Source organism: Ruegeria arenilitoris (genome assembly GCF_013030985.1).
Classification (GTDB): domain Bacteria; phylum Pseudomonadota; class Alphaproteobacteria; order Rhodobacterales; family Rhodobacteraceae; genus Ruegeria; species Ruegeria arenilitoris_B.
In genome coordinates, this window is record NZ_WPYP01000006.1 from 1 (window position 1) to 55,020 (window position 55,020).

Below are 55,020 nucleotides of genomic sequence, written 5' to 3' on the forward strand. Positions count from 1 at the left end.
CGTCAGGCCGTCTCTCCGACCCGTCAGCACCGCCTCAGCAGCGCCGGTGAAGGGGGTTCTAAGTATAACCAGCACTAGCCGCAAGTGGAAAATCACATCCTGCGCGATTTTTTTGCAATTTCTTTATTTTATGAGTATTTTCAAATAATTAACCGTCACGCCAACAGAGAAATCCCTGCCAGATCATCCAAATGCCGGTGATGCAACACAGAGCTCTCATCCGGCCGCGTCCACACCTACCCCATATATAGTAAGTCCGTCGGCCGCACCCACAAGGCCAGCCCGACTCGGTCGCTGGAAATCGATTCAGTTTTCGGCCGATTTTGCCGACTCGACTCGTATTTTGGACGTGGAAAGCGACACAGGCCCGAGCCCGGGGCTTGCGCATTGGCTCTGGATAAGTTCACCTCGCCGCAAAGAAACGTCCAGACGCATCATGATATGACACCTAAGCAGGCTGCCCCTTTCCCGCGCATACGAACCGTTGGCCTGGACGGTCTGTTGGTTTCGTTTGCAGATACGATGGCAGAGCCTTCCAATCGCGCCGCCCTTGCGTTCCGCAACGCTATCGATTCTCGGAACTGGGAGGGTGTGGCGGAGACTTCGGCCTCTCTTGCTTCGGCCTATGTCCGGTTTGACCCACTTCGCCTGCCGCACTTAGAAATCCAGTCACGTCTTGAGCAGATGCTGCGCGAGCAGGACTGGTATCAGGCGTCGCTGCCCGCTGGGCGTCGTCTGTGGAAGGTGCCGACCGTCTATGGCGGCCAGCTTGCGCCGCAACTGGATGAGGCCGCCGCCGCAGCGGGGCTATCGCCCGCCGAAGCCATCAAACGCCTGAGCAATACCCGTGTGCGCGTGCTGACTATCGGCTTTGCGCCCGGTCAGCCCTACCTCGGCCCTCTGGGGCCCGAGTTCAACATTCCGCGACTCAAGGAACTGACCCCGATGGTGCCTGAAGGGGCTCTGGTACTGGCGATCTCGCAATTCGTGCTGTTTTCAGGTCCGACCCCAACCGGGTGGCGACATGTGGGCCAGACTGCATTCCGCTGTTTCCGTTCCGACGCCGAACAGAGCTTTGCCCTGTGCCCCGGGGATGAGATGCAATTCCTTCCGGTCAGCCGGGACGAACTGGAAGCCATCCGCAAGACCAATGATGGCACGGGCGGCGCAACCTGCACGGAGATCCCCGCATGAGCTTGCTGGTGCATCAGATCGGACCGGCCTGCACGGTGCAGGATCAGGGGCGCTCGGGTTATCTGGATCAGGGCCTGTCGCGGTCCGGTGCAGCGGATCAACTGGCCCTTCACGAAGGTGCCGCCCTGTTGGGGCACAGCCCTGATTGCGCCGCATTGGAAATGGCGGGAATGGGCGGCACGTTTGAGGCCACTCAACCGATCAGCATCGCTCTGACTGGCGCGCCGATGTCAGCGAATATCGACGGCAGTCCGGTTTTCTGGAATGCCTCTCATACTCTTGAGACCGGACAGAAGCTGACAATCGGCGCGGTGACGCAGGGAACCTATGGCTATCTGCACGTCGAAGGTGGAATCGATGCGCCACTGTTTCTGGGGTCGCGTTCGACCCACCTGACAGCGAAGGTCGGACGCGCAGTGCAGACGGGTGACATGCTGCCAACCGGCCCACACTCGGGCAGCACCGGAATGAAACTGCGACCTGATGAGCGCTTCACCGGGGGCACCCTGCGCGTGGTTGCCAGCTTTCAGACCCCCTTGTTCGATCAGGACACACTGGATCGCTTTGCCCAGACAGTATTCCGGCGCGGGGCGCGGGCGAACCGGATGGGGATGCAGTTGGACAGCGATGGCGAGGGCTTTGCCGCCAAAGGCCAGCTGAACATCTTGTCCGAAGTCATCACGCCGGGCGACATCCAGATGACCGGCACCGGCAATCCCTTTATCCTTCTGCCCGAATGCCAGACCACCGGAGGGTACCCCCGCATTGCCACCGTCCTGCCCTGCGACCTGCCCCGCGCGGCGCAGACCCCGGCAGGCGGTCAGATACGGTTCGAATTCGTGACGATGGACGAAGCCGTCACCCTGCACGCAGCCTACCTAGCCGACCTGTCTCGGCTCAGGGCGCGGGTTGAACCGCTGGTGCGTGACCCGCATGACATCCCGGACCTGTTGTCCTACCAATTGATCGGCGGAATGATCTCTGCCACCGAGTAAGGAGTGTTGCCGATGCCCAGCGTCGATCTGAATGCCGATATGGGGGAAAGCTTTGGCCCCTGGAAGATGGGCGATGATGAAAGCCTGCTGAAGATCATCACCTCGGCCAACATCGCCTGCGGCTTTCACGCGGGCGACCCGGACGTGATGGCAAAGACGATGACGATGGCGGCTGAGAACGGAGTGGGAATCGGCGCGCATCCCGGTTTTCCCGACCTGCAAGGGTTTGGTCGGCGCAATATGAAGGTGCCGCATGACAGCTTGCGCAATCTGGTACGCTTTCAGCTGGGGGCGGCGATGGGCATGGCCAAGGCGGTCGGGACCGAAGTGCGGCATCTGAAACTGCACGGGGCGCTGGCAAATATGTGCTCGGTCGATATCGACATGGCGCGGGCCTGCTATCAAGGCGCACTGGATGTCGACCCGGACATAATCATCATGGTGCTGGCCGTGACAAAACAAGAAGAAGCCGTGCGTAAGCTGGGCTGCAATTGGGTTGGCGAGATTTTCGCGGATCGCGCCTATAATGACGACGGCACGCTGGTTGATCGCAGCCTGCCCGGCGCGGTTATCCACGACCCCGATCTTGCGGGGCCGCGCATCCTGAATATGGTCCGCGAGGGCGCCATCATCACAGAATCCGGCAAACGGCTGGAGACCTCGATTGACACGATCTGTCTGCATGGTGATGGGCCCACGGCGGTACAAATCGCCCGATCGGTGCGCGAGAACCTGATCGCAGGCGGGGTCGAGGTGACAAAATTCACCCGATAGCCATTTGGTCGTAAGACAGGCACCCCACTTTCTTACTGTTGCCCAGTTGGATTTCAAACCCTAGCATGCCTGCAAGTGCATGTTCTGATTATTGGAAATCCAAGCAAGGCCGCGCCCGACTGCCGCCGGGCAAGCGCAAGGAGGTGTTTTAATGTCTTTCGATTTGATGTCCTACCAACCCCGAGGGGACAAGAAGAACTCGGACTTTTTCAACGAATACCTGCCGATGATCTACGAGCGGCGCACCAGTTCAGGTGTTGCCGATCAGGTCGGCCCGATGCGGGCGATCGTGTTGCAGGTGGAAACCACGGCGCTGTTTGATACGCTGACCGAGCTTTACGTGATGACCCCGTATCGCCATACGGCGACTTACCTGGGGCAAACCCACAAATTCTCGGTCCTGCATTCGCATCCCGATTACCCGGCCATGATCGTGATGGCCCCGCTGAACCCCAGCTTTGAGGACTTCATCCCACGCATCAACCGGATGTATCCGATGGCGCGCAACACGCCGCAGACCCGTTATGTCGGCGAAGTCTATGGCGCGACCGATCTGAATGCCCTCAGCAAGACTCTGGAAGATCAGAACATCCGCTTTGAGTATAAAGGTGATACCGAGAATCCGTTCTATACGCTGGATGGGTTTTGCTTCAGCACCCCTTCCGATTTCACCTGCAACCGGGTTGGTTACTCCACGCTGGATTTCAACGACACCGACAGCCTGGGGCTGGGGGATCGCGTACTGCTGAGCGACGCGGAACAGGCGCAGCTGGATCAGGCCGCCGCATTTGGGTCGGACAGCAAGATCTCACCCCTGATGCTGGGGATCGACCACCTTGCCACCCGCATTCTGGCCGGCGAGCGAGAGGACGCGATCCTCGAGTTTCTGACCATGGTGCCCTATTATTTCTGGGGGGCGTACAACATCTTTGACATGAACTCGTCGACAAACGTGAACCGGAACGCAAACGTGGATGACGACAAGAAGTCCCCTGCGAAAGTTTTCACGGCGAACAACACGCCCTCCTTCGTCAATTCCTTTGAACAACTTCCCATGCCGACCGAGGACTTCGTCCGCAATTTCGGCCGTCGTCTGCATCACATGGCGGTTGAGATTCAGGATGGCGATCACAATGCAGGGGAAAAGAACGTCGATTTCGTGGTGAACACGCTCAAGGACAAGGGCGTCGCGTTCCTGGCGCATGTGGTCGGCGAATGCAAAGACGACCCGAACCTGAAGCAGATTTTCTCTAAACACTCGAAATACACGCTGCTGATCACCGAGTATATTGAGCGCTGCCACCACTATGACGGGTTCTTCACCAAGGATAATGTGGCCGCCCTGACCGCCGCCGCCGGGCAGGACGAACAATACCAGCACGGGCATGTGTTCGATTAAGGCCCCCTGAAAAAAGGGCTGCGAGTTTCCTCGCAGCCCAGACCCATTCAGGAGAGAGTATGTCGGGTCTTATGACGGCCCGATCATGAAACATGTGACATTCCGGGCCTGAAGCCTGCGACAGGCCAGATCGGCCTGTTCGCGGGTCATGCCCTGGAACGTCGCCTCGAACCCGCGCGAGCTTTGGTTCACCTTGCGCAGTGTTCCTTCCAGAGTGGTCATTTCCGACAGGGCGGTTTTCAACAAAACCTTTTCCGCCTCGTATCGGGTGGTATAGCGGCCCACATTTACGCCCCACAGATGCCCGCCGGATGTGGACAGGCGTGTGACGATTTCCTGTTCAGGTTCGGGCTGTACGGTCGGATCGGTCGACGCCAGAACCAGATCCTCCGGCCGCGCAGCGGGCCGCGTGGTGTCGTCGGTCGGCGACTGGACATCTGCAGCTGCAATAGCTGCGGCAATACCGTTCTGAATACGCGCACCATTCTTGGCTGCAGTCGCCGCAACGGTACCGGCCACCTGCACAGCGGCACCAGGTCCAGGGCGCAGCACTGGCCGCAGGCTGGTTTTCGGCGCGCCGGTCAGGGCCGCGACGGTCGCGCCCAGCCCGGCATTCCCGGCATAAACCGGACGCGCCGGTTTGCGGATTGGTGCCCGCGACGGGGCGCGGCGGAACCCCATGTCCAGCAGTTCGGCCACTTTGGCATTGCGCGATGCGCCGGATTTGCCGCCGAACACGGTGGCGATGATCCGTTCGTCCTTGCGCTTGGCCGAGGCCACAAGGTTGAAGCCCGCAGCGCGGGTGTAGCCGGTTTTGATTCCGTCCGCGCCTTTATAGGCCGCCAGCAAGCGGCGGTTCGTATTCGGAACCGTCTTGATCCCCGCATGAGTCGATTGGCGCGAGAACAAGTTGTAATACTGCGGGTAATCATACAGCAGATGGCGCCCCAGCGTGGTCATGTCCCGCGCCGTGGACAGGTGACCCGATTCTGTCAGGCCATGCGCGTTCTTGAAGGTGGTGCGGCTCATGCCCATGGCCTTGGCCGTCCGTGTCATGCGGCGGGCAAAGGCGGCCTCGGAGCCGCTGATAGCGATGCCGATGGCGGTGGCGGCGTCATTGGCCGACTTCACTGCCGCAGCGCGGATCAGATAGCGAAAGGCAATTGTCTGCCCCGTGCGCAGACCCAGTTTCGAGGGCGGCTCGGACGCGGCCTTTTTGGTGATACGAACCTGCGTATCCAAGTCAATCTCGCCGTTCCGCACCGCTTCGAACGCGATGTAGAGCGTCATCATCTTGGTCAGCGAAGCCGGGTGCAGCCTTGTATCGGCGTTGCGCGAATGCAGCACCTCACCGGTGCGCGCGTCGATCACCATCGCCGCATATGGTGCGGCCACCCCTTGCAACGGCGCAAAGGAGAGCAGCCACAAGAATGCTATAAGAAATAAGCCCATTCGGGCCGGAACTGTCCGCCGAACCTGCACGATCTTTGCCTCTGTCTACCTCGGGCCGCCGGGTTTTCCCGGTCAGCTTGTAATTATTTTATTGCCCTCAAGGCTAGCACAGGGACCCAATGAAATAAACCAAAAGCTGATCAAATCGCTGTTTGGTTGCCCTTCGCGTAGCCTACAACATATGGCCAAACACGCCCCCTGCCCCACCACATCCATGAATGTGACCGGAAAATGCCGCCGCTCTGCGTCGAATTTTCGAAACTGAGACCATTCGGCAACATCAACCGAGACGCTGAACGAGGTTCGACAGCTGGCCCAGATCCTGTAACTCGCGGTAACGGGGGTTGTCGGTGGGCGTTTCGGCCTGCTCGACCTCCCAGACCAGACCGTGCGGAACATACACGCCCCAGCACCCCGCCTGAATCGGGGCCACCACGTCGGACCGCATCGAGTTCCCGACCATCATCGCCGATGCAGGCCCGCCCTCGTACTGATCGAATATCTGCTGATAGGTCTGCGGCGTTTTCTCCGAGACGATCTCGACCCCGTCGAACAGTTCACCCAACCCGGACTGCGCAAGTTTGCGTTCCTGATCGATCAGGTCGCCCTTGGTGATCAGCACCACCTGATGAGTCGCCGCGACACCCTCGATCGCTTCGCGCGCATGGGGCAACAACTCGATCGGATGAGCCAGCATCTCTTGCCCGGCCTCGACCAATTGGCGAATGACCGAGGCCGGAACCCGGTCTTCGGTCACCTCGATCGCGGTTTCGATCATCGATAGGGTAAAGCCCTTGATGCCGTATCCGTAATGCCGGATGTTGCGCTTTTCGGCCGCCAGAAGCCGCTCCAACAGATGGTCCTTCTCGGCATGATCGGCCAGCAAATCGGTGAAATGAGCCTGCGTCAGCTGAAAAAAACGCTCGTTGTGCCACAAAGTATCATCCGCATCGAAGCCGATTGTGGTAAGGTTTTGACCCATGTCGAATACGTCCTGCTGGCTCTTTTCTCTGGCTGGTACGACGTTATATAAGCGCACAGATAAACCGAAGCCTGAATCGGACAGTAGAACGCAATGCTTGAACACCAATGGATCATGTCTGACAAACCGGACGACGACGACCCGGAGTCGTCGGTCCTGGTACAGACGCGCCCCAAGACCAAGCGCCCGCCGCTGTACAAGGTTCTGCTGCTGAATGACGACTACACCCCGATGGAGTTCGTGGTGCATGTGCTGGAACGTTTCTTCAGCATGACCCACGCGCAGGCGTTCGAGATCATGCTGACCGTCCACAAAAAAGGCGTCGCGGTCGTGGGTGTGTTCAGCCACGAGATCGCCGAGACCAAAGTGGGTCAGGTCATGGATTTCGCCCGCAGGCATCAGCACCCGCTGCAATGCACAATGGAGCGGGAAGAGTAAGCCCGCGCTGCTCTTTCGAATTCGCTCATGTCCCCTCGTCTTGATCTTGCCCTGCAAAGCGGCCTTCTGCTGACGCAACCCCTGACGGTGCTTGGGCCGACTACAGCCAGTGACCTGTCGGCCTTGCCGCGTGAAACGCAGGTGGTGCAGCCGTTCAAACCGTTTCACGATCACTTCGCCCATCAGGGATTCCCGGTCGTGCCCAATTCGGATGATCCCTGTCAGGACGCCATCGTGATCCTGCCGCGCGCCAAGGCGCTGGCGCGTTCGATGGTGCATCAGGCGTGCTGTCGCGCCAGTGGAGTCGTCGTCGTGGACGGTGCCAAGACCGATGGCGTGGACAGCCTGTTGAAAGACATCCGCAAACGCGTCGCGATCGAAGGGCCGATCTCCAAGGCCCATGGCAAGATTTTCTGGTTCCAGTCGGATCGCCGGGCTTTTGCGGATTGGGCCGCGCCCGAGCATCAGACCGCAGACGGCTTTCAGACCGCGCCAGGAGTGTTCTCGGCAGATGGCATTGATCCGGCTTCGGCACTGTTGCTGGCGGCGCTGCCCGACAAGCTGGGCGCCCGTGTCGCTGACCTTGGCGCGGGATGGGGATACCTCTCTGCTGGGTTGCTGCAGGCTGCGGGCCTGAAGGCCCTGCATCTGGTCGAGGCCGACCACACCGCCCTGACCTGCGCCCGCACCAATGTGGCCGATCCGCGCGCTCAGTTTCACTGGGCCGATGCAGTGACGTGGCGTGCGTCCGAGCCCATCGATACGGTGGTGATGAACCCGCCCTTCCACACCGGCCGCAGCGCCGAACCCGAACTGGGACAAGGCTTCATCCGGTCGGCCGTCAGGAACCTGACCCGCAATGGTTCGCTGTGGATGGTGGCCAACCGCCACCTGCCGTATGAGGCCGCTTTGACCGACGCATTTGCCGCTGTCGAAGAAGTGACCGGCGACAATCGGTTCAAGGTCTTTCATGCCTCTCGCCCTCGGCGGTGATCCCGGCTAACCTGCGCCGCAACTCAGGAGAATACGCATGTCCTTTTCCATAGCTGGCAAGACCGCAATCGTGACCGGCGGGGCCAATGGGGTCGGCCTGGCCATCGGGCGCCACTTTGCCGATGCAGGCGCTAATGTGATGTTTGCCGATATGGACGAAAAACGGCTGACCGAGGAACTGGGCGAGCAGGCTGATGACAGCAACATCCGGTTCTTCGCCGGAGACCTGCGCGAAAAGCTAACCATCGCTAACCTGCTGTCGGCCACCCTCGACGCGTTCGATCAGGTGGACATCCTGATCAACGGCGCGCGGCAGGTGATCCCCTCCGATCCACTGGATACCGAAGATGACTCGGTCCGCACCTTACTGAACCAGAACCTGATGCCCGCCCTTCGGCTGAGCCAACTTGTCGCCAAACGGATGATCAAGCAGGCCGGAGACGATGACGAAAATCCGGCCGGGTCGATCATCAACCTTTCATCGATTGCTGCCCGGCGTACGCACCCTGACCTGATGGCCTATTCCGTATCGACCGCCGCGCTGGATCAGATGACCCGCTCGCTGGCCGTGGCACTGGCCCCGAACCGTATCCGGGTGAATTCCATCGCGTTGGGCTCGGTGATGAGTGCCTCGCTGCAGTCCACCCTGAAAGAAAACCGCGATTTCCGCGACGATATCGAAAAACACACCCCTTTGGCCCGGATCGCCGCACCCTCGGAACTGACCGAGACAGCGCAATATCTGGCCTCGGACGCCGCCGGGTTCATCACCGGGCAAATTCTGACCATTGACGGCGGCCGCACCCTGCTGGACCCCGTCGCAGCCCCGGCCCACTGATCCCCATGTTCGACACCGAGAAATCCACCGCCTCTGCCTGGTTCCGTCAATTGCGTGATGAAATCGTCACCGCGTTCGAAGCGCTGGAAGACAGCCACGACACCGGGCCGTTTTCCGATGCCCCGGCCGGTCGGTTCGAGGTCAAGGAAACCACGCGCCAGTCCGAGGACGGCTCGGACGCGGGCGGCGGGTTGATGTCGGTGATGCGCGGCGGGCGGGTTTTCGAAAAGGTCGGCGTCAATATCTCGACCGTTTACGGCACGCTGGGCGCCCGTGCGCAGCAGGCGATGGCTGCCCGCAAGGGTATTCCGGGCATGGCGGATGATCCGCGGTTCTGGGCCTCGGGCATATCGCTGGTCGCGCATATGCAGAACCCGCATGTTCCGGCGGTGCATATGAACACCCGCATGTTCTGGACGCCGCACGCGTGGTGGTTCGGCGGCGGATCAGACCTGAACCCCTGCATCGAATACGATGACGACACCACCCATTTCCACGCCACGCAGAAGGCGCACCTGGACCCGCACGGGCCGGGGCATTACCCGCGCCTCAAGGAATGGGCCGACGAATACTTCTATATCCCGCACCGAAAACGCGCCCGTGGGGTCGGCGGCATCTTCATGGATGATTACTGCACCGGTGACTGGGCGGCGGATTTCGCGCTGACACAGGATATCGGTCGCGCTTTCCTGCCTGCCTTTTTGCCCCTGGTGGAAAAGCGCCGCGTGCAGGGATTCAGCGACGACGACAAGAACACCCAACTGGTGCATCGCGGTCTCTATGCCGAATACAATCTGGTTTACGACCGGGGCACCAAATTCGGGCTGGAAACAGGCCACGACCCGGACGCAGTGCTGATGAGCCTGCCCCCCTTGGCCAAGTGGGTCTGATTTCACTCAGAAGTCAAAATCCATGATGTTGTCAAAGCAATGGCTCTGTGCACCGGATGCCGACATATTCTCACCCACACGGCTGACCGAGATCGAATAACTCTTTGAGGTGTCACCGCCCTCGGGCGGTGTCAGCGAAAACTGAACGGTCCGTGTCTGCTTGTCATAGGCTTTGGCGACGTAAATGCGCTGGTTCGTCGGCAGCCTGAGGGTGCGGATGGCAAAATCTCCGATGCCGCACCAATAGGCGATTGCTGCGGACGAGCCATGAGTGGCCACCTGGTAATTGCCGTTTTTCAACTGCGTGACCGTTGCACGGTATCCGGGCCTGACGGCAAAACCAATTCCCACGGCTTGCGCCAGCGTTGGCAGCAAAAGAAGAACAACTGCGCCAGAAATTCTGAGAAACCGCATAGCAATAAATCCTTGGCTTTAAACACACTCGGACATTTCCATAAATCATAGTAGGCCCGGCTTATGAGTAAAGTCCGGGCTTAGCGGGACCCCAACCGCCCGCCGACGTCCTGCGGCGCCAGAGCAACCGTCTTGATCACCGCAAAGCACGGCTTGCCGGGCTCCAGTCCCAGCGCCTCGACCGAGCGGCGGGTGACGCGCGCAAGTACAGGTCCTGCCGGGGTCCGGACCGAGACGATGGCTCCGGGCCCGTCGCCCGCGCGGATCGTATCAACCGCGCCTTCCAGCATGTTCAGGGCCGACAGCCCCTCGGGCCGTTTGTTGGACAGGATGACCTCTTGCGCAGGGATACGGATGCGCAGCTCTTCCCCCACCTGATGCGGAATGCGCGGCAGGAATAAGCGCGCGCCGCCGGCATCCAGTTCGGTCAACCCATCCGCGTGATGGTCCCGGACCCGGACCTTCAGCACCGCCCCCACGGCCCGTACGCCCGCCGGGGCAATCGACGGGTCGGCCATCACTTCGGAGGCCGGGCCGTGCCGCACTGCCTTGCCATCCTGCAAAGCAACAACCGAGGTTGCCAACCGCGCGACCTCGGCCGCGGAATGGGTGACGTAGAGAATCGGCACCGAGACCTCATCCCGCAGGCGTTCAAAATAGGGCAGGATCTCGGCCTTTCGCGCGTCGTCCAGCGCGGCCAGAGGTTCATCTGCCAGGATCAGCCGCGGGCTGGCCAGCAGGGCGCGGCCAATGGCGACACGCTGCTTTTCCCCGCCCGACAGGCCCGCGGGGCGTCGGTCCAGCAGATGGCCGATGCCCAGCATCTCGATCACCTTGTCCGGGTCCTCGCGACGTGCCCGTTTTGGCGCGAACCAGCGCCCATAGGACAGGTTCTGCCGCACGGTCAGATGCGGGAACAGGCGGCCTTCCTGAAAGATATAACCCAAGCGCCTGCGATGTGGCGGCAGCCAGAGGTTCTGTTCGGTGTCGAACAGTTCCCACCCATCAACGGCCACCCGTCCTGCCTTGGGACGCAGCAAACCGGCCACGGCATTGACCACGGTGGTCTTGCCCGACCCGGATTTCCCGAACAGAACCGTCACCCCCGAGGGCGCATCAAAGCTGAGGTCCAGCGTGAGATCAGGCAGATCGTGCTGCAGGCGGACGGACAGGCTCATGACCCGGACACCCGCGCGGCCGCACGACGACCGACATATTCCGACAGCAACAGTGCCCCCATCGCGATGATGATAGAAACGATCACCAATCGCGTCGCCGCACTTTCGCCCCCCGGCACCTGCAGAAAGGCATAGACCGCCGAGGGCAGAGTCTGGGTCTGGCCGGGGATGTTCGAGACAAAGGTGATCGTGGCCCCGAACTCTCCCATCGCTTTGGCAAAGGCGAGGATGGCACCGGCGATCACGCCGGGCAGGATCATTGGCAGGGTGACGGTCGCGAAGACAAAGGGCCGAGACGCGCCCAGTGTCGCCCCGGCCTGCTCCAGCTTGGGGTCCACCGCCTCGATCGACAGGCGGATGGCGCGCACCATCAGCGGAAAGGCCATGATCCCCGCCGCCAGCGCCGCGCCGGTCCAGCGAAAGGCCACGACGATGCCGAATTCGGCGAGCAGCTTGCCCAGCGGCCCCTGGATACCAAAGGTCAGCAGCAGCAGATACCCGGTCACCACCGGCGGCATAATCAGTGGCAGATGCACCAGCCCGTTCAGCAGTTGGCGCCCGGGAAACCGCCAGCGGGCCAGCGCGTAAGCGACAAAAACACCAAACGGCAAGGTCACCAGCGTCGCCCAGAAAGACACACGTAACGACAGTCTGAGCGCCTCAAGCTCTGCCGGACCCAACCAATCCATCCGTCAGCGCCCCGGCAGGGCAAAGCCCTGTTTTGTAAAGATTGCCCGGGCAGTGTCCGATTGCAGATGGTCCAGAAACGCCTTTGCTTCGACTGAGCCAGTGGCGGTGACGGCTGCCGGGTAAATGATCGGCGGGTGCAAATCGGGTGGAAACGAGGCCACGACCTGAACCCGGTCTTCGACCTGCGCATCCGATTGGTAGACGATCCCCAGCGGTGCCGCCCCTGCCGCAACCAGCGCAAGGGCCGCACGGACATTGTCGGTTTGCGCGATCCGGGTCTGCACATCCTCCCACAGCCCCAGATTCTGCAAAGCCGCCTTGCCGTAAATCCCCGCTGGCACCGCGTCGACCAACGCCATCGCCAAATGCCCACTCCCCAGCTTTGCAGACAGATCGACATCCGGCTGCATCCGGCCGATCTGATCCTGACCCGCACTGCCGATCAGAACCAGCTCATTGCCCAGCAAGTCCACCCGCGACTCCGGGTTGATCAGGCCCTGATCTTGCAGAACATTCATCCAGTCCACATTCGCCGAAATGAACAGATCAGCAGGGGCCCCCAGCTGAATCTGCCGCGCCAGCACGGATGAGGCGGCATAGGACACCGTCACCTCATGCCCGGTCCGCTGTTCGAAAACTGGCGCGATCTCGTCCAGAGCGTTTTTCAGACTGGCGGCGGCGAAAACCAAAACTTCTCCCGCTCCGGCCCGGATCGGGGCCAGCGTCAAGGTGCCCAAAACCAAAGCCGCGATTACACATCGGCGGGCAAGGGACAGGATCATGTGCTCTCCCGTCTGGAAGGTTACAGTCCCTTCGGGAATATCTGAGGGCGCCCATGACACGCAAGCGCCTTTCCCCTCGACCAGGGGCGCAGCCTGCGGAAAATGAACGAAATATACGAGGGCCAGGGTCAACGGAATCCACCTGACCCGGCGTTGCATCAAAGAAATTGTGCCAGACCCTCTTGCGCCCGCGCGCTGGCTTGGCTACATGCACCGTCACGGGTGATTAGCTCAGTTGGTAGAGCGCTTCGTTTACACCGAAGATGTCGGGAGTTCGAGTCTCTCATCACCCACCATCCTAACCTTTTGAATTAAAAGAAAAGCCTTGCAAACAAGGACGTATGTCCGTTTGAAGGTTACAACTTTGGTTACAAAAGGTGTTCCCATGGCAGGCAAAGTTCGCAACCTCGTCAACCGTTCTGGTCGGTATCATGCCCGGCTTGTGGTGCCGAAAGAGTTACGTGGAATCATCGGCAAGACCGAGCTGCGCACCGCTTTGGGTGGCGATTATCGTCAGGCGCTCAAGCTGCTTCCGGGTGCCGTTGCACAGCTTCAACACCAGATCGCACTCGCTGAGCAGAAGCTGAACAGCGAGCGGGGCCGCGCCACACCTGCCCGCTATCCCTTGGCACCGGGTCAGATCGCATACAGCCATTACCACCAGCGCGTCGCCTTGGATGACCAACTGCGCAACGATCCTCGCTACTCTGCTGTAGGCATTGATGATCTGTTAGTTGACCGCTTACGCACCGCCATCGCCGGGAACGCCAACGACGCCGAGCTGGGTGAGCTGGTCGGTGCACAAATTGAACGTTTCCGGGCTGCTGGCAGTCTGGACGCAGCACCGGGTAGCACCGAATGGCGAGCGATAGCCCGTGCCCTTTGCCAAGCAGAGCTTGAAGCCCTTGCGCGCGCCACTGAGCGCGACGAAGGCGATTTTACCGGCACACCCACTGCGCCGATCATTGTGGACGCACAGCCCCCGGAAAACGCCCCTACTCCGGTCAGTATCAAACAGCTCTGGAAAGACTACGTTGCGCACCGGCAGCAAGCCGGGTTCATGCGGTCTGGCACTGGCCGACAACAGCCGGTCATTGATAAGCTCGTCAAATACCTGAAACATAACGATGCCACACGGGTCACCAAGAAAGACCTGATTGCGTGGCGTGATCACCTGATGGGTGACTTGTCCGCAAAGACCGTGAGCGATGTATACCTCTCAACGATCCGGTCACTGTTTTCATGGGCAGTCGAGAACGAAATTCTGACTGAGAACCCGGCTGCCAATGTGCGGCAAGCAAAGCCCAAGAAACAGCACACTCGGGAACGCGGCTATGTAGAGGCCGAAGCGAACAAGGTCTTGAAAGCCAGCCGCACCTATAAACCCAACGAAGATGAGCGCGGCTACGTCAGGGAGAAATCGCACTTGGTCGCTGCAAAGCGATGGGCACCTATCATCTGCGCCTTCACTGGTGCGCGCGTTTCAGAGATTACCCAGCTTCGCAAAGAGGATGTGCGTAAGATCGACGGGCAATGGGTGATTAGGATCACACCCGACGCCGGTTCGGTTAAGACAGGTGGGTATCGTGACGCCCCGCTGCATCCTCAGATCATAAGCGAAGGCTTCATTGACTTTGTTGAAGCCCATGAATCCGGCCCGATGTTCCACGGCGGCACGAAACAAGAGGACTATTCACGCAAGGCGAAGCGTATCGCAAATCAGGTGGCAGCATGGCTGAGCAAGTCCGGGCTGACCCCGGAAGGGTTGCTACCTAACCATGCGTGGCGGCACCGCTTCAAAACGCAGTGCCGCGAACTTGGTATCTCAGATCGCGTCGTTGATGCCATCCAAGGCCACGCCGGGAAAACGGCAGGTGACGACTACGGCGACGTGACGCTCAAAACCAAAATCGACGCAATCAACAAATTGCCCTCATACGACCTAGGCTGACGGCCATCTAGTTACAAACGTAACTTTTTTCTTTAACCGCGATTCACAGTGTGGTATTTTTGCCACACTACTATTCTCACGTGGATCGCATGGCCCTTACCAAGATCAAAAAAGCACTCGGATTCAGCGTTGAAGAAAAGGCGCTGACCCTAACCGACACAGACGTGTTTCCCTTCTTTGGGGTGACGCCAACCGCATCTGGCGTTTCGGTCGGCCCCAGCAACGCCATGCGCGTTCCCGCTGTGAACTGTGCGGTGTCGCTTATCTCGGAAACAATCGGCGATTTGCCCTTTAAGCTCTATGACCGGGCATCCAAGGAAACACTGAAAGATCATCCAGTATATCGCCTTGTGCATGATGAGGCGAACGAGTGGACGAATGCAAACGATCTTCGCAAGCAGCTAACGCGCGATGCCCTTTTGCATGGCTCAGGCCACGCCCTTCTCACCCGCCTCAACGATGAAACTCCTTTTGAGTTCCGCAGATTGGAACCCAGCAAAATTCAACAGCGCTTCGAACCGGATGGGGAACCCTTCTATCTGGTTTCGACTGACCAAGGCCAAGAGCGTTGGTCATATCGCGACGTGTTACGCATCGAAGTTTCAGGCGGTGTTTCACCTATAGCCATGGGTCGCGAAGCAATTGCGCTGGCGTTGACCTTTGAAACCTACATGGCCCGGCAACTAAAGAACGGTGCGCGCCCTTCCATCGTCATCGAAGCCGAGAAAGCGCTCACCGCCGAAGCAAAGAAGAAAATTCTCAGCGATTGGGAACTCTGCTTTTCTGGCGACAATACTGGTAAGCCTGCGTTTCTGGATGAAGGTATGAAAGCGCGGCCTATTTCCCTGAGTCTCGCCGACGCTCAGTTTGCGGAAAGCCGTCTGGATCAGATCAGAGAAATCGCCCGTGTGTTCAATATCCCGGCCGCGATGCTGGGTGAACTGAGCCGCGCCACTTGGTCAAATCTGGAACAGCTCAACCGACAGTTCTACGACATGACGCTAAAGCCGTGGCTAACCGATTGGTCATGGGCTTACGCGCGTTGCCTTCTGACCCCCGAAGAACGTCGCGAAAGCTACTTTGAAGCCGTCACCGACGATCTGCTGACCACTGACACCGCTGCCCGTGCCACCGCATACGGCCAGTATCGCAGCATGGGTGTTCTGTCTGCCAACGACGTTCGCGCAGGCCTCAACCTGCCGCCCCGTGAAGGCGGTGACGAGCTGAGCAACCCCTACACCACGACCCAGAAGGAACAGGCTGAATGAACCTGACCCACACCGCCTTTTTCGGCGATGGCAATTATACCTTTGCCCTGACCGATGACATGATCACTGAGCTTGAGCGCATTGCCGATCTTGGCATTGGTGCGTTCTACCTGCGCGCCGTGAACATGCAGTTCAAACTGGTTGATCTGATCGAGATCATCCGGCTTGGTCTGATTGGTGGTGGCACCAAGCCGGAACGTGCTGCACAACTCACAGACACCTATGCCCGGAACACTCCGATTGACGATCTGTATCCGCTGGCACTGGACATTTTAGATGCCCGTTGGGGTGGCAAATCTGACACTACCAATACAACCGATGCAGCCCAAACAGGCGACATGTCGGCAGCTCTGAATGAGGCTGCCGCATGACTGACCGTATTGAGATCAAAGCCGCATTCGAAGTTACTGACGCAGGCGAAATCACCGGGATTGCATGGCCGTTTGGCTCTGCTGACCGGGTTGGGGATGTGATTGAAAAGGGTGCGCTCACATCCCCCGAAAACCTGCCGATGCTGTTTGCCCACGATCAGGGGCAAGTCATCGGCGTTTGGGATCAGATCGCGGAAACCGACGAAGGCCTGACTGTCAAAGGCCGCCTGCTGGTGGATGACGTTGAGCGTGCCCGTGAAGTGCGCGCCATGATCCGCAGCAATGCCGTGTCTGGCCTGTCCATCGGCTTTGTCACCAAACAGCACAAACGCCACGCCAAGGGCCGCACCATCACCGCTGCCCACCTGCACGAAATCTCTGTTGTCGCCGTCCCATGTCATCCGGGCGCACAGATCACGTCCTTTAAATCGGATGACCCTCTGACCCCCTCTATGGAGACCCCCAAATTGGAAAACGAAGAAATCGAGACCGAGCAGAAGGCCGTTACCCCGGCCAACGACACGCCGCAAGTGCCTCAGATCGACACCAAGGCATTCGACAAGGTCATTGCGCGCCTGGACAAACTGGAAGCCAAAGGCAACCGGCCCCAGATCACCGGCCCGGCAAACCCCGTCATGGGCGAAGACGAGATGAAGTCTTTCGCCGCAGAGGTGAAGTCGTTGGCCTATGGTTCCGGCACCGGCGGCATTCTAGCACCTGATGCTGTCAGCAAAACCATTCTGGAAAAGGTAGCCGAGTTCTCGCCGATGCGTGGCGAAGCTCAGAAAATCCAGATGAGCGGTTCAAGCCTCCAAATCCCCCGCCTTGTGGACGAGGTCAATCCTACCGAAGTCGGTGAGACCGATGCAAAGCCGGAAAGCGAACCGTCTTTTGAGGAAATCGACCTGAAGAACTACACACTTGGTGTCGTGGTTCCTGTGACTCGAACGCTCTTGGAAGACGCTCACGTTGACCTGTCCGCATACCTTGGCAACCACATCGCACGCCGGTTCGGTCAGAAAGAATCCTCATGGTTCATTAACGGCAATGGCACCACGCAGCCGGAAGGTGTGCTGACCTCAAACGAAGTCGCCAACAACGAGGTTGGTGCAATCGACGGTGACACGCTGATTGATCATTTCTACTCACTGAAAACCGCCTACGCGCTGAACGGTGCGTGGATGATGAACCGCAAGACCATGGCGCTGGTGCGCAAGCTCAAGGATGGCAATGGTCAGTATATTTGGCAGGAAGGTATCGCTGGTCGCCAACCTCCGCAGATCATGGGCCGCCCGGTTCTCGAAGCCGTTGACATGCCCGACCCCAGCGCAGGGAACACACCCATCGTGTTTGGCGACTTCTATACCGGATACACCATTGGGGATCGCATCGCTTTCGAACTCATCAAAGATGAGATTACCGGCGCGGTGAATGACATCGTGAAGCTGATCGCCCGTCGCCGCGTTGGTGGCCGCGTTGTCATGGGTGAAGCCCTGTCGAAACTGTCTCTGGCTGCCTAACCCAGCCCATGAAACCGCAGCTCGCATATGACGCAATCGCAATGGAATACGGTGATCACTCCGTGTTCCTGCGCCCGTCTTTGCGGGCTGCCATGCGCCTTGAACGGCTGCACGGTGGCTTTCCTGAGCTGCTACGCAGGCTGGAAGAGTTTGACACTTTCACTGTCTGGCAGGTCATCACCGCTGGGGCTGGCAGAGCGGCCACTGATACCCTGTTTGGCTATGTCGCGACGCAACCCCTGTCTGGGTTCTTCAACGCCGCTATCGCGGCTCTTCTTGAGTTTGTCACGGCGCTATTTCCGAACAGTGCAGACGATGGCGAAACCAAACCGGAAAACACTGATCCGTTACCTTGGACCGATCTGTTCAAGCATCTCTATGGCTATGCGACTGGCTGGATGGGCTGGCCGCCCGAAGTCGCCCTGAATGCCACACCCCAAGAAATCACGGACGCCTTTGAAGCCCACATGAGCAAGCTCATGGCAATTCACGGCGCATCGGAAAACGAGCACCAAGGCCCCACTGAAGAACAACGCCAAGAAGCCGTTGAGAACGGCTTTGACCCTGAGTTCGACCGCGCCGGGCTGGCTGGCCTGCGCGCCCTCAGCACCATACGAGAAGGACAAATGATCTAATGCCTAAGAATGACACTGTTACTGTCGGCGGCAACTGGACCGAGATAACGGACCACGACATCACCAATGCCACCGTGCAGAACCAAAGCTATTACAGGCTGATGTTGGTTGCGACTTCCGGCGCTGTGCCGACAGACGATGCTGGTTCTATGCAGTTCATGCTTGGTCAAGGATTGATCAACGAAAGCCTGTCTGAACTCTGGCCCGCCATTCCCGGCGCAAACCGCCTCTTTGCCCGCTGTAAAGAAGGTGGGCATTGCCAAGTGATGGTGAGTCACGCCTAACATGCCCCGCCCGCCTCATATCTGCACATGTGGCAATATCGTTCCGCATGGTGAGCGCTGCGCCTGTCAGGTTGCGCGCACCCGCGCCCGGAACAAGCGCCATGATGCGCGTCGCCCGTCTGCATCTACACGAGGCTACGGCAGCAAATGGCGCGCAGCTCGTGATGCATTCCTAAAGATCAATAATCGCTGTGCATGGCCCGGTTGCGGAGCCAAGGCCACGCTGGTTGATCACATCATCCCTCATCGTGGCGACATGAACCTGTTCTGGGATCGCTCAAACTGGCAACCGCTCTGCACGTCCTGTCACAGCCGCCACAAGCAACGGCAGGAGCGCAGATCATGAACCACATCAGAAATGTTGAGAATAGCTTCAAAGCCGAAGGAGTTATTGCCCGGCAGGATTCGAACCCGCGTCCCCAAGACCGCACACCATCGGTCCTACTGTTTTCTAATGCCGCCTTCAGACGTTTGAGGAGCCCCCTAGTAGGGCAACGAGCAACCAAGGCACACTCTTTCATCGACCGATATATTTCAAGCCCCGGGGTGGGTTCGAACTTTGGGGGCTCTGAGGGGACCGGCGGGGGGAGGTCCGCACAAGACACACCGAAAATAACTTTTTCAGAAAGAGAGGCGAGCTGATGGCCGCACTGACACCTGTTGCGCTGCTGAAATCGCAGCTCAACCTTGATCATGATCTTGATGACGCCCTGCTGGCGCACAAGCTGGACGCCGCTGAAACATGGATCGGCCATTACACCGGGACGCCGTTTGTGGCCGGTGAAGCGCCCCTGACTGAGGCCGCTTTGCAGCTTGCAGCCTATTGGTATGAGCAGCGGGAGGCTGCGTCATTCGGGATGACCACTGCCCCGGTGCCCTTTGGCGTGCGTGAGCTGCTTTCCCCTTACAAGAATCCGGTGACTGGCTATGTCCAAGAATAAGAGCCTGACCGAGCAATCGAACATTCTGAGCGCCCGATTTGGATCGATGGCCGATGATATCGCAAAGTCCCTGCGCCCTGCGCTTGTGAAAAGCGCCGAAGAATACGCAGCCGCAATGCGTGCTCTGGTGCCTGTTGATGAAGGTGACTTGAAAGAGTCCATCGAGGTCACCGCACCGGGCGAGACCACACCGGCCTATGCAGAAGGTGGTGGCAGACGCACCGCTGGTCCTAACCAAGCACTTGTAACCGTCGGCAATGAAGACGTGCGCCACGGCCACTTGCAGGAGTTCGGCACCGTAAAACAGGAGGCACAGCCGTTCATGCGTCCGGGTGCCCGTCTGGCTAAACCCCGTGCACAGCGGCGCATCAGCCGTGCAATCGGTCAGGCAATCAAGAAAGCGGCAGAGGGCAAAACATGATCGCGCCCGATATCGAGTTTCAGACACAAATCAGGTCGGCGCTGATCGCCAGTTCGGCTGTGACCGACCTTGTTCCCGCTGACCATATCCGGGCCGGATCGACACGCCCGGACAAGCTGCCTTGTGTTATTCTGGCGAACCCTGACACCGCCAATCTTGGCCGGTCTGGAGAATGGTATCTGACGCGGGTCTGGCTGGACCTGCATGTTTGGGCAGTTGAAGACGGCGCAGACACGGCCCGGCAGATTGGCGCTGCCGTTACTCATGCGCTTTGGGATGCGCCTGATTTGGTCGAGAACGATATCAACTCCTACGGACGCCCCAGCTTTAAATACATGCGTGACCCTGACCCCGATAAAGCCTACTGCCACGGCGTTGCTACGGTATCGGGTGTTGTCCGGTGGAGGCCGTGATCATGATCCGGGCTGGAAAACTAGATAAGCAGATCACCATTGAGCGTGAAACCGAGACTGTGGCCGCGTCTGGTGCCGTGTCTAAGACACAAGCACCCGTTGCGACGGTCAGGGCAGAGCTGGTGCAGCTCAGCGCCGACGAATACCTGACCGGATTTGGTGAAAGTGACTCAAGTAGCGCCGTGTTCCGCATCCGGTATTTCTCTGGCATCACCACTGCTGACCGCGTGATCTTTGACGGCGCTGCCTATAACATTGACGAGATTGCCGAGCTGGGCCGCAAACGCGGCCTTGAGCTGCGCTGTTCGGTGGTGGCGGTATGAGTGTGCATTCGCGCGGTGTGAAGCCGCCACTGTCCCCTGATGCCGAAGCCCTAACCAAAGCCCCGCCGGTGCCGAAATACCTATCCGCACATGCGAAAGCGGAGTGGCGGCGTGTCATGCCCCAGCTTATCGCCCGGCGCGTCATCACCAAAGCCGACATGGCAGGTGTAGAGGCTTACTGCGTGTCTGTTGGCGCGTCCAGATTGATCGCAGACACCATGAGCGCCGGTGTTCTTCCTGACCTGAAAATGGGCGGGCTGCAAATTCGCTATATGCAGACAGCGCGCCAATTCGCCGCCGAATATGGCCTGACCCCGACCAGCCGCGCCCGGATTGGCGCTGTGCAGTCGGATGACGATGACGACGATAACCCGTTGGCAGTGTGACCATGAGCAAAGCCAGCACATACCCGGCATGGATTGATGACGGCAGCCCCATAGATGACCCTCTTGGGCACGGGGAACGGGCCGTCAAGTTCTTGAAGCGCTTGCGCCACCCGGCAGCGGTGAATGAAAACCGCGCGCCCAAAGCCGCCAACGTCAACCGGCACCCCAGAGCATTCCAGCTTGCACCGTTTCAGGAACGGATTGTGCGGCGCATCTATGGACCACGCCACGCTGACGGGCGCCGGATCGTTAAAACGGTGTTTCTGATGCTGCCCCGTGGCAACCGAAAAACGAGCTTGGCCGCTGCCTTGTCGCTGCTGCATGTGATCGGACCCGAAAAAGTGCCTGCCGGTCAGGTGATCTTTGCGGCCTCTGATCGGGAACAGGCAGGCATTGGCTTTCGTGAAGCCGCCGAGATCATCCGGCAGGACAAGCGATTGGTTGCTGCGACACGCATTCACGACGCGTTCAACAGCGCTAAGCAGATCACCCACCGGGACAGCGGCGCTAGGCTGCGCGCCGTGTCCAGCGATGGCCGCGCACAACACGGCACCACCCCGGCTTTTGTCCTGGCTGATGAAATACACGCATGGAAAGGGCGGGATCTGTGGGAAGCCCTGAAATCAGGTTTGGCAAAAACCGACGATAGCCTTCTGGTCATCGCCACCACCGCTGGGCGCGGTCACGAAACGCTGGCCGCAGAACAGTATGATTATGCCCGACGTGTTGCTCTGGGAGAGATCGACAACCCCGAGTTTTTGCCGATCATCTTTGCGGCCGAACCCGATGACGATTGGCAGAATGAAGACGTATGGCACCGGGTTAACCCCGGCCTGAAACATGGGTTTCCCAGCCTGTCCGGTCTGCGCTCATTAGCCAAAGAAGCGAAGGACCACCCGGCAGAGCGTTACAGTTTCCAGCAATACAACCTGAACATCTGGCACGGGAATAGCCGTGATCCATTGTTCAGCATGGCGACCTATGACGTCCGGCAATTCGATGACGACGAGACCGACCTTGAAGCGCTGCCATGCTGGGTTGGTGTGGATATGGCGAAGAATGGTGACACCGCTGCCGTTGTGGCTGCGTGGCGGCACGACGATGACCAGATCACAATCAAGCCTTGGTTCTTTGTGCCCGGTGAAGACCTCAAAGAGCGCAGTGATCGCGACCGTGTTCCTTATGAGCGCTGGCGTGATGATAACCTGATCACAGCCACTCCCGGACCGATCATCGATCCTGAAGCCGTGGAGGATCACTTGCGCGAGCTGGCAGCGCGCCACGATGTGCAAGAGATCGCCTTTGACCCCCACCTTGCCCGCCAGATCATGCAGCGCTTGCACGACGATGGATTGCCCGTGATCGAACTTCGCCAAGCGCCCCTGTCGATGGGTGTCGCAATTGGTGATCTGGAACGAACCGTCAACGGGCGCATGATCAGGCAAGACGGTCACCCTGTTTTGCGGCACCACTTTGACAGTGTGGTTGCCAGCCGCAACGAAACCACCGGGTTAGTGCGAATGCACAAGGGCAAAACAACTGACCGCATCGACGGCGCTATCGCCGCTGCGATGGCCGTGCATCGCGCGGTGGCGCAGGAATCCAATCAATCGAAATACAACGACCCCAATTTCAAAACACTGGCAGATATCCTTGAGGAAGAAGCATGAACGACGCAACACTGCCCGGCCTTATCGTCCCTATCGAAGCCCGGATCGACAAACTTGAAAAGGGTCTGCAGCGTGCAAATCGCGCCCAACGACGCGGCGCGCAACAGATGGAACGCCGGGCGCAACAATCGGCCAAACGTATCGACGCCACTTATGCCAAGATGGGCCGGAACGTAGCTGCCAGTTTCGCGCGCATGGCTGTTCCGCTGGCCGCTGGTGTCGCGTCCACTTCGACGCTCAGGGCTATCTCTGACACCACCAGAGGCATAGCCGAGCTGGGCGACGAAGCCGAACGCGCCGGGCTGTCGCTGAAAGAGCATCAGGAATGGCGCTTCGTCGCCCAGCAGAACCGCATCGAAGTAGATGCGATGATCGACTCTTTCAAAGAGCTGAACATCCGCGCAGATGAGTTCATTGAAACCGGCAAGGGTGGCGGTGCTGAAATGTTCGAGCGCCTTGGATTCAGCGCGGATCAGCTAAGCGAGCGTCTGGAAAAGCCCTCTGAGTTGATGCTGGAAATCTTTGAGCGATCACGGCGTCTGGATCGCACGAGCCGTATTCGTCTTTCAGATGAACTCTTTGGCGGCACGGGCGGCGAACGCTTTGTCGCACTAATGGCCCAAAGCGACGCTGAGCTGAGAAACACAATCGCCAAAGCCCACGAGCTGGGCGCGGTGCTAGATGATGACGTTGTTGCATCGGCAGATGAAGTCACCCGCAAGTTCGACGAGCTGACCACCCGGATGGGCGCTTTCGGCAAGCGGCTGGCCGTAGCCATGTCAGAAGGTGTTTCTGGCATTCTCAGCGCCAAGAAGAACCTTGAAGGTATATTCGGCGATATCGAACGCGCTGAGGCTGTGCTTGGCAAAGAGCTGGCTAATGGGCTGGAAGGTAACAAGGCGGCCATTGCCGCCCATGCCGACGATCTGCGCAGCCTTCACGGCACCTACGACGAGCTGTTCAACCTGATCAACCGCATGACCGGTCCTGACGGTGTGCGTGTTTTTGAGATCGACAACACCGACGCCCGGTTCGCCCTGGCTGATATCATGGGCGACCTGAAACGGTTGGTGGACGCGCTTGAAGGCGGCCAGATCGAAGCCAGCGAATTCGAAAAGGAAATCGGCGAACTGGTCGGTGAGGCCCGCGAAGTCGCCAAGGAACTGGCAGAAATAGACGGTGCCCGTTTCGCAAATGTGATTTCTGCTATCGGTGGCATTGGCGATGCACTGGACAAGGCCATTGGCAAAGCGACCCTGTTGAAAACGCAGCTGCCGGATAACGGCGGCTATACATCCTCTGGCCGAGGTGACGGTCAGGCCGAAGTTGACCGCCGCCGGTTCGAAAGCAATTTGCCCTCATCGGATCGAGCGCCCGTCACTTCTATTCGTCCGCGTGTCGCGCCGTCGATGCTGAATGAGAAATTTGAGACCGGGGGTAGTGGTGGCGCTGGCAGAGTCAACGAATATGAGCGCATCACATCTGCCCTGCGTTCTGAAATCACCATGTTGGAACTTGAGGCGACCGCCCTTGTCGCAAGTGCCGCTGCTGGCGGTGAGTATTCAATGGCAATTGCGACGGCCCGCCGTGAAGCTGAATTGCTACATGCAGCCCAACAGTCCGGGAGGGAGATCACACCTGCGCTGCGTGACGAGGTCCGCGCGTTGGCGCGTGGATATGCAGACGCCGCGCAATCGGCACAGCAAACCGCACAGAAGTTCGATGAGGTTGACGCCGCGCGTGCGTCATTCACAGATCAGGCCGCCGATGCCTTCACCGGGATTGTGACCGGCACGATGACCGCGCGCGAAGCGCTGGCCGGTCTCGCCCAAGACTTGGCAAAAATGGCTGCTAAGAAGCTGTTTCTGTCAATTATCGGCAGTTTCATCGGCGGCCCGGCTGGTGCCTTCATGGGTGGCTTCTTTGCCGAAGGTGGCTACACCGGCGATGGCGGCAAATATGAACCGGCTGGTGTTGTGCACCGTGGGGAATACGTCATGAGCAAGAAGGCGACCCAGCGCATTGGTGTTGGCAACCTAGAAGCGCTGCACAGCTCCGCTAAGCGGGGGTATGCGTCTGGCGGGTATGTGGGTGGCCGGGCACCCGTTCAGGCGGTCTCAGCGGCGCGCTCTGAGTCTGTGGGCGCTGGTGCCGCACCGAACGTCACAATCAATTCGCCGATCACCGTCAATGGCTCCGCTGGCACGCCGCAGCAAAACGCCGATCTTGCTGAGCGCATGGCTGCGCAGATGGAAGCTACGATGAGAGGCGTTGTAGTAGATGAAATCAGCCGCCAAGGAAGGCCGGGGAATGTCCTCAACAACAGGCGACGAGGTGTGCGCTAACCCGGAGATGTGGAGTTTTGCCCGCTAAAAGTGGAGTTTTGCCCGTCCCGGAGAAGTGGGACTATGCCCAAAATGTGGAATTCTGCCCGTTTTCAAAATGTGGAGTTTTGCTCGTATATATAGATATTACTTCTTACTTATTCTTTCTAATTAAGAAGAATAAGAAGAGCGGGCAAAACTCCACATTTTCTCTAATCACCTTCCGGGGCGGTAAACACCGGCTTTCCGTTATAGCTATCTATAACGCTGTTTTCATTAATTATTTTCAACCACCCGGATTGAATATTTAACAGTTAACTGTTAGAGTGTCGGAAAGACGAAACAGGAGACCCTATGTCTAGCCCCGCTATCAAACTTTCCCCGGAGCGCCATGCCCAAGTCAAAGCCATTGGTGATGCAATTGGCGGCCTCTCTTACGCCGAAACCATCGGATACATGGTAAATTGTGAAATCGCCAAAGGCACCATCTTGCCGGGCATCCAAGGTGTGAATCTGCACCCGTATGGTTCTGGTGCTTTGATCGGATTTGACGATCAGACCCCTATCCCTTTCTCGAAAGAAGGTGTCGCCGATCTGGCGAACACACTGCGCGCTTTCGTTGATGGCGATGAGAAAGCCCAGAAACTCGTAAACATGCAGCACAACTACCTGATCGAACGCAAAGGCAATGGTGTGAAGCTGACCATCCCTTTCGCTGGCAAGGTGACAAAGTCGTTCCCGTGTGACGTAGCACGCGACCTTGCTGTGCTGCTGGCAGCCTAAACGAAGAAGGGGCAGCGTCGCACCACTGCCCCCTCCAATCTCAACATCGTAGGAACTACCATGCTTATAGCAGAACCCAATCGGGATGACGTGGAAAAGGCTGAGAATCTTCGCGCCTTTTTTGCAGGTGGTGTTCCGACAATCGCCGAAGATGAAATGTCAGTTGGCATCAGCGACGAAGCCTACGCACAGCGCCGGAGCGACCGGCTTGAGAATATACTGTCCAAGCTTGATGACTTGGACAGTTTAGATGAACAGACCGCCTCAGAGCCTCTTGTGAGCGCCGCTGAGGCATCAAGTGACCGGATCGACCACAAGCCCCGCCTGACACGCTATGACAAGGCGTTGCGTGCCGAACGTGAAGCACTGGCTCTGGCCGCTAGGTCGGAACAAGGATCAGACACCTACCACCGAGCAATGTCCGATGCGGCCTCTGCCCGGTCAAAACGCAAGGCTGAGGAAAACCGCGATGCTGATCCGGTTGGCCGTAAACAGAACGAGACCGACCGCTGGCGCTCAGAGGAAGGCCGCGAAATCTACAATGCCAGTCGCCGGTCGCGCGCCAGACCGAACGACATGACGCCGAAAGAGGTTCTGGGTGCGATGACGCCGGAACAGATTGAACGGCACAAGAAAGACCAAAAGGCAGACAGCAACAACCGCGCTCGCCTTACCAAGAAACTCGGAACCGGTGGACAAGGTTTGACTGGTGCTAAGTTGATTGAAGCTGTTGAGGCCGAAGTCGCCAAGCGTCGTGAGAAACGCCTTGCGAAAAGGTCTGGCGATCACGCCCAAATTGTTATAAAATAACAAATGTAGTTGCAGCAAAGGCTACACCAGAACCCCGTGCAGGATCGCCAATGCGATATAAGTCACCTGCGCGGGGTTCAAATTTTTAACGGTAAGTAAGAATTTACTTATAATAAAAACAATGACTTACGACAATTTTCCTCTTGCGCACCCGATTCCGCTCATGCGAGCCTGCACGCACCAAATCATCTTTAAGAGGAATAATTTCGTGCAGACCCCCACCAATACCCAAGAAGTCTATCTGCCGGATCACATCTACCACGCACTTAAAGCTAAGCTGGAAAAGCTGGTATCTGAACCGTTCGAAGAATGCGGCACTGACCCTGAGACCGAGATTGTCACCGCTCTGGGTGAGATCGGGAACATCTGGCCGGTGTCGGTGCTGGATGATGCTCAGGTCGCGGAGGCAGCATAGGACCGATACGGTCCTAATTTTCCTACGAACTTCCCGTCAAAATTGTGCTATAAGGTAGTTGTGACGCGGCTCAGTTTGGCGACAGGACCGCGTCACATTCATGTAAATGACAACATCAAAGGAGCCATTTATGGCAACAGAATACGCGACTTCAACGAATGGAGCAACTCTGACAGAGCAAGAGCTGTTTCGGCGCTTCCTTGATGCGCCTGTATTTCAGCACAGCCACAAGTCCACACTTGTGAATAACAACGCTGTTAGTGATGAGACGATGCGGGATCATCTATTCGGATTGAGCCTTTGCACATGCGCGGGAATACCCGAAGACTTGTTAGACCAGATCGTTGATGATCTCCGGGATAGTGATTATCCGCTAGAAGAGTTGAGAGAGGTCATTGATAATCTCATGGGCATTCTCAAAGACATGCAAAAGCTGGAAGATGAATTCTCATCAGTAGCCGCTCTTACCCGCACTCAGGAACCTGATGAAGATGCATCGGACGAAGTGTTCCGCGCATGGGAAGATCACCCCCTCTATGTCCTGCCGGATAGTCGCTCGGTGATCAACGAGGCGCATGCGGCTATTGAGAAGCTGGAGCGTGAGGGGCGGCTGTAACTAGTCTCGCTCTAGACTGAAAAAGACCCGCCAGTGCAAGCTGGCGGGTTTCTTGTATCAAAATCATACCTTTTAACCATCTCGATTCTCATCTACCCCTCGTGTCATGGTTGCAAAGTTTAGGAGCTGTTATGCGAGTTGAGGTCCAGGTCACTGACACCACCCTTGAAGGCGAATACCGGGATGTAGATGGGCTGTCAGGTCAGTGCGAACGGTGTGGTCATACCGTCGAAGTCTATGGCGATAGTGACGCGTCAGAGCGAGCGCTTTGCGTAAAAATGCGGGAAGAATGTCCAGAGGGAGAGAACAACTTTTATGTGACCAATCGGTAGCATAGTAGTCACTTGGCAGAAGAACCAAATCCAAATTTCCGGGACAGCAATGAAGAAACCGCCATTCGAAGAAACACATGAAGCGCTGACAATCAAAGTTCATGAGGAAGATGAGCGCTTTGATTACGATAGCTTTTACATAATGGAGCCACATGAAACGGAAAGCGGCAGGTGGGAAGTTTGGTATGCAGAATGGGACGACCCTGATCTAAACTCAGGCCAAGTAAAAAAGCTACTACTTGAGATTGAAAGTGAGTTCATATCGAAAGTAAACGATGTGCGAAGCATCCTTTCTGCTCTGACTATTGGCTTCGAGATAGGTAACCAGACCGGAATCTCGGAAATGAAAAAAAGCGCTAGGTATGCGTTTTCTGTTTTGGCAGGAGATGAAGACATTACCGATCTGCACGAATTAGCCTTCCAAGCTGAACGCGATTAGGCGGTCAGTAATTGGCGGCTTGAATACCGACTGCCCACGTGACCAAATGCGGTAACAAGAAACTAGGAGATCGATATGGCTAAAGGCAAACCATCATCTGAAACAACACAAGCAACTAATGATGGGTTCACAACCTCGCAAAACTCAGCACAGCCGACAACCTCTCAGCAAACCAAACCAGCTCCCCCTCCGAAGTCAAAGTAATCAACTATTTCGAAGTTGCGTGGAAGCGACCTGGTCGGCGGGAATTATGGTCATTAATTTCCCGCCATCCTCGCTGTCTAATTCATCTGACACGTCTTCCCAGTCCCCGCCCTTATCACGTTGATGAGTAACGTAGAGCGCAACAGAACCATCATGTCCTAGATAGAATGCTCCTGTGCGTGTTTTTTTGAATGCGTGTAGATCATTACACATGACGGCAACTCCGTCTGTGCGACGGACTATGATTTGAGACAGCTCCATACCATCATCAGCGATGACAGATTCCCATGCGGATTGAAAATTGTCGTGGGACGAAACCTTGGTATCACGCAGAAGTTTAAAAACACGCTTCTGCACCCATTTGCGCCAAGCAGCACTTACAAGTAACGAGCAAGCTAACGCCGTGACAACAATGGCCCAAAGCGGACAGCCGTTGCCTTCCATGAAAACAAAAACAAGTTTCGCCACTAAACCGAAGGCCAACGAAAGGAAGACCGTGTCTGTAGCTTTGTGTTTGGCGTCTTTTCCAGTGTAGGCAAGCCGATAACCCAAGTAACCGCATGTCAGCACAGCAATCGTATCAACCGGTAGGTTTAATAGCGTTTGAACGTCAGACAAGTGTTTATCCTATGCTTACACCGCGACCATAGGCCATCTGCTCATCCGATGTAATCCTAATCTACCAGCATCTCATCTGGTCCATTATTGGGTCGGTTTGTGGCTGCTGTAACTACCCCACCGATGCCCACCTGGACGATCTAACTGCCGGTGCGAGCTGGCGGTATTTTGGCTTTGGACGATCTGAATACAGGTTACTAGCGTAACCACAGGGGATTCCATGTGAGCGTGACGGGGACGAAGAAGCCCGCTACCGTGGCGGAAAACATAGAATGAGGCTAGCCGCAAAAATGAGCGAAGAACTAATCAGAGATTTTTGGGAAAAAGTCTCCCCATACACCGTTCAAAAGATGAATCAAGTCAAGTCGAGCGGAACTAAATTTGTGCATTACACAAGTGCATCAAATGCATTGAGCATTATCCAGAATCAAAAGGTCTGGATGCGCAATGCCTCCGAAATGAACGACTTCTCGGAAGTTCAGCATGGTCAATCATGTTTGGCAGCCGCTTGGAATGACAAGACGCAGGGGGCAAGACTCAAGGGACTGTTGGAAGGAATAGAAGCTGGGCTGGTAGACCGATTGGCGAAGTCATTCGATGAACGTGGATACGATCGCGAAAGAGAGAGCTTCATAATCTCAGTTAGCGAGCATGGAAATGGAACCATTGATGAGGACAAATACGGTCGCCTCTCGATGTGGCGAGCTTACGGTGGAAACACGAATGTCGCGCTAGTCATGAACAACGGCCCTTTTCTCAGAGAGTCGACTGCGACTAATGCTTTTACAAGCCCCGTTTTCTATGGGGACCAGGATCGGTTTGTTCAAGAGTTCTCCAAAGTGGTGGATGCGTTTGAGCAAAATATGGAACTGGCGCGCCAACTAGGTGGCGAAGCGGTAAAGACAATATTTCAGAACATCTTTCATTTCGCAGCACTGTCGACAAAGCATCCGGGGTTCGCAGAAGAGCGGGAATGGCGTGTTATTCTGTCACCCACGATGTTTCCGTCCAATAAGGTGAAGTTTGATCTGGAAGTAGTTAATGGAGTTCCACAGAGGGTCTACAAATTTCCTTTGATGGACTATCCCAGCGAGGGATTTGTGGGCGCAACTATTCCTGATCTACTGGAAGAGATAATTATCGGCCCAACTAATGCTGCATATACGATTTATGACGCACTGGGCGGTGCGTTGACTCAAGCCGGGGTAAGCGACGGATTCTCGCGCGTAAGAATTTCTAGCATCCCGCTTAGGCGTTAGACCGTTGATACCTTATGACTAGACAATTTCATCTTTGCGTAACGTCATCCGGCCCATTTTAGGGCCGGTTACACGGTTACAATATCACCAATAAGTCATTGTTTTTTAACGATGCGTCGGGAGTTCGAGTCTCTCATCACCCACCATTGCCCCCCCTCAAACCGCGCAAACAACACGGACCCGGCGTAATTTAGGCCCGACGCTTGCAACCGATTGCAAGTTTTGACCGTTGGCGCGTAGTATTCCACCATGAAATTGCTTGTCAGCCTTCCCCCGATCCGCGGGCGCCAGTCATGAGTGTCACCCTGAAAGACGTCGCCGCACTGGCCGGCGTGTCCCGCTCGGCCGTTTCGCGCACCTTTACCGAAGGCGCTTCGGTGTCCGCCAAGACCCGCAGCAAGGTTGAAAAAGCTGCAAAAGAACTGGGCTACAGCCCCAATGCGCTGGCCTCGTCGCTGACCACCGGGCGGACCAAGCTGATCGGATTGATCTCGAACAACTTTCACAACCCGATTTTCCTTGAGGTGTTCGACCAGTTCACCCGCGCCCTGCAGGAACGCGGGCTGCGGCCGCTGATCGTCAACCTGACGGACGAGACCGAACCGGCCAATTCGGTGCGGATGCTGCGGCAGTATTCAGTGGATGCCGCCATCGTCGCCTCATCGACCCTTCCGCCCAGCTTTGCCAAGGCATTTCATGATGCGGGGGTGCCGGTGGTGCATACCTTCGGCCGATCGGCCACTTCGCCCGAGGTGCACGTCGTTGGAATCGACAACGTGGAATGCGGGCGCATGGCAGCGCGCGAGTTGCTGGCGCGCGGCTATCGGCGCGTGGGGTACCTGGGCGGGCCGCAGGATGCGACCTCGGCCATGGACCGGTATCGCGGTTTCATGGAAGAGGCCGAAAGGCACCCCGACCTTGAGGTGTCGCATTCTTTCGCCGGGGCCTATTCCTTTGACGCCGGACGCACCGAGATGCTGCGTCTGCTGGCGGACACCCCAGCCGAGGGTTACTTCTGCGGGGACGACATTCTGTCTGTTGGCGCGCTATCTGCCCTGCGCGACCACGGACTGAAACCGGGTATCGATATCGGCATCATTGGCCTGAACGACATGGAGATGTCGCGGTGGGAGAATATTGATCTGACCACCATTCACCAGCCGATCAAGCAGATCATCACTTCGTCCGTCGATCTGATCGAGGAAATGCTGAAAGACCCCGAACGGTACCCGGAGGCGCGGATCTTCCCCTGCCGGGTGATTGAGCGGGGCACATTGCGGCCCCGCCCCTGATCATCGGAACATCGGCGGGCGCGCGTCTTTCCAGGCGCCGTCCTCATTGCCCGATGCCACAGCCGCGTGCACTGCGGCGATCGACCGGACCCCGTCGGATGCATCAGGCAGGCCGTCACGGGCCTCACCCCGGATCGCGTCGGCGAGGTCGCAATAGATGTTCGCGACCGCCAGCGGAAACCCTTCGGGATGCGCGATTGCCACGCGGGACAGGCGCTGCACCTCGTCATGCAGGCCGCCCTCGCCCTTTTCAATGATCTGAGTGCGCCCGCCAACGGGGGTGTAGATCAATTGGTTAGGTTGTTCCGAAGCCCAACGCAGACCACCGGTTTCGCCAAACACCTGAATGTCGAACCCGTGTTGCCGCCCGATGGCCACTGATGAGGTCCACAGGCGACCCACCGTACCGCCCTCCATCCGGAAGTTGATCATGGCGTCGTCTTCCAACTCGCGGCTGGAAATGGTCGAGGCCATGTCGGCGGACAGGGTCTTCACCTCGTCATCGCAGATGAAGCTGGCCATGTGCAGTGCGTGGATACCGCAATCCGCGAACTGGCCCGAGACACCCGCCATCGCAGGATCATAGCGCCAGCGCACACGCGGGTTGTCGGCATCGGTGGCGTCGCCGTGGTGGCCGTGGCTGAAATTGGTGACGACCAGACGCACCTTGCCAATTTCGCCCGCCCGCACCATCGCGCGGGCCTGCCGCACCATCGGATAGGCGGAATAGCAATAGTTGACCGCACAGATTTTGCCCGAGGCCTCGGCCACGCGAACGATCTCTTCGCCCTCTTCCACCGTCATGGTCATCGGCTTTTCGCAGAGCACATTGAACCCGGCTTCAAGGAACGCCTTGGCAATCTCGAAATGGGTCGAGTTCGGCGTGGCGATCGTTACCAGATCAATCCGGTCAGCGCGGTCTTTTTCACCAGCCAGCATTTCCTTCCAGTCGCCATAGGCGCGGTCGGCGACAACGCCCAATCGCTGCGCGTATTCCCGCCCCACGTCGGGACGGTGATCCAGCGCACCAGCTGCGAATTCGAACATGCCGTCGGCCTGAGCCCCCAGACGGTGTGCCGGTCCAATCTGGCTACCTTCGCCACCACCAATCATGCCCCATTTCAGCTTTGCCATGGTAATTGTCTCTCTTACATGTTTTGCCGTTTGCGATCAGAAATCGCGGATGCTTTGCCACTGCCGGTGCCGGGATGACGCCAGCGCCGCAGCGACGACACGGTTGACCTCGTGCCCGTCGTGGAAGGTGGGCCAGATGGGCTTTCCGGTATGGATCGCCTGCAGGAAATCCTTGGCCTCGATGATGATCTGGTCCTGATATCCGGTGCCGTGGCCCGGACCCTGACAGAAGGGTTCGTAGTCCGGATGCGCCGGGCCGGTCAGGATCTTGGTAAAGCCGCGCTGCGCCTCGGGGCCTTCATGGCGATAGAACCACAGGGCGTTCTGGTCTTCCTGATCAAACCGCAGCGCACCTTTGGTGCCCGAAACCTCGTAGGCGTAGCCCATCTTGCGGCCTGTCGCGACACGGCTGACATGGATGTTGCCCATCGCGCCGTTTTCGAACCGGCACATGATCTGCGCTTGATCGTCATTGTCCACGGTGCCTCCGGGGCGGGTGTGGTGAACGGTTTCGACCTCGGCCATGACCTCGGCAATCGGCCCCATCAGCGCCAGTGCGCCGTTGATCATGTGCGGCGCCAGATCGCCCATCGTGCCGTTGGCCATTCCGGTCGTGCGCCACGTGGCCGGGGCCTCGGGGTCGGCATAGAAATCTTCAGTATGCTCGCCCCGGAACCAGGTGATATCGCCCAATTCGCCCTCGGCGATCAGTTTGCGCGCGTATTGCGTCGCGGGTGTGCGGGCATAGTTGAACCCGACCATATTGGTAACACCGGCGGCCTCGGCCGCCGCCGCCATCGCCGCACCATCCGACATCGACGCGCCCAGCGGCTTTTCGCACAGCACCGGCTTGCCCAAGGCGAGGGCCGCTTCGGCGATTTGACGGTGGGTATTCTGGGGCGACGCGATGACGATGGCCTCGACCGCGGGGTCATTGACCAGCACCCGCCAGTCCTCGGTCGCGCGGCGGAACCCGTAAGCCGCCCGATACCGTTCGGCGCTTTCTGGGCTCGAGGCGCAGATCATCTCAAGACGCGGGCGCAGCGCCGTGTTGAACACCGCCCCCACAGCCGACATGGCGACCGAATGGGCCTTGCCCATATAGCCGCCACCTACGATTCCAATTCCGATTTCAGGCATCTGTTACGGCTCCGAACATATTATTTGCAACCGGTTGCAAAATGAGTATCGTGTGAATCGATTCAACGCAAGGTCCAAACTTTGCCGACCCCAGCTTGCCGGAGGAATATGACGTGAGCGCTTTGATAGACGGCATCAAAGGAAACCGGTTTGCCGTGTTCGGGCGCGCGGGCATGGACATGTTCGCCGATCCCATTGGTGTCAAAAGCGAAGATGCCGATACGTTCCACGCCGATCTGGGCGGATCGTCGGCCAATATCTGTACGGGTCTGGTCAAGCTGGGCAGTCAGGCGTCGCTGGTCACCTCGGTCTCAGACGATGCAATTGGGCGATTCTGCCTGAACCGGCTGCGCCACTATGGCGTCGACACGTCCAATATCCGTGTCGTTGGCGGTGAATACCGCATGTCACTGGCCGTCTATGAAAGCCGGATCGAGAATTTCCAGAACGTCATCTATCGCAACGGGGCCGTCGATTTTCAGGTCACCGAAGAGGATATGGACAAGGTCGACTATTCCGCCTTTTCAGCCGTGATCTCGGCAGGCACCGTCTTTGCCGCCGAACCGTCGCGCAGCGCCACCTTCCGCGCCTTCGACAACGCTCGCACAGCCGGATTGCCGGTGATTTTCGACATCGACTACCGCCCCTATAGCTGGCCCTCGCCCGAGGTGGCCGCCGACGTCCTGTCGCGCGCCGGAGAGGCCAGTGACCTGATCGTCGGCAATGACGAAGAGTTCGGCTTTATGGCCGGTGGCATCGAAAAAGGCTTCACCAAGGCCAAGGAACTGGCGGAAAAGCCGGGCCGGATCGTCATCTACAAGATGGGCGAACAGGGTGCGGTGACGCTGGTGGACGGTCAGGAAATCCGCACCGGTATCTTCCCTGTCACCGCCGTCAAACCCAACGGCGCGGGCGACAGTTTCATGGCCGGCCTGCTGGCGTCAATCGCGGCGGGGCATTCGCTGAAAAATGCGGTCATGCGCGGGTCGGCCTGTGCCTCGATCGTTGTATCACAACCCGGTTGTGCCCAGGCAATGCCAACAACACAGCAACTGGACGCGTTTCTGGCCGATCATCCCGGCCCGACCACATAGGAGTCCCTCATGCATATCGCACCCTATGACAATCAGAACAAACCCATAGTCGATGCCGGCGACCCGACGGTGCCGCTGAACTATTTCAACATCGTCAAGCTGAAGAAGGGTGAGGCATTCGAGTATCAGGTGCCGGGTTATGAAACCTGTATCGTCCCCGCCACCGGCAGCGTGGATGTTGACGTCGAGGGCGTTCAATTCGCCAAGCTCGGCAACCGGGGCGAGGATGTCTGGGATGGCGAACCCGAGGGCGTATATATCCCCGTCGGCGCCAAGGCGCAGATGATCTGCGTGTCGGACGAGACCGAGGTGTTCATCGCGGGCGCCAAGTACGACAAAGTGCTCGATCCCTTCGACGTCCGCCAGCATGACCTTGTGCAATACGGCAGCGACGACACCAAAACCCATCGCAAGATCAAGCACATCCTCGGGCAAAAACAACACGACAAGGTCGGCCGTCTGCTGGTCAGCGAATTGTATACTGTTGGCCAGGGCGGCTGGTCCGGCTTTCCCAGCCACAAGCACGACACCAACCGCCTGCCGGATGAAAGCCGCCACGACGAGACCTACAACTTCCGCTTCAAACCCAACTGGGGGTCGGGCCTGCAAATGTTGCAGCGAGAGGATAACGAGCCCGGCGATGCCTATCACATCGTCGATGGCTCAACGATCTGCATCGACAAAGGGTATCACCCCTGCTGCGTGCTGCCGGGATATGAGATGTACTATTTCACCATCCTCGGCGGTCTCAGCCAGCGCTCACTGGTCCAATATTTCCAACCGACACACGCCTATCAGATCGAAACGATCCCGGGCATCAAAGACATGATCGCGAAATTCAAATGACCCTCGTCACGCTGAAAGACGTCCTGACCCCCGCTTTTGAACAAGGTTATGCCGTGGGCGGCCTTGTTACCCTGGGCTGGGAAGACATGCGCGCCTACGTGGCCGCCGCCGAGGCCGAAAACGCCCCAGTGATCCTGCAGGCCGGCCCCAGCTGCCGCGAACACACGCCGCTGCCCGTTCTGGGCAAGATGTTCCGTCACTTGGCCGAGAACGCCTCGGTCCCGGTGGTCGCCCATCTGGACCACGGCTATACGTTTGAGGAATGCAAGATCGCGCTCGACAGCGGGTTCACATCGCTGATGTTCGACGGTTCGCGCAAGCCGTTGCAGCAGAACATCGACGAGACCGCCGCGATTGCAGAAATGGCCCATGCAGCCGGAATTTCCTGCGAGGGTGAGATCGGTTTTGTCGGCTACTCCGGCGGTGAAGGGTCAAACGGAACCGACCCGACCGAGGCCGCGCAGTTCGCGCGGGAGAGCGGCGTGGATGCGATGGCCATCTCGGTCGGCAACGTCCATCTGCAGCAAAACAAAGAGGGCGGTCTGGACGAGGGTCGCATCCGTCAGATCGACGCCATGACCGAAGTGCCGCTGGTGATCCATGGCGGTTCTGGCGTTCCGGTCGAGCAGCGCAAGCGTCTCGCCCGCGAAACCTCGATCTGCAAGTTCAACATCGGGACCGAGCTCCGCATGGCCTTCGGTGCCGCACTGCGCGAGGCGGTGAACCGCGACCCCGAAAGGTTCGACCGTGTCACCATCCTGAAAGAGACCCACGACCCGGTCGAAGCCGCCGCGCGCAGCGTGATCCGGGCCTTTGGAGCGCCGCCGCAAATGTAGGCCGGTGGCGTCTAGTGCTTTGCCTTCAAAAGGGTTTTCATACTTTCGGCACATTCTCTGAATAACCGAAGGTTATGGAAACTAGTGCTGCGCGCGATATTAACAGGCTTTTGCGGGGTATCTCGACAAACCATGTCGAGACAGTGCGCGACGCGTGGCGCACACTTTTGGCGGATCCGAAAGCTTCTGTTCCGGAAATTCAGCAAAAGCTTGCCTCTTCGGCATGGCGGGACAACCCTCCGGGTCCAATGCCCAAGTATTTTGGCATCCTGCTTGCACTGCTGAGCGAGGTGGATTCCGACGCATTTCGCCAGGAAATCACCCGGCTGAGAAAAGGTAAACTGCACCCAGTCCATCGCAGAACCCTAAACCTGATGGCAAAACGTCTGGACGACACGCCGTCGACCTTATTGGCCGGGAACATACCGGTGTTTATTGCCGATGAAGTCGCCGATCCGCTCCGCATCATTCGAAACCTTCAGCGCTGGAGTAAAACCAACGGCCTGTCGCTTGAGGACGTCACCCGCATAGACGTAATCGCCGCACGGCCCGAGCTTGACTACCTTGGCAAGTACAACCTGTTCTTCTCGGGGATAGTGCTGACGGCGCCCACAACACCGCCCGAAGGACTGACCAAGTGGTTTGAAACTCTGAGAAACGAGTTCACATTCTACCACGAGGTTGGTCACCATGTGCACAAACACAGCGAAGGTGGTCAGATAGAAGAACAGGAACAAGAGGCCAATGACTACGCCCGCGCGATGATACGCAAAGCGCGACCGATCTTAACCGGTATCGGTCGCTGCGTGGGTTGGTTCCTCAAACCATTGCTAGACCGTCTGATCAAATGGTTGAAGACAAAGGTCCGGCAAGACCATATCAAATCCAATTGATGATCAGATCGACCCACCCTCAACCATGAAATTCCCCGCGCTGCACATGGCTGCATCGTCCGAGGCCAGAAAAACCACCATTCGCGCCACGTAGACAGGGTCAATCGGATCGGGCAGGCATTGGCGGTCGACCTGTTTGGCCAGCGCCTCGGGCGTAACCCAGAGGTCTTTTTGCCGGTCTGTCATAATCCAGCCGGGCACCACCGTGTTCACACGGATGCGGTGATCACCCAGCTCGCGCGCCATGGTGCGGGTCAGGCCATGCACGGCAGATTTGGCGGTGGCATAGGCCGGGAAGCCCGCACCAGCCTCCCACCACGAGTTTGAGCCGAGGTTGACGATGGCCCCACCGCCCCGTTCGATCATCGCGGGCGCGACAGATTGGATGGTAAAGAACATGTGGCGGATATTGGTTGCCATACGCTCGTCCCAGTACTCGGGTGTCACTTCGCGCCAGTCGTGCCGGTCGTCATGGGCCGCGTTGTTGACCAGAACATGTGCGGCGCCCAAATCTTCCGATAGTTGGTCCAAGGCCACGCGCAGCGCCTCAATATCGCGCAGGTCGCATTGGGCAAAGGCGTGTTCGCCGTCCAGATCCGCCAGTAGCGCATGCCCGGCGTCGGCATTGATGTCCAGAAACCCGACCTTGGCCCCTTGGGCCGCAAAAGCGCGGACCGTTTCCGCACCGATACCCCCTGCCCCGCCGGTGATGAAGACGGTCTTGCCGTTCAGGCTGGGATAGGTGGCAAAGTCTCGGGTCATCCGTCACGCTCCATGATCCACGCGACCTCGGGGGCCGCAACAAAGCGCCATTTCCGCAGAGGCCCGGCCATGACGTTCAGGTAATACATCTCAAACCCGTAGGGTGCACCGCAAGGGTGGTGGCCGCGCGGAACGGTCACAACATCGCCATCGGACACGGCCATCGTCTCGTCCAACTGGCCATCATCGGTATAAACCCGCTGGATACCAAACCCGTTGGCCGGGTTCAGGCGGTGGTAATAGGTTTCTTCCAGATAGGTGATCCGGGGGTAATCATCCTCGTCATGGCGGTGGCTGGGATAAGACGACCAGTGGCCGTTCGGCGTGAACACTTCGGTCACCAGCAGGCTGTCGGCATAATCCTCGTTCTCCATCGCGATATTGTTGATATAGCGCGTGTTCACGCCCTTGCCGCGCTCGGTCAGGGTAATGCCGTCAGGGCCGATGCGCCGGGCCTGATGCTCGCCTTTGCCGGGGGCCGAGCAGACGGCGATGACGCAATCGGTTTCGGCGACGGCTTCCCACCCGGTTCCGTTTGGCAGGTACAGGCAATGCGGTGGCGTCTTTTCGAACACGTCCATCCGGTCGCCCAGAACGCCCCAATCCTGCTCGGCCCCGGTGATCTGCGCCTTGCCTTCGACCATGACCAGGATGACCTCGCGATCGCCTGTATCCTCGGCAGCTTTGTCACCCGCACGCAGGTGATAAAGGCCGAAGCCGACATATCGCCACCCTGCGCTGGCCGGAGTAATGTCGTGGACCTTGCCGCGGGATCCGAACGGTTTCTTGAGCAGGTCTGCCATGGTGTCGTCTCCTTGACGGGCGGGCGAATGGCCCACCCCAATATTGATTCAGGCAGCTTGCCTTGCCTGCAGGGCCGAAAGCGCCTCGGTCAGTTGCGCCTCGGTCCAGCCTTCAGTCACCGCCCGGCGCAGGACATCCGCCTGGCTTTCCGGCGCATTGCCCCCGATCGGAGGGTCCGTATCCAGATTGGTCGGGAAAGGATAGCCTTCGGCGGTGGCCGCAATCGCCGCATCCAGTTCCGACACACTCAGATCGCCGCGCTGTTTCAGTGCAATCAGATGCGGGCACACGGCCCGCGACATGGCACTGCGATCCACTGCTTCCATCGCGCGCCCGAAGGCCGACGAAATTTGCAGCAGGTTCGCCATGCGGTCGATATCGGCGCTGCTGTTTTCTCCGGCAGCGTGGAACAGCGCAGGGTTGAAGAACACCGCGTCCCCTTTCGACAGCGGCAGTTGGATGAAATTGTCTTCGAAATGGTCTCGATGCGCGGGATCGTGAAACGCCAGATAGCCCGATGGATAAAGCTGCGAAAACGGCAGCAGCTTGGTCGGGCCACTTTCCACTGGCATGTCGCAATGAGCAACGGCGCCTTGCAAGGTCAGCGCCGCAGTCAGGTGGTGGGCATGAGCGGGATACCGGGCGGCGCTGTCAGCGCTTTGAAACCCCAGGTGGTAGTCCCTGTGCGCTTGCTGCGCCTTACCACCGGGGCGCACCTGATTGACCTGCGCGGTAACCTGATAGTTGGGGCCCAGCCACGCCTCGCAGGCAGCTGCAATCGCGGTGTTTCCGAAATACAACGCAAACCCTTCGGGATCGCGCAAACACTGCTTCTGTAGCGCATTCCAAACCCGGTCATTGGCGCCCGAGGCGGCAAAGTGATCACCCTCACCCGCCCCACTTCGGAGTTCTTCATCGATAATCTGTCGAAACACCTCGGAGGCTCGGTCAATCACAGAGGTGTCCGGATAGGCCCCTTTCAGGGCAATCACGCCGGCTGATTTGCTAAAAACCCAGCCCCATTCCGCCAGCAAAGCCTGACGCTTGTCCGTCTGCTCCAGCACCGGGCGCAGGGCTTGCATGTCATAGATCGGAACGTTCTTTTCAACCGACGCGGCATGGGGCACCGCATCGGCTGAAAGGTTCTGAGAGGTCAACACCTTGAATTCATCCAGATCGCAGGATTCCCGGTCGAAATAGCCGACATATCCGAGGTCTTGATGCACCATGATAATCTCCTTTTTCATGGCTTTTGGTGTTGCGCCTTTGCGCGGTGAATTACGCCGTGATTTCCAATCCCGCCTGTCCGCAGACATCAACGATATGGTCATAACCCTTCTTGGAATACTCATAGGGCGGTGCCTTGGCTGGGTCCTGTTCGGCCTCGACCACGATCCAGCCCTCGTAATCCATCGCCTTGAGCGCATTGGCGACCGCCTGGAAATCAATGCAGCCATCGCTGGGCACGGTAAAGGCCCCGGCGATCACCGCGTCCAGGAAGCTGCGATTGTTCTCACGCGTATCCTGCACGATGGACGGGCGGATATCCTTGAAATGCACGTGATGTACCCGGTCACCCCAGCGGTTGAGGGTTGCCATGAGGTCGCCGCCGCTGAACAGCAGGTGGCCGGTGTCAAAGCACAGCTTCACCTCGGGGCCCGCCCCCTCCATCAACCAGTTCACGTCATCTTCGGTTTCGATGATCGTGCCCATGTGATGGTGATAAGCCATCGGCATACCCTGATCGGCCATCCATTTCGCCAATTCGGTGAGCTTGGCCGCATAGGCCAAAACCTCATCTTTCGACAGCTTGGGGCGATCATTGACCGGGGTTCCGATCTGACCCTGCACGGTGTTGGAACACTCGGCATAGACGATGCAGGGGCTGTTCAGCGCCACGAACTGTTCGACCTGCTCGCGGACGGCCTCGCGTTCGGCCGCGAAATCGTTGACCAGCGTGTTGCCCGAGCACCAGCCGCCACAGAGCGCGATATCATTGCCGTCCAGATAGGCGCGCAGACCTTCGGTGTCGCTGGGCATCCGCTGGCCACGTTCGACACCGGTATAGCCGATCTCGCGCGCCTCTTTCAGCGCCTGCTCCATGGTATAGGCAGCGGTCAGGTCCGGCAGGTCGTCATTTTGCCAGGCGATCGGAGAGATCCCGATTTTCACGCTCATTTGGTATTTCTTTCCTTAAGTGCGACCTCATAGGCCGCGCGTTTTTCATTCACTTCGGGGCGGATGCTGACCTCGGGTACGGCCACTTCCCACCATGTGCCGCCAAATTCGGTGGACGGGTAGGGATCGGTGTCGATGACGACCACAAACGGACCCTTGACGTCGTCCCGTTTGGCCAGCGCCTCTTCAAGCTCGGCAATCGAGCTGACCTTGACCGAGGTTGCCCCCATCGCCGCCGCATGGGCCGCAAAATCGATGGCAGAGGGCGTGTCGTGGACCGCGTGATCCAGCAGGTTGTTGAACTCGGCCCCGCCGGTGCCCATCTGCAAGCGGTTGATGCAGCCAAAGCCGCGGTTGTCGGTGATCACGACGGTGAACGAGATCCCCATCATCGCGGCCGAGGCCATTTCCGAGTTCGCCATCATATAGGTGCCGTCGCCGGTAAAGCAGATCACGTCACGCTCGGGTTGTGCCATCTTGATACCCATGGCGCCCGCAATCTCGTACCCCATGCAGCTAAAGCCGTATTCCATGTGATAGGCCCCGGGGCGCGGCGCTTTCCACAGCTTGTGCAGCTCACCGGGCATAGTGCCCGCCGCGCACATCACAACCGTATCGTCATGCGAGGCGCGCTGCACCGCGCCGACCACCTGCATGTCGGTGGGCAGAGCGTTGCCATCGCCCGGCGCGTCGGTCAGCTTGTCGACCTTGCCGAACCAATCCGCTTTCAGCGTGTCGGCGACAGGGTCGGCGCGGAATCCCTGCAAGGCGGTCCCCAACTCCTCAAGCCCGACACGGGCATCGGCTTGCAGCGGCATGGCGCCATGTTTCTCGGCATCATAGGCGGCGGTGTTCAGGCTGATCATCTCACGCTCGGGGTTCGAGAACAGGCCCCACGAGCCGGTGGTGAAATCCTGAAAGCGCGTACCGACGCCCAGCACCAGATCGGCCTCGGCACAGACATCGTTGGCGGGTTCGCCGCCGGTCACGCCGATGGGGCCAAGGTTCAGCGGATGATCCCAGGCCAAGGCCGATTTACCGGCCTGCGTTTCCGCAACAGGGATGTTGTGCGTTTCAACAAAGCTCTGCAGCGCATCGGTTGCGCCCGAGTAATGCACCCCGCCCCCGGCAACGATGACCGGGCGTTTGGCCGCCTTGATCGCGGCGACGGCGCGGGCCAGCTCGCCCTCATCCGGGCGGATGCGGCGCTGATACCAGACGCGCGGTTCAAAGAAGCTTTCGGGATAGTCATAGGCCTCGGCCTGCACGTCCTGACAGAAGGCCAGCGTCGCCGGTCCGCAATCGGCCGGGTCGGTCATGGTACGGAAGGCGCGCGGCAAGGCGGTCAGCAGGTGCTCGGGCCGGGAAATGCGGTCAAAGTAGCGGCTGACCGGTTTGAAACAGTCATTGGCGCTGAGCGTACCGTCACCGAAATTCTCGATCTGCTGCAACACCGGGTCGGGACCGCGGGTAGCGAACACGTCGCCCGGCACGAACAGAACCGGCAGGCGGTTCACATGCGCCAGCGCCGCCGCCGTGACCATGTTTGTGGCCCCCGGCCCGATCGAGGACGTAACCGCCATGGTCCGCGTGCGGCGCATCTGCTTGGCATAGGCAATCGCGCAATGCGCCATGGTTTGTTCGTTATGGCCGCGATAGGTGGGCAGGCTGTCTTTGACAGCGTGCAATGCCTCACCCAGCCCTGCCACGTTGCCATGGCCGAAAATGGCCCAGACACCTGCGATGAACGGCTCTCCGCCCTCGTTCATCTGCGCGCCCAAATAGCGCACCAAAGCTTGCGCTGCGGTCAGTCGGACTGTCTTGCCCATTGTGATCCCTTTCAACACAAGGCCATTATGGCCAATTCCGCAATTTCGATAGTTGGTGGGCCTCTGGCCCCTGAGGGGGGGGAGGAACGGTGTTAAACCGTACCGCCCAAAGACCCTTCCAATTCGGCCATTTCCTGACCGCCTGCCATAAGGTCTTGCAGTTCCTCGGGCGTGATTTCGCCCCGTTTCGCGGTGCCCAGAGTCTTGCCCCGGTTCAACACGGTAAATCGATCGCCCACCGCCAGCGCATGGCGCACGTTGTGGCTGATGAAGACAACGCCCACGCCCTGGCTGCGCACTCGGTCTATGGTCGCCAGAACATTCGACGTTTGGCGCACCCCAAGGGCCGAGGTCGGTTCGTCCAGGATCAGGATTTTGGCACCGAAATAAACCGCGCGCGCAATCGCAACGGTCTGCCGCTCACCACCGGACAGCGTGCCCACCGCCTGATCCGGTCCGCGCAGGTTGATGCCCATCTTGCGCATCTCTTCCATGCAAACGTCGTTGGCCTGTTCAACATCGAACCGCTTGAGCAGACCCTTTCCTTTGGTTGGCTCGCGCCCCATGAAGAAGTTCCGCGTCACGCTCATCAGCGGGATCATCGCAAGGTCCTGGAACACGGTCGCAATGCCCGCCTCCATCGCATCGCGCGGGGTGTCGAAATGCAGCGGCTTGCCTTCGAAAAAGATCTCGCCTTTGGTGGGTTTGTGCACCCCGGACATGGTCTTGATGAAGGTCGATTTGCCCGCACCGTTGTCGCCCAGCAAGCAGTGGCATTCACCCGGTTTGACGTCAAAGCTGACACCAGCCAAGGCGATGATGTTGCCAAAGTGCTTTTCGATGTCTTTCATTTCAACGATGGGCGCCACGTCGGTCGCATCGCCGTGGTGGAACTTGGTGTCTTCGGTCATATCAGCGCTCCCCGGTTACGCGTTTACGGATCGCGTTGTTGAACAGAACGGCGATCAGCAGCATGGCGCCCAGGAAGACCTGGAACCAGTCCTGATCGAAGTCGGTATAGGTCAGGCCGATGACAACCATGCCAAAGATGATCGAGCCGAAGAACGCCCCGATAGCCGAGCCATAGCCACCGGTCAGCAGACAGCCCCCGATCACGGCTGCGATGATCGCCTCGAATTCTTTCTGGAAACCCCGGCGCGCGTCGGTTGAACCGGCATCCATCACGGTGATGATCGCCACCAACGCGGCGCAGCAGGCCGTCAGCATAAACAGGGAGACTTTGACGCGGTTCACTGGAACACCCGAGTTGGATGCGGCCGTCTTGTCGCCGCCCGAAGCAAAGATCCAGTTCCCCGCAGGAGTGCGCAGCAGTACATATGTTGCAGCCAGCGCCATCACGATGAACCACAGGATTTCGACCGGGATACCCGGCACTTTCGGCGCACCGCTCTTGAAGGTATCGATCGCACCCTTCTCGGCCAGCCAAGCGAACAGGCTGCCAAAGGCCTCGCCCGAGAAAAACGGCGCCAGCCAGTCATTATCGGTCGCGTCACGCACGCCGCGCAACTGGGTCGATCCCCCGGTCGCCATTTTCAAACCGACCAGAGAAAGCCCCCGCAAAATAAACAGAAACGCCAACGTCACGATAAAGGACGGCAGGCCCGAGCGGATCACGATATTGCCGTTGATCGCACCGACCATGGCCGCAAAAACAAACGTCATCGGGATCGCGGCGATCAGCGGCAACTGCCAGGTCACCACGCAGACGCCGAAGAACAGGCCGGAAAACGCCACCATCGAACCGATGGACAAGTCAAACTCGCCGCCGATCATGAGCAAAGCGGCCCCGATGGCGAGGATACCCAATTGCGCCGCAGGCGTCATGAAGTTCATCACTCCGGCAAGAGTGAACATCGATTCATCTGCGGTGATCGCAAAGAAGATGACCACAAGGACGACACCTGCCATCGCACCAAGTTCGGGGCGCTTCATTAGCTTGGTCAAAAACGGTTCGCTTTTGACCCTTTCGTCCGCTGCAACTTGCGCTGACTGACTCATGTTTTCCTCCCAATTCGGTTGAAACGGCGCACGTAGCGCCGTTTCTTTTGTCACTGCCCCGTCGGGTCAGCGAATGCCCTGCGATGACAGGTCGATCACCTGTGCGGCCTTTTCCTGAGTTACCAGGTTTGGACCGGAAGGTACGTTGCCACCCGGCATCAGACCGTATTTGGCGTGCAGGCCCATGAAGTTAACCGCCAGATAACCCTGCAGATACTGCTGCTGGTCGATTGCAAAGGCCGCGTCACCGTCTGCAATCGACTGCAGGAAGTTGGCCGACAGGTCGAACGAGGCCACGTTCACGTCACGTCCCGATGCTTTGACAGCTTCTACCGTCGGTTCACCGGCCGAGCTGGCACCCAACGCCATGACAGTGTCTACATCTTCGTTCGCGGCCAAAGCAGCAGCGACTTTCGACTCGATTTCAGACGGGTCGTTTGATGTCGGCAGCACTTCGACATTGCCGCCGAAACCTTCGGCGAAGCCCGCGCAGCGCAGGTCAAGTGCGACGTTGCCAACCTCGTGGTTCACACAGATCGCGGTTTTGCCGCCCATCGAGGCCAGTGCCTCACCGGCGGCTTTACCCGCGTCGAATTCATCCTGACCAACGTGCAGGAGTGCGCCCAGATCCTTGGAAACATCTGACCCCGAGTTGATCGAAATCACCGGGATACCGGCCGCAACCGCACGTTCGATTGACGGGCCAAGCGCATCCGCGTCGGGGATCGAAACGATCAGCCCGTCAGGCTCCTGGTTCACGGCGGCATCGATCAGTTGCGACATGGCCACCATATCGAAGGTCTCGGGCGCGCGGTATTCGACGTTGACGCCGACATCCTTGCCCGCCTGTTCAACGCCGTTCTTGACGACGTTCCAGAACGCGTCATTTGCCTGACCGTGCGACACAACCACGATTTCCTGCGCAAATGCAGGCGTGGCCAGGGCCAGAGCACCGGCAGCCAGTGCGCCTTTTACGAACTTGTTCATTTTGTTTCCTCCCATAAAAAACAGTCTGTCTTTTTTGCCGGGGCATCAGCCCCAGTCATTCGGATCCACCGAATCTCCTCCGCTCCGGAAACTGACAGAGCTTGCTACAGTTTCCGGATATCGACTCATTTTGCAACCGGTTTCAAAACATCGGCCAATAGGACGGGCTGCCCGGTCCGCGCCGAATTGGTCGCGGCCTCGGCCATCGCCAACGCGGCAACGCCATCCTCCAGTGTCACCGGCATCGCCGAGTCGGTCAGCACGGCCTGAACAAACGCGTCCCATTCCGCGCGATAGGCGGGCATGTAGCGTTCCAGGAAAAAATATGTCGGCTTGGCCCCGGTCACGCCATCGGCCGTCGATTTGACCACGGCGTTTTCAAGAATGTTATGGGCCTGAAGCAGCCCGCCCGAGCCCAGCATTTCGATCCGCTGGTCATAGCCGTAGACTGCCCGCCGGGAATTTTTGATCACCACGATCTTGCCATCGGCATAAGTCATTGTGACCACGGCAGTATCCACATCCCCCGCGCGTCCGATCTCGGGGTCGACGATTGAGGTGCCAACGGCAGTAATCCGTTCCGGCAGCTGGCCCATCAAGTAATTCGCCATGTCGAAATCATGGATCATCATGTCCCGGAACAGACCGCCCGAAACCTTGACATAGCTGATCGGCGGCGGGGCCGGGTCGTATGAGGTGATGGACAGCATCTCGGTCGTGCCGATCTCACCCTGATCGGCGGCCGATTTCAGGGTCGAGAAACTGGGGTCAAACCGGCGGTTGAACCCGACCATCACCGGACGACCGGTTTCGGCTGCAACCGCCTGGCAGGCCAGCGCCCGTTCAAGGCTGAGGTCAACGGGTTTTTCGCACAGAACCGCCTTGCCAGCCTGCGTGGCGGCTTCGATCAGGTCAGAATGGGTATCCGTCGGCGTCGCGATCAGCACCGCATCAATTGACGGGTCCGCGATGATGTCCTGGGACTCACGGGCCTTTGCTCCCTGTTCCGCAGCAAGGCTTTCAGCCGCTTCGGAAATCGCGTCGGAAACCGCGCAGAGCTGACTTTGAGGATGCGCGGCAATGGCCTGTGCGTGCACCCGGCCAATGCGTCCGGCACCAAGCAGTCCGATTCTCAGCATGCGGTTCTCCCGATTCTTTGATTTGGCGATACAATGTTTCCTTTTGCAACCGGTTGCAATATTTTTTTCGACACAAACGGGCACAACGCAAAATCACGCGGATTAGCGGGTGTTGGCGGGCTTGAAAATAGGACTGGCGATCCCGGAAGGACTCGAACCCTCAACCTGCTGATTAGAAGTCAGCTGCTCTATCCAGTTGAGCTACGGGACCGCTGCGCCCTTCTTGCGGTTTTTACGGGCGGGGTTCAAGACCCAAGCGCATGAAGGCGCTGTTTGGGTCGGCCTCGTATCCGTAGATCGGCCCGCAATAGGAATATCCATGCGCCTCATAGAGTTTGCGGGCCGCGTCATATTCCGGCAGATGCGCCGCGCCGGTTTCCAGAACCAACGCAGAGATTCCGTCGGTTCGGGCAAGTTCGGCCAGATGTATCATCATCTTACGCGCCAGACCGCGGCCGCGTGCCTGCGCCAGAATATGCACCGATTTCACCTCGGCCGTGCCATCCGGCAGCACCTTGAGCGCACCACACCCGACTGGCTGACCCGCGTCATACATGGCCCAGAACCGAATCCCCGGCCCGGACAGCGCCTCGGCATCCATGGTGTGATTGCTTTCCGCGGGGCCAGCGGTTTCGCTATGGGCAAAATGCGCCTCAACCACCGGGCGCAGCGCATCCGAGGTCGGATCGGCCTCGCGGATGTCGATCAATTCAGTGGGTCCAGGGCGCGCGCCGGTCGGTGGCAAAATTCTCACCATAGCCACGGGCGCGCAGGTTGGGCTTGCGCTTGTGCGGCTCGCTGACCTGCGCGTCGATCCCATTGTCCTTGGCGTAGTCCAGCGCCTCTTCCTTGGTGTCGAACTTCAGGCGCACCTGGGTCTGCGTGTCGTTCGACGAGGTCCAGCCCATCAGCGGATCCACCGCACGCGCAGACGCGGGGGCGTATTCCAGAACCCACTTGCGGGTCTTGGCCATCCCCGAGGTCATCGCGTTTCGCGAAGGCTGGTAAATCCGTGCGCGCATGTCGCCTCTCCGTACTCACTTGGCTAGGAGTGTTTATGCGCCAGACGCGCGGCGTGGACAAGTCCGCAATTGTCGCAACTTAGAGTGTTTGAAATGCCCCCTTGAACAAGAACAAAAACAGATCAAAATCAGGCGCGAAAGGAATCTCCCCTGATGGCATACGCTCATTCCGACAAGACTCAACTGACCGCCGAAGATGTCCGCGCCCGCCTGAAACTGGAGGGTGGCAAGGAATTCATCATGCATACCGAGTTTTCCCCCGCGGGCGACCAGCCGACCGCGATCAAGGAACTGGCGGGCGGTGTGCAGGACGGTGAACGCGATCAGGTTCTGCTGGGTGCGACCGGAACGGGGAAGACCTTCACCATGGCCAAGGTGATCGAGGAAACCCAGCGCCCCGCCATCATACTTGCCCCCAACAAGACTTTGGCGGCGCAGTTGTATGGGGAATTCAAAGGGTTCTTTCCGGAGAACTCGGTCGAGTATTTCGTGTCCTACTACGACTACTACCAGCCCGAGGCCTATGTGCCGCGCTCGGACACGTATATTGAGAAAGAATCCCAGATCAACGAACAGATCGACCGGATGCGCCACTCGGCCACGCGGGCGCTGTTGGAACGGGATGACGTGATCATCGTCGCCTCGGTATCGTGTATCTACGGTATCGGTTCCGTCGAAACTTACGGAGCGATGACGCAGGATCTGAAGGTCGGCCACGAATACGACCAACGGCAAGTGATGGCCGATCTGGTCGCCCAGCAATACCGCCGCAACGATCAGGCATTTCAGCGCGGGTCTTTCCGGGTGCGGGGCGATTCCCTTGAAATCTGGCCCGCCCACCTTGAGGACCGCGCGTGGAAACTGTCCTTCTTCGGTGAAGAGCTGGAACAGATCACCGAATTCGACCCGCTGACCGGCGAAAAGACCGACACGATGGAGCAGATCCGGGTCTATGCGAATTCACACTACGTGACGCCGAAACCGACGATGCAGCAGGCGATCATCGGCATCAAAAAGGAATTGCGCTTCCGGCTGGACCAATTGGTCGGCGAGGGCAAACTGCTGGAAGCGCAGCGCCTTGAACAGCGCACCAATTTCGATCTGGAAATGCTCGAGGCCACCGGCGTCTGCAACGGGATCGAGAACTACTCACGCTATCTGACCGGCCGCGCACCGGGCGAACCGCCCCCGACCCTGTTCGAATTCATCCCCGACAACGCGATTGTCTTCGCCGACGAATCCCACGTCAGCGTGCCGCAGATCGGCGGCATGTACCGGGGCGACTATCGCCGCAAGTTCACGCTGGCCGAGCACGGGTTCCGCCTGCCGTCCTGCATGGACAACCGCCCGCTGAAGTTCGAGGAATGGGACGCCATGCGCCCGCAATCCGTCTTCGTCTCGGCCACCCCCGCGAAGTGGGAGATCGAACAGACCGGCGGTGTCTTCACCGAACAGGTGATCCGCCCCACCGGCCTGCTGGACCCCGAGGTCGAAATCCGCCCGGTCTCGATGCAGGTGGACGACCTGCTGGACGAGGTGCGCAAGGTCACCGCCAATGGCTATCGCACGCTGGTCACCACGCTGACCAAACGCATGGCCGAGGATCTGACCGAATACCTGCACGAACAGGGCATCAAGGTCCGCTACATGCACTCGGATATCGACACGTTGGAGCGCATCGAAATCCTGCGTGACCTGCGTCTGGGGGCCTTCGACGTGCTGGTCGGCATCAACCTGCTGCGCGAGGGGCTCGACATCCCCGAATGCGGGCTGGTCGCCATTCTGGACGCGGATAAAGAGGGCTTCCTGCGCTCGGAAACCTCGCTGATCCAGACCATCGGCCGCGCCGCGCGGAACGCTGATGGCCGCGTGATCATGTATGCAGACAAGATCACCGGTTCGATGGAGCGCGCGCTGGAGGAAACCAACCGCCGCCGCGCCAAACAGCTCGCCTACAACGAGGAACACGGCATCACGCCCGAGACAGTAAAGAAAAACGTCGAGGACGTTCTGGCCGGTCTCTACGAAGGCGATGTGGACATGAACCGCGTCACCGCCACCATCGACAAACCGATGCACGGCGCCAACCTCGAGGCCCATCTGGACGGGTTGCGCGACCAGATGCGCAAAGCCGCAGAGAACCTGGAATTCGAAGAGGCCGCCAACATCCGGGATGAGATCAAACGTCTGGAAGCGGTCGATCTGGCCGTCGCCGACGACCCCATGGCGCGCCAATGGGCGGTCGAGAAAGCCTCGGAAGACGCAGTGAAGTCGCGCGGACGGTCAACGGCTGGTCGGCCGGGGCAGCGGGGTGGGAATGTGAAGCGAAGGAAGCGGTAACGGCATACGAGCTCTCCGCGACCAGACGTTACGCGTTACCCCATACCACAACTTACTTTTGTTTGCCGCGCGTCGTTGGCTTGCCTGACCCCGTGTTTTGGCTGGCGTTGTTCCCCTGCGAGCTTCCGCCCTTACGTACTCCGGTGTTTGAGGCAGTGCCTCGCTTGCTTGCCCCCGACGATACACTCGGTTTTCCGGAAGACGGTTTTTTTGCCATTTGGGTATCCTTTATACCAGATTGATTAGCCAGGCGGGGATTTGCAAGCACCCCAGTACGATTGCGCGCCAGAGATTACTACGCGCTTCAGCTATAACTTCTTCATTTTCGTCAAAATATGTGTCGCAGTCTTTCGCCAACAAAGCTTTGGTTTCTTCCAGCGACTCCATTTTGTTTTCTCGACCGATAATCCAAATGGGATTAAGCTCAAAATTGCACGTTCTCTGAGCGACGCTGACCATCGCTGCAAAATAAAGGGACGCCGAGAAGGTAAAGATGACAAGCCAGAATTCTACTCGTATCGACAGAAATGTGTAGTCGCCTGTTCCCACTATGTCTTCTAGTTCAACCAACCCGGCAAAGACCGTACCTATGAGACCGGTCATAGCAGCAGCCATACCTGCTTGGTTTCGGGCGTTTCTCAGGTCTTCCTTCTGCGAGCGCAGTTGAGAGTACGCAATCTCAAATGCCAGTTCTTTCTGTGACATTAGTGTAAGTGGCTCAAAATGATAGCTTTCACAGCGATCTATACATGCACGCTGAAGGAACTCAAGGAGTGGCTACAAGCGTAGGATGGGTTTCCAACCTATCCCTCCGACGCCTCATAGGATAAAACCTAACCCTACACGTCACTCCACACTTCAAGGTTGCAGCCCAGCGCTCTCTCCTCCACGTTTGAAATCACAAATTGTGATTCCAAACGGTTGCCATGACGAACCCCAAAAATCTGCCCAGCACGCATGAGGTCCAAAGCGCCATTCACCGAATGCGCGGCACCCGTGTGGTGCTGGCCGAGGATCTGGCGCAGTTTTACGGAAAATCCGTCAGCGCGTTCAATCAGGCCGTGTCGCGCAACAAGAACCTGTTCGAGGGCTACCGCTTTCAGCTGACCGATGCCGAGGTCGCCGATTTGCAATCACAGAATGTGATCTCAAAACCCAAGGGTCGCGGTGGGCGGCGGGTCAATCCGTGGGTCTATACGGATTACGGCGTGGCCATCGCCTCGGCCCTGTTCAAGGATCCGCGCGCGATCAAGATTACTCGGATGATCACCGAAGCCTTTGTCGACGGGGCAAATGCATTAGTCGAGGCCCCTCGCAGCGTGCCGGAAATCTTGCCGCCCGAAGACGCCCCTGCCCCGCTGCTGCCCAATGGCGAGCAGTTGCGTGATCTGGCCGAAAACATCCTCGATTCCGGGCAACAGAGCCTTGTCGATTACATCGCCAACCCCACCACCAAACGGCAGCAGGCGGTGGCGGTGATCATGAAAACCCTGGCCGAAACCGCCGGCGAAGAGGTGCGCACCCAGCACGAACGCCTGCGTCTGAACATCGCTCAGCGTCTGGCCACCGGGGACTATGCCGATGATGATGACCGCAAAGGCCTGCTGGAACTGCTGCAGGCGATGAAGGGTTAAACCCCCAGCTCGACCCGCATCTTCTTGGTCAGCTTGGCCACGACCAGATCATAGGATGTCACGATATGGTCGCGCAGTGAGGCGTCGCTCATGCCGCGTTCTTCATAGACCTGCAGCCATTTCATCCCCCGCGAGGCCAGATAGGGCGCTGGGCGGATGCCGGGTTCATCGCTGAGGACTTCAAACGCCAGATCGGTGGCCTTGAAAGTGAACGCGTCGCGCCCGTCGTTCCAGCCGCAGATTGCAAACACTTTGCCACCCACTTTCCACACATCGGCATTGCCCCATTGCACCACATGGCTGGTGGCTTTGAGGTTGGCGCAGAAGGTGTTGAATTCGTCGCGGGTCATTGCCCCAACTTTGGCGACTGGCCGGAATTATGCAAGCGCCGGCGCGGCAGTGAACCAATCATGGCCGCACGAATTTCGCGGTTCCGACGGTTCGTGATGGCCGCGTTCCGGTTCGCTGCGGGACTGCGCCGGAAACCGGGGTGCCCGAGAGGGTTTCGCAGGCAACGCCATCGCCGTCGGGGTCGTTGCGGGGATGATACCCCGGGCCGCCAGCCAGAAACGGCCCCGGCACAATCGTTTCGACCGCGTCACACCCCGCCGGGGCAATCAAGTGGATCAGGGCCTCTTCGCGTTCATAGCCGGACGTGCGCAGAAAAACGGCCACGACGATACTCAGGATCGTCAATGGCAGCATGAGAACCATGATCAGTATCCGGACCGGAGACAGGGCGCGCTTGCGCAAGGCGTCCGCGCGTTTCTGGCGCCTCGATACCTTGGGGGTTATCGGTTCTGTTTCGGGCTTGGGCGTGTCGACTGGCATATCCTTCCCCTAACCCGGATTTGTGGCGAAACCGAGGCCCGGGCTCGACCCGCAACAAGACCTCGCACCGGCCCGATGAAGCAGCTATGCTCGGCCCGTTGCAGACACCACGGGACACATAAACCATGACTGAAGCCAACCCTTTTCGTCCGGTCGATGACACGGCCCGCGGCTTGGCTCGCGACCTGATTGAAGGCGCAACCTATGGTGCCCTCGCCACCTTGCAACCAGGCAAAACAATGCCTTCTGTATCCCGTATTGCGCTGGCAACGGATGAGGCTGGCGGGCTGGTGACCCTGATCTCGACCCTGGCGGATCATACGCGGGCCTTGCACGCCAATCCGGCCTGCGCGCTATTGATCGGAGAGCCGGGAGAGGCTGGTGATCCCCTGACCCACCCGCGCCTGACCTTACACGCCGAGGCCCGGTTCGTCGCGCGGGACAGTGCGGAACACGGCCACCTGCGCGCACGGTATCTGGCCCTGCGCCCCAAAGCGAAGCTTTATGTCGATTTCACCGATTTCGGCTTTGTCTGTTTCGAAATTTCAGAGGCCCTGTTGAACGGTGGCTTTGGCAAGGCCTGGCGCCTTGCCTCTGCCGATCTTGCTCCCGATCAGCGTACCACGTGAACCGCGCAGGCGGCGTGGCGGACCACATGGTTCGCAGTTGAGCCCAAAAGAAGATCCTGCATACCCGGCCGATGCGATGCCATGATGATCAGATCCGGCTTGTGGGCATCCGCCCAGTCCAGAATGGTGCGCCCGGAATGCCCTTCGATCACCACGCCTGTCGCGTTGGGCAGTTTCGCCGCCAGCTCGTCCAGTTCGGTCTGAATCGCCTTGCGGGCTTCGTTCAGGTATTCAGGCGGCATGTAAGAGATCGCATAGTTCGGGATGTGCTCGACCACATGCAGCAGAGTGACCTGAGCATCCGGCGTCGACAGAATCTCAGCCAGTTTCAACGGACCGGAAATATCCCGTTCGGCGTCGAAAGAAATAGGAACAAGAATGTTATGATACATGGCGCGCACCTCCGTTTTCCTACATCCACCTTGGGCGGGGCTGGTCGTTAAGGCTTTGATCCAAGTCAGGAACTGCCAAAAGTTTCTGCCACGTCGTACATCACCGGCTCAAAGCTTTTGCACAGCTCGTTGATCTTGCGGTTGCGGTCGCGCATTTCCGGAGTGCGCAGCATGGCCAGAAAATCCTCGCGGCGTTCCCATTGGGAGTAATTGGCGA

At 58.7% G+C, this 55,020-nt stretch carries 61 protein-coding genes and 2 tRNA genes (1 of these 63 only partly in view); 37 read left to right on the forward strand and 26 right to left on the reverse strand.

Annotated features, from left to right (window positions below; all coding sequences use genetic code 11):
* Positions 1–441: 441 nt before the first annotated feature.
* From GOX88_RS12825 to GOX88_RS12840, 4 genes are all read left to right on the forward strand, one after another.
* Complete coding sequence (locus GOX88_RS12825; protein WP_170402263.1) at positions 442–1,194, forward strand: 5-oxoprolinase subunit B family protein; 753 nt, start codon at positions 442–444, stop codon at positions 1,192–1,194.
* On the forward strand, positions 1,191–2,189 hold the full coding sequence (locus tag GOX88_RS12830; protein ID WP_170402266.1) for a biotin-dependent carboxyltransferase family protein: 999 nt from the start codon (positions 1,191–1,193) through the stop codon (positions 2,187–2,189). Before GOX88_RS12825 ends, GOX88_RS12830 begins: the two co-directional genes overlap by 4 nt.
* Positions 2,190–2,201: 12 nt before the next feature.
* The gene (locus tag GOX88_RS12835; protein WP_170402269.1) at positions 2,202–2,963 is read left to right on the forward strand and encodes a LamB/YcsF family protein; all 762 of its coding nucleotides are present in this window, start codon (positions 2,202–2,204) and stop codon (positions 2,961–2,963) included.
* 151 nt (positions 2,964–3,114) lie between these two features.
* Positions 3,115–4,362, forward strand: coding sequence for a hypothetical protein (locus GOX88_RS12840; RefSeq protein ID WP_170402272.1), 1,248 nt, complete (start codon positions 3,115–3,117; stop codon positions 4,360–4,362).
* Positions 4,363–4,431: 69 nt separating this feature from the next.
* Here GOX88_RS12840 and GOX88_RS12845 read toward each other — a convergent pair whose 3' ends face one another.
* Positions 4,432–5,814, reverse strand: a complete 1,383-nt coding sequence (locus GOX88_RS12845; protein WP_170402275.1) for a D-alanyl-D-alanine carboxypeptidase family protein — start codon at positions 5,812–5,814, stop codon at positions 4,432–4,434.
* Positions 5,815–6,094: 280 nt separating this feature from the next.
* Positions 6,095–6,796: an HAD family hydrolase gene (locus tag GOX88_RS12850; RefSeq protein ID WP_170402278.1), complete on the reverse strand. Its 702-nt coding sequence runs from the start codon at positions 6,794–6,796 to the stop codon at positions 6,095–6,097.
* Between the two features lie 93 nt (positions 6,797–6,889).
* On the opposite strand from GOX88_RS12850, the gene clpS reads away from it, so the two are divergent.
* Genes clpS through hemF form a run of 4 tightly spaced genes read left to right on the forward strand, consistent with a single transcriptional unit; the run spans position 6,890 to position 9,955 of the window.
* Entirely contained in the window at positions 6,890–7,234 is a 345-nt protein-coding gene (gene clpS, locus GOX88_RS12855; RefSeq protein WP_170402280.1) for an ATP-dependent Clp protease adapter ClpS, read from the forward strand.
* A 27-nt stretch (positions 7,235–7,261) separates the two neighbouring features.
* Positions 7,262–8,227 carry a class I SAM-dependent methyltransferase gene (locus GOX88_RS12860; RefSeq protein ID WP_170402283.1) on the forward strand — a complete coding sequence of 322 codons (966 nt, stop codon included), beginning with the start codon at positions 7,262–7,264 and terminating at the stop codon, positions 8,225–8,227.
* A gap of 37 nt (positions 8,228–8,264) precedes the next feature.
* Entirely contained in the window at positions 8,265–9,065 is an 801-nt protein-coding gene (locus tag GOX88_RS12865; protein ID WP_170327058.1) for an SDR family NAD(P)-dependent oxidoreductase, read from the forward strand.
* Between the two features lie 5 nt (positions 9,066–9,070).
* Positions 9,071–9,955 carry an oxygen-dependent coproporphyrinogen oxidase gene (gene hemF, locus GOX88_RS12870; protein WP_170402288.1) on the forward strand — a complete coding sequence of 295 codons (885 nt, stop codon included), beginning with the start codon at positions 9,071–9,073 and terminating at the stop codon, positions 9,953–9,955.
* A 6-nt stretch (positions 9,956–9,961) separates the two neighbouring features.
* Here the strand turns inward: hemF and GOX88_RS12875 are convergent, their stop codons facing one another.
* From GOX88_RS12875 to modA, 4 genes are all read right to left on the reverse strand, one after another.
* Positions 9,962–10,369: a hypothetical protein gene (locus GOX88_RS12875; RefSeq protein WP_170402291.1), complete on the reverse strand. Its 408-nt coding sequence runs from the start codon at positions 10,367–10,369 to the stop codon at positions 9,962–9,964.
* Positions 10,370–10,449: 80 nt separating this feature from the next.
* Positions 10,450–11,547, reverse strand: a complete 1,098-nt coding sequence (gene modC / locus GOX88_RS12880; protein ID WP_170402293.1) for a molybdenum ABC transporter ATP-binding protein — start codon at positions 11,545–11,547, stop codon at positions 10,450–10,452.
* Positions 11,544–12,236 (reverse strand): molybdate ABC transporter permease subunit, encoded by a 693-nt coding sequence (gene modB, locus GOX88_RS12885; RefSeq protein ID WP_170402296.1) that lies wholly within the window; start codon positions 12,234–12,236, stop codon positions 11,544–11,546. Before modB ends, modC begins: the two co-directional genes overlap by 4 nt.
* A gap of 3 nt (positions 12,237–12,239) precedes the next feature.
* Entirely contained in the window at positions 12,240–13,019 is a 780-nt protein-coding gene (modA, locus tag GOX88_RS12890; RefSeq protein ID WP_170402299.1) for a molybdate ABC transporter substrate-binding protein, read from the reverse strand.
* Between the two features lie 220 nt (positions 13,020–13,239).
* Here modA and GOX88_RS12895 point away from each other — a divergent pair.
* The 20 genes from GOX88_RS12895 (at position 13,240) to GOX88_RS12990 (ending at position 28,921) form a co-directional block, all read left to right on the forward strand.
* Positions 13,240–13,315, forward strand: a tRNA-Val gene (locus GOX88_RS12895).
* Positions 13,316–13,404: 89 nt separating this feature from the next.
* The gene (locus tag GOX88_RS12900; RefSeq protein ID WP_170402302.1) at positions 13,405–14,970 is read left to right on the forward strand and encodes a DUF6538 domain-containing protein; all 1,566 of its coding nucleotides are present in this window, start codon (positions 13,405–13,407) and stop codon (positions 14,968–14,970) included.
* 89 nt (positions 14,971–15,059) lie between these two features.
* A complete protein-coding gene (locus tag GOX88_RS12905; RefSeq protein WP_170402305.1) occupies positions 15,060–16,238 on the forward strand; it encodes a phage portal protein in 1,179 nt (392 codons plus the stop codon).
* Positions 16,235–16,609, forward strand: a complete 375-nt coding sequence (locus tag GOX88_RS12910) for a gene transfer agent family protein (protein ID WP_170402308.1) — start codon at positions 16,235–16,237, stop codon at positions 16,607–16,609. The genes GOX88_RS12905 and GOX88_RS12910 overlap by 4 nt, the downstream gene beginning before the upstream one ends.
* Positions 16,606–18,129 (forward strand): phage major capsid protein, encoded by a 1,524-nt coding sequence (locus tag GOX88_RS12915; RefSeq protein WP_170402311.1) that lies wholly within the window; start codon positions 16,606–16,608, stop codon positions 18,127–18,129. Before GOX88_RS12910 ends, GOX88_RS12915 begins: the two co-directional genes overlap by 4 nt.
* An 8-nt stretch (positions 18,130–18,137) precedes the next feature.
* The gene (locus tag GOX88_RS12920) at positions 18,138–18,764 is read left to right on the forward strand and encodes a hypothetical protein (RefSeq protein WP_170402314.1); all 627 of its coding nucleotides are present in this window, start codon (positions 18,138–18,140) and stop codon (positions 18,762–18,764) included.
* Positions 18,764–19,048, forward strand: a complete 285-nt coding sequence (locus GOX88_RS12925) for a hypothetical protein (protein WP_170402317.1) — start codon at positions 18,764–18,766, stop codon at positions 19,046–19,048. Before GOX88_RS12920 ends, GOX88_RS12925 begins: the two co-directional genes overlap by 1 nt.
* A 1-nt stretch (position 19,049) precedes the next feature.
* Positions 19,050–19,394, forward strand: coding sequence for an HNH endonuclease signature motif containing protein (locus GOX88_RS12930; RefSeq protein WP_170402321.1), 345 nt, complete (start codon positions 19,050–19,052; stop codon positions 19,392–19,394).
* 295 nt (positions 19,395–19,689) lie between these two features.
* Entirely contained in the window at positions 19,690–19,989 is a 300-nt protein-coding gene (locus GOX88_RS12935; protein ID WP_170402324.1) for a head-tail connector protein, read from the forward strand.
* The gene (locus GOX88_RS12940; protein ID WP_170402327.1) at positions 19,976–20,410 is read left to right on the forward strand and encodes an HK97-gp10 family putative phage morphogenesis protein; all 435 of its coding nucleotides are present in this window, start codon (positions 19,976–19,978) and stop codon (positions 20,408–20,410) included. The genes GOX88_RS12935 and GOX88_RS12940 overlap by 14 nt, the downstream gene beginning before the upstream one ends.
* Positions 20,407–20,823: a tail completion protein gp17 gene (gene gp17, locus GOX88_RS12945; RefSeq protein WP_170402330.1), complete on the forward strand. Its 417-nt coding sequence runs from the start codon at positions 20,407–20,409 to the stop codon at positions 20,821–20,823. The genes GOX88_RS12940 and gp17 overlap by 4 nt, the downstream gene beginning before the upstream one ends.
* Positions 20,824–20,825: 2 nt before the next feature.
* Entirely contained in the window at positions 20,826–21,146 is a 321-nt protein-coding gene (locus GOX88_RS12950; protein ID WP_170402333.1) for a phage head closure protein, read from the forward strand.
* Positions 21,143–21,532 (forward strand): P27 family phage terminase small subunit, encoded by a 390-nt coding sequence (locus tag GOX88_RS12955; protein WP_170402352.1) that lies wholly within the window; start codon positions 21,143–21,145, stop codon positions 21,530–21,532. Before GOX88_RS12950 ends, GOX88_RS12955 begins: the two co-directional genes overlap by 4 nt.
* 2 nt (positions 21,533–21,534) lie before the next feature.
* Entirely contained in the window at positions 21,535–23,202 is a 1,668-nt protein-coding gene (locus tag GOX88_RS12960; protein ID WP_170402355.1) for a terminase large subunit, read from the forward strand.
* Positions 23,199–25,547 carry a hypothetical protein gene (locus GOX88_RS23860; RefSeq protein ID WP_170402358.1) on the forward strand — a complete coding sequence of 783 codons (2,349 nt, stop codon included), beginning with the start codon at positions 23,199–23,201 and terminating at the stop codon, positions 25,545–25,547. The genes GOX88_RS12960 and GOX88_RS23860 overlap by 4 nt, the downstream gene beginning before the upstream one ends.
* A 333-nt stretch (positions 25,548–25,880) precedes the next feature.
* Positions 25,881–26,309, forward strand: a complete 429-nt coding sequence (locus GOX88_RS12970) for a hypothetical protein (RefSeq protein WP_170402361.1) — start codon at positions 25,881–25,883, stop codon at positions 26,307–26,309.
* A 60-nt stretch (positions 26,310–26,369) separates the two neighbouring features.
* On the forward strand, positions 26,370–27,119 hold the full coding sequence (locus tag GOX88_RS12975; protein WP_170402364.1) for a hypothetical protein: 750 nt from the start codon (positions 26,370–26,372) through the stop codon (positions 27,117–27,119).
* 208 nt (positions 27,120–27,327) lie between these two features.
* Positions 27,328–27,534: a hypothetical protein gene (locus GOX88_RS12980; protein ID WP_170402367.1), complete on the forward strand. Its 207-nt coding sequence runs from the start codon at positions 27,328–27,330 to the stop codon at positions 27,532–27,534.
* A 130-nt stretch (positions 27,535–27,664) separates the two neighbouring features.
* Positions 27,665–28,150: a hypothetical protein gene (locus tag GOX88_RS12985; RefSeq protein ID WP_170402370.1), complete on the forward strand. Its 486-nt coding sequence runs from the start codon at positions 27,665–27,667 to the stop codon at positions 28,148–28,150.
* Positions 28,151–28,531: 381 nt separating this feature from the next.
* On the forward strand, positions 28,532–28,921 hold the full coding sequence (locus GOX88_RS12990) for a hypothetical protein (protein ID WP_170402373.1): 390 nt from the start codon (positions 28,532–28,534) through the stop codon (positions 28,919–28,921).
* A gap of 204 nt (positions 28,922–29,125) precedes the next feature.
* On the opposite strand, the gene GOX88_RS12995 is transcribed toward GOX88_RS12990, so the two are convergent.
* On the reverse strand, positions 29,126–29,743 hold the full coding sequence (locus tag GOX88_RS12995) for a hypothetical protein (protein ID WP_170402376.1): 618 nt from the start codon (positions 29,741–29,743) through the stop codon (positions 29,126–29,128).
* A gap of 290 nt (positions 29,744–30,033) precedes the next feature.
* Here GOX88_RS12995 and GOX88_RS13000 point away from each other — a divergent pair, with 290 nt between their 5' ends.
* Positions 30,034–31,002, forward strand: coding sequence for a DUF2971 domain-containing protein (locus GOX88_RS13000; RefSeq protein ID WP_170402379.1), 969 nt, complete (start codon positions 30,034–30,036; stop codon positions 31,000–31,002).
* Between the two features lie 293 nt (positions 31,003–31,295).
* Positions 31,296–32,294, forward strand: coding sequence for a LacI family DNA-binding transcriptional regulator (locus tag GOX88_RS13005; protein ID WP_170402382.1), 999 nt, complete (start codon positions 31,296–31,298; stop codon positions 32,292–32,294).
* Here the strand turns inward: GOX88_RS13005 and GOX88_RS13010 are convergent, their stop codons facing one another.
* Together GOX88_RS13010 and GOX88_RS13015 are read right to left on the reverse strand one after the other, a co-directional pair.
* A complete protein-coding gene (locus tag GOX88_RS13010; protein ID WP_170402385.1) occupies positions 32,295–33,428 on the reverse strand; it encodes a Gfo/Idh/MocA family protein in 1,134 nt (377 codons plus the stop codon). It abuts the gene before it with no gap.
* 36 nt (positions 33,429–33,464) lie between these two features.
* Entirely contained in the window at positions 33,465–34,568 is a 1,104-nt protein-coding gene (locus GOX88_RS13015; protein ID WP_170402387.1) for a Gfo/Idh/MocA family protein, read from the reverse strand.
* 113 nt (positions 34,569–34,681) lie between these two features.
* On the opposite strand from GOX88_RS13015, the gene iolC reads away from it, so the two are divergent.
* The 4 genes from iolC (at position 34,682) to GOX88_RS13035 (ending at position 38,237) form a co-directional block, all read left to right on the forward strand.
* A complete protein-coding gene (iolC, locus tag GOX88_RS13020) occupies positions 34,682–35,662 on the forward strand; it encodes a 5-dehydro-2-deoxygluconokinase (protein ID WP_170402389.1) in 981 nt (326 codons plus the stop codon).
* Between the two features lie 9 nt (positions 35,663–35,671).
* Positions 35,672–36,508: a 5-deoxy-glucuronate isomerase gene (locus tag GOX88_RS13025; RefSeq protein ID WP_170402392.1), complete on the forward strand. Its 837-nt coding sequence runs from the start codon at positions 35,672–35,674 to the stop codon at positions 36,506–36,508.
* Positions 36,505–37,344 carry a class II fructose-bisphosphate aldolase gene (locus GOX88_RS13030; protein ID WP_170402395.1) on the forward strand — a complete coding sequence of 280 codons (840 nt, stop codon included), beginning with the start codon at positions 36,505–36,507 and terminating at the stop codon, positions 37,342–37,344. The genes GOX88_RS13025 and GOX88_RS13030 overlap by 4 nt, the downstream gene beginning before the upstream one ends.
* Positions 37,345–37,592: 248 nt before the next feature.
* On the forward strand, positions 37,593–38,237 hold the full coding sequence (locus GOX88_RS13035) for a hypothetical protein (protein WP_217354233.1): 645 nt from the start codon (positions 37,593–37,595) through the stop codon (positions 38,235–38,237).
* A 3-nt stretch (positions 38,238–38,240) separates the two neighbouring features.
* On the opposite strand, the gene GOX88_RS13040 is transcribed toward GOX88_RS13035, so the two are convergent.
* From GOX88_RS13040 to GOX88_RS13095, 12 genes are all read right to left on the reverse strand, one after another.
* Complete coding sequence (locus GOX88_RS13040) at positions 38,241–38,999, reverse strand: SDR family NAD(P)-dependent oxidoreductase (RefSeq protein WP_170402401.1); 759 nt, start codon at positions 38,997–38,999, stop codon at positions 38,241–38,243.
* Positions 38,996–39,802 (reverse strand): 5-deoxy-glucuronate isomerase, encoded by an 807-nt coding sequence (gene iolB / locus GOX88_RS13045; RefSeq protein WP_170402404.1) that lies wholly within the window; start codon positions 39,800–39,802, stop codon positions 38,996–38,998. The genes GOX88_RS13040 and iolB overlap by 4 nt, the downstream gene beginning before the upstream one ends.
* Positions 39,803–39,850: 48 nt before the next feature.
* Positions 39,851–41,032 (reverse strand): phytanoyl-CoA dioxygenase family protein, encoded by a 1,182-nt coding sequence (locus tag GOX88_RS13050; protein WP_170403093.1) that lies wholly within the window; start codon positions 41,030–41,032, stop codon positions 39,851–39,853.
* Between the two features lie 49 nt (positions 41,033–41,081).
* A complete protein-coding gene (gene iolE / locus GOX88_RS13055; protein WP_170402437.1) occupies positions 41,082–41,981 on the reverse strand; it encodes a myo-inosose-2 dehydratase in 900 nt (299 codons plus the stop codon).
* Positions 41,978–43,810 (reverse strand): 3D-(3,5/4)-trihydroxycyclohexane-1,2-dione acylhydrolase (decyclizing), encoded by a 1,833-nt coding sequence (gene iolD / locus GOX88_RS13060; RefSeq protein WP_170402440.1) that lies wholly within the window; start codon positions 43,808–43,810, stop codon positions 41,978–41,980. The genes iolE and iolD overlap by 4 nt, the downstream gene beginning before the upstream one ends.
* Before the next feature lie 92 nt (positions 43,811–43,902).
* Entirely contained in the window at positions 43,903–44,721 is an 819-nt protein-coding gene (locus tag GOX88_RS13065; protein ID WP_170402443.1) for an ATP-binding cassette domain-containing protein, read from the reverse strand.
* 1 nt (position 44,722) lies between these two features.
* Complete coding sequence (locus tag GOX88_RS13070) at positions 44,723–45,829, reverse strand: ABC transporter permease (RefSeq protein ID WP_170402446.1); 1,107 nt, start codon at positions 45,827–45,829, stop codon at positions 44,723–44,725.
* A gap of 66 nt (positions 45,830–45,895) precedes the next feature.
* Complete coding sequence (locus GOX88_RS13075) at positions 45,896–46,816, reverse strand: sugar ABC transporter substrate-binding protein (RefSeq protein WP_170402449.1); 921 nt, start codon at positions 46,814–46,816, stop codon at positions 45,896–45,898.
* 125 nt (positions 46,817–46,941) lie between these two features.
* On the reverse strand, positions 46,942–47,955 hold the full coding sequence (gene iolG, locus GOX88_RS13080; protein WP_170402452.1) for an inositol 2-dehydrogenase: 1,014 nt from the start codon (positions 47,953–47,955) through the stop codon (positions 46,942–46,944).
* A 134-nt stretch (positions 47,956–48,089) separates the two neighbouring features.
* Positions 48,090–48,166: transfer RNA gene (locus GOX88_RS13085), tRNA-Arg, on the reverse strand.
* 21 nt (positions 48,167–48,187) lie between these two features.
* Positions 48,188–48,664, reverse strand: a complete 477-nt coding sequence (locus GOX88_RS13090; RefSeq protein ID WP_170402455.1) for a GNAT family N-acetyltransferase — start codon at positions 48,662–48,664, stop codon at positions 48,188–48,190.
* 1 nt (position 48,665) lies between these two features.
* Complete coding sequence (locus tag GOX88_RS13095) at positions 48,666–48,977, reverse strand: ETC complex I subunit (protein ID WP_170402458.1); 312 nt, start codon at positions 48,975–48,977, stop codon at positions 48,666–48,668.
* Between the two features lie 153 nt (positions 48,978–49,130).
* Between GOX88_RS13095 and uvrB the strand changes: the two genes are divergently transcribed.
* The gene (gene uvrB, locus GOX88_RS13100) at positions 49,131–51,317 is read left to right on the forward strand and encodes an excinuclease ABC subunit UvrB (RefSeq protein ID WP_170402461.1); all 2,187 of its coding nucleotides are present in this window, start codon (positions 49,131–49,133) and stop codon (positions 51,315–51,317) included.
* A 228-nt stretch (positions 51,318–51,545) separates the two neighbouring features.
* Here uvrB and GOX88_RS13105 read toward each other — a convergent pair whose 3' ends face one another.
* On the reverse strand, positions 51,546–52,022 hold the full coding sequence (locus GOX88_RS13105; protein ID WP_170402464.1) for a hypothetical protein: 477 nt from the start codon (positions 52,020–52,022) through the stop codon (positions 51,546–51,548).
* Positions 52,023–52,243: 221 nt separating this feature from the next.
* Here GOX88_RS13105 and GOX88_RS13110 point away from each other — a divergent pair, with 221 nt between their 5' ends.
* On the forward strand, positions 52,244–52,951 hold the full coding sequence (locus GOX88_RS13110) for an ORF6N domain-containing protein (protein WP_170402467.1): 708 nt from the start codon (positions 52,244–52,246) through the stop codon (positions 52,949–52,951).
* Here the strand turns inward: GOX88_RS13110 and GOX88_RS13115 are convergent.
* Both GOX88_RS13115 and GOX88_RS13120 read right to left on the reverse strand, forming a co-directional pair.
* Positions 52,948–53,301 carry an MmcQ/YjbR family DNA-binding protein gene (locus GOX88_RS13115; RefSeq protein ID WP_170402470.1) on the reverse strand — a complete coding sequence of 118 codons (354 nt, stop codon included), beginning with the start codon at positions 53,299–53,301 and terminating at the stop codon, positions 52,948–52,950. The two genes, GOX88_RS13110 and GOX88_RS13115, sit on opposite strands and share 4 nt — an antisense overlap.
* Positions 53,302–53,359: 58 nt before the next feature.
* Positions 53,360–53,782 (reverse strand): excalibur calcium-binding domain-containing protein, encoded by a 423-nt coding sequence (locus GOX88_RS13120; protein ID WP_170402473.1) that lies wholly within the window; start codon positions 53,780–53,782, stop codon positions 53,360–53,362.
* A 125-nt stretch (positions 53,783–53,907) separates the two neighbouring features.
* Between GOX88_RS13120 and GOX88_RS13125 the strand changes: the two genes are divergently transcribed.
* Positions 53,908–54,411: a HugZ family protein gene (locus tag GOX88_RS13125; protein ID WP_170402475.1), complete on the forward strand. Its 504-nt coding sequence runs from the start codon at positions 53,908–53,910 to the stop codon at positions 54,409–54,411.
* Here the strand turns inward: GOX88_RS13125 and GOX88_RS13130 are convergent.
* Both GOX88_RS13130 and GOX88_RS13135 read right to left on the reverse strand, forming a co-directional pair.
* A complete protein-coding gene (locus GOX88_RS13130; protein WP_170402478.1) occupies positions 54,396–54,803 on the reverse strand; it encodes a universal stress protein in 408 nt (135 codons plus the stop codon). The genes GOX88_RS13125 and GOX88_RS13130 overlap by 16 nt on opposite strands.
* A 65-nt stretch (positions 54,804–54,868) precedes the next feature.
* A protein-coding gene (locus GOX88_RS13135) for an antibiotic biosynthesis monooxygenase family protein (protein ID WP_170402482.1) crosses the window boundary here: on the reverse strand, positions 54,869–55,020 show its 3' end. 175 nt of this gene lie beyond the right edge of the window; only the last 152 of its 327 coding nucleotides appear in the window; the start codon falls outside the window, past its right edge; the stop codon is at positions 54,869–54,871.

What these genes read in the sequence shown, in the direction of transcription:
- GOX88_RS12825 (WP_170402263.1), top strand. Translation starts at nt 442, where the DNA reads ATGACACCTAAGCAGGCTGCCCCTTTCCCGCGCATACGAACCGTTGGC.
- GOX88_RS12830 (WP_170402266.1), top strand. Translation starts at nt 1,191, where the DNA reads ATGAGCTTGCTGGTGCATCAGATCGGACCGGCCTGCACGGTGCAGGAT.
- GOX88_RS12835 (WP_170402269.1), top strand. Translation starts at nt 2,202, where the DNA reads ATGCCCAGCGTCGATCTGAATGCCGATATGGGGGAAAGCTTTGGCCCC.
- GOX88_RS12840 (WP_170402272.1), top strand. Translation starts at nt 3,115, where the DNA reads ATGTCTTTCGATTTGATGTCCTACCAACCCCGAGGGGACAAGAAGAAC.
- GOX88_RS12845 (WP_170402275.1), bottom strand. Translation starts at nt 5,814, where the DNA reads ATGGGCTTATTTCTTATAGCATTCTTGTGGCTGCTCTCCTTTGCGCCG.
- GOX88_RS12850 (WP_170402278.1), bottom strand. Translation starts at nt 6,796, where the DNA reads ATGGGTCAAAACCTTACCACAATCGGCTTCGATGCGGATGATACTTTG.
- clpS (WP_170402280.1), top strand. Translation starts at nt 6,890, where the DNA reads ATGCTTGAACACCAATGGATCATGTCTGACAAACCGGACGACGACGAC.
- GOX88_RS12860 (WP_170402283.1), top strand. Translation starts at nt 7,262, where the DNA reads ATGTCCCCTCGTCTTGATCTTGCCCTGCAAAGCGGCCTTCTGCTGACG.
- GOX88_RS12865 (WP_170327058.1), top strand. Translation starts at nt 8,265, where the DNA reads ATGTCCTTTTCCATAGCTGGCAAGACCGCAATCGTGACCGGCGGGGCC.
- hemF (WP_170402288.1), top strand. Translation starts at nt 9,071, where the DNA reads ATGTTCGACACCGAGAAATCCACCGCCTCTGCCTGGTTCCGTCAATTG.
- GOX88_RS12875 (WP_170402291.1), bottom strand. Translation starts at nt 10,369, where the DNA reads ATGCGGTTTCTCAGAATTTCTGGCGCAGTTGTTCTTCTTTTGCTGCCA.
- modC (WP_170402293.1), bottom strand. Translation starts at nt 11,547, where the DNA reads ATGAGCCTGTCCGTCCGCCTGCAGCACGATCTGCCTGATCTCACGCTG.
- modB (WP_170402296.1), bottom strand. Translation starts at nt 12,236, where the DNA reads ATGGATTGGTTGGGTCCGGCAGAGCTTGAGGCGCTCAGACTGTCGTTA.
- modA (WP_170402299.1), bottom strand. Translation starts at nt 13,019, where the DNA reads ATGATCCTGTCCCTTGCCCGCCGATGTGTAATCGCGGCTTTGGTTTTG.
- GOX88_RS12900 (WP_170402302.1), top strand. Translation starts at nt 13,405, where the DNA reads ATGGCAGGCAAAGTTCGCAACCTCGTCAACCGTTCTGGTCGGTATCAT.
- GOX88_RS12905 (WP_170402305.1), top strand. Translation starts at nt 15,060, where the DNA reads ATGGCCCTTACCAAGATCAAAAAAGCACTCGGATTCAGCGTTGAAGAA.
- GOX88_RS12910 (WP_170402308.1), top strand. Translation starts at nt 16,235, where the DNA reads ATGAACCTGACCCACACCGCCTTTTTCGGCGATGGCAATTATACCTTT.
- GOX88_RS12915 (WP_170402311.1), top strand. Translation starts at nt 16,606, where the DNA reads ATGACTGACCGTATTGAGATCAAAGCCGCATTCGAAGTTACTGACGCA.
- GOX88_RS12920 (WP_170402314.1), top strand. Translation starts at nt 18,138, where the DNA reads ATGAAACCGCAGCTCGCATATGACGCAATCGCAATGGAATACGGTGAT.
- GOX88_RS12925 (WP_170402317.1), top strand. Translation starts at nt 18,764, where the DNA reads ATGCCTAAGAATGACACTGTTACTGTCGGCGGCAACTGGACCGAGATA.
- GOX88_RS12930 (WP_170402321.1), top strand. Translation starts at nt 19,050, where the DNA reads ATGCCCCGCCCGCCTCATATCTGCACATGTGGCAATATCGTTCCGCAT.
- GOX88_RS12935 (WP_170402324.1), top strand. Translation starts at nt 19,690, where the DNA reads ATGGCCGCACTGACACCTGTTGCGCTGCTGAAATCGCAGCTCAACCTT.
- GOX88_RS12940 (WP_170402327.1), top strand. Translation starts at nt 19,976, where the DNA reads ATGTCCAAGAATAAGAGCCTGACCGAGCAATCGAACATTCTGAGCGCC.
- gp17 (WP_170402330.1), top strand. Translation starts at nt 20,407, where the DNA reads ATGATCGCGCCCGATATCGAGTTTCAGACACAAATCAGGTCGGCGCTG.
- GOX88_RS12950 (WP_170402333.1), top strand. Translation starts at nt 20,826, where the DNA reads ATGATCCGGGCTGGAAAACTAGATAAGCAGATCACCATTGAGCGTGAA.
- GOX88_RS12955 (WP_170402352.1), top strand. Translation starts at nt 21,143, where the DNA reads ATGAGTGTGCATTCGCGCGGTGTGAAGCCGCCACTGTCCCCTGATGCC.
- GOX88_RS12960 (WP_170402355.1), top strand. Translation starts at nt 21,535, where the DNA reads ATGAGCAAAGCCAGCACATACCCGGCATGGATTGATGACGGCAGCCCC.
- GOX88_RS23860 (WP_170402358.1), top strand. Translation starts at nt 23,199, where the DNA reads ATGAACGACGCAACACTGCCCGGCCTTATCGTCCCTATCGAAGCCCGG.
- GOX88_RS12970 (WP_170402361.1), top strand. Translation starts at nt 25,881, where the DNA reads ATGTCTAGCCCCGCTATCAAACTTTCCCCGGAGCGCCATGCCCAAGTC.
- GOX88_RS12975 (WP_170402364.1), top strand. Translation starts at nt 26,370, where the DNA reads ATGCTTATAGCAGAACCCAATCGGGATGACGTGGAAAAGGCTGAGAAT.
- GOX88_RS12985 (WP_170402370.1), top strand. Translation starts at nt 27,665, where the DNA reads ATGGCAACAGAATACGCGACTTCAACGAATGGAGCAACTCTGACAGAG.
- GOX88_RS12990 (WP_170402373.1), top strand. Translation starts at nt 28,532, where the DNA reads ATGAAGAAACCGCCATTCGAAGAAACACATGAAGCGCTGACAATCAAA.
- GOX88_RS13000 (WP_170402379.1), top strand. Translation starts at nt 30,034, where the DNA reads ATGAGCGAAGAACTAATCAGAGATTTTTGGGAAAAAGTCTCCCCATAC.
- GOX88_RS13005 (WP_170402382.1), top strand. Translation starts at nt 31,296, where the DNA reads ATGAGTGTCACCCTGAAAGACGTCGCCGCACTGGCCGGCGTGTCCCGC.
- GOX88_RS13010 (WP_170402385.1), bottom strand. Translation starts at nt 33,428, where the DNA reads ATGGCAAAGCTGAAATGGGGCATGATTGGTGGTGGCGAAGGTAGCCAG.
- GOX88_RS13015 (WP_170402387.1), bottom strand. Translation starts at nt 34,568, where the DNA reads ATGCCTGAAATCGGAATTGGAATCGTAGGTGGCGGCTATATGGGCAAG.
- GOX88_RS13025 (WP_170402392.1), top strand. Translation starts at nt 35,672, where the DNA reads ATGCATATCGCACCCTATGACAATCAGAACAAACCCATAGTCGATGCC.
- GOX88_RS13030 (WP_170402395.1), top strand. Translation starts at nt 36,505, where the DNA reads ATGACCCTCGTCACGCTGAAAGACGTCCTGACCCCCGCTTTTGAACAA.
- GOX88_RS13035 (WP_217354233.1), top strand. Translation starts at nt 37,593, where the DNA reads ATGCCCAAGTATTTTGGCATCCTGCTTGCACTGCTGAGCGAGGTGGAT.
- GOX88_RS13040 (WP_170402401.1), bottom strand. Translation starts at nt 38,999, where the DNA reads ATGACCCGAGACTTTGCCACCTATCCCAGCCTGAACGGCAAGACCGTC.
- iolB (WP_170402404.1), bottom strand. Translation starts at nt 39,802, where the DNA reads ATGGCAGACCTGCTCAAGAAACCGTTCGGATCCCGCGGCAAGGTCCAC.
- GOX88_RS13050 (WP_170403093.1), bottom strand. Translation starts at nt 41,032, where the DNA reads ATGGTGCATCAAGACCTCGGATATGTCGGCTATTTCGACCGGGAATCC.
- iolE (WP_170402437.1), bottom strand. Translation starts at nt 41,981, where the DNA reads ATGAGCGTGAAAATCGGGATCTCTCCGATCGCCTGGCAAAATGACGAC.
- iolD (WP_170402440.1), bottom strand. Translation starts at nt 43,810, where the DNA reads ATGGGCAAGACAGTCCGACTGACCGCAGCGCAAGCTTTGGTGCGCTAT.
- GOX88_RS13065 (WP_170402443.1), bottom strand. Translation starts at nt 44,721, where the DNA reads ATGACCGAAGACACCAAGTTCCACCACGGCGATGCGACCGACGTGGCG.
- GOX88_RS13070 (WP_170402446.1), bottom strand. Translation starts at nt 45,829, where the DNA reads ATGAGTCAGTCAGCGCAAGTTGCAGCGGACGAAAGGGTCAAAAGCGAA.
- GOX88_RS13075 (WP_170402449.1), bottom strand. Translation starts at nt 46,816, where the DNA reads ATGAACAAGTTCGTAAAAGGCGCACTGGCTGCCGGTGCTCTGGCCCTG.
- iolG (WP_170402452.1), bottom strand. Translation starts at nt 47,955, where the DNA reads ATGCTGAGAATCGGACTGCTTGGTGCCGGACGCATTGGCCGGGTGCAC.
- GOX88_RS13095 (WP_170402458.1), bottom strand. Translation starts at nt 48,977, where the DNA reads ATGCGCGCACGGATTTACCAGCCTTCGCGAAACGCGATGACCTCGGGG.
- uvrB (WP_170402461.1), top strand. Translation starts at nt 49,131, where the DNA reads ATGGCATACGCTCATTCCGACAAGACTCAACTGACCGCCGAAGATGTC.
- GOX88_RS13105 (WP_170402464.1), bottom strand. Translation starts at nt 52,022, where the DNA reads ATGTCACAGAAAGAACTGGCATTTGAGATTGCGTACTCTCAACTGCGC.
- GOX88_RS13110 (WP_170402467.1), top strand. Translation starts at nt 52,244, where the DNA reads ATGACGAACCCCAAAAATCTGCCCAGCACGCATGAGGTCCAAAGCGCC.
- GOX88_RS13115 (WP_170402470.1), bottom strand. Translation starts at nt 53,301, where the DNA reads ATGACCCGCGACGAATTCAACACCTTCTGCGCCAACCTCAAAGCCACC.
- GOX88_RS13120 (WP_170402473.1), bottom strand. Translation starts at nt 53,782, where the DNA reads ATGCCAGTCGACACGCCCAAGCCCGAAACAGAACCGATAACCCCCAAG.
- GOX88_RS13125 (WP_170402475.1), top strand. Translation starts at nt 53,908, where the DNA reads ATGACTGAAGCCAACCCTTTTCGTCCGGTCGATGACACGGCCCGCGGC.
- GOX88_RS13130 (WP_170402478.1), bottom strand. Translation starts at nt 54,803, where the DNA reads ATGTATCATAACATTCTTGTTCCTATTTCTTTCGACGCCGAACGGGAT.